This is a genomic window from Pseudomonas sp. QLc11A, assembly GCF_052112305.1.
GTDB lineage: Bacteria > Pseudomonadota > Gammaproteobacteria > Pseudomonadales > Pseudomonadaceae > Aquipseudomonas > Aquipseudomonas laurylsulfatiphila.
In genome coordinates, this window is the sequence record NZ_JAVAJJ010000012.1 from 114613 (window position 1) to 171426 (window position 56814).

Annotated in this window: 53 protein-coding genes and 2 pseudogenes (2 of these 55 cut by a window edge); 26 read left to right on the forward strand and 29 right to left on the reverse strand. The window is 61.3% G+C overall.

Annotated elements, in window-relative coordinates; translation table 11 throughout:
* A protein-coding gene (locus Q8X48_RS18300) for an MFS transporter (protein WP_407801033.1) crosses the window boundary here: on the forward strand, positions 1-832 show its 3' portion. Its footprint begins 428 nt before the window's first position; only the last 832 of its 1260 coding nucleotides appear in the window; the start codon falls outside the window, past its left edge; the stop codon is at positions 830-832.
* Here Q8X48_RS18300 and Q8X48_RS18305 read toward each other — a convergent pair.
* Both Q8X48_RS18305 and Q8X48_RS18310 read right to left on the reverse strand, forming a co-directional pair.
* Positions 829-1380, reverse strand: a complete 552-nt coding sequence (locus tag Q8X48_RS18305) for a DJ-1 family glyoxalase III (RefSeq protein WP_007975779.1) — start codon at positions 1378-1380, stop codon at positions 829-831. The two genes, Q8X48_RS18300 and Q8X48_RS18305, sit on opposite strands and share 4 nt — an antisense overlap.
* 68 nt (positions 1381-1448) lie before the next feature.
* Entirely contained in the window at positions 1449-1895 is a 447-nt protein-coding gene (locus tag Q8X48_RS18310; protein ID WP_095965673.1) for a DUF4879 domain-containing protein, read from the reverse strand.
* 223 nt (positions 1896-2118) lie between these two features.
* Here Q8X48_RS18310 and Q8X48_RS18315 point away from each other — a divergent pair, with 223 nt between their 5' ends.
* Both Q8X48_RS18315 and trmA read left to right on the forward strand, forming a co-directional pair.
* A complete protein-coding gene (locus Q8X48_RS18315) occupies positions 2119-3414 on the forward strand; it encodes an NCS2 family permease (protein WP_126047661.1) in 1296 nt (431 codons plus the stop codon).
* Positions 3411-4490: a tRNA (uridine(54)-C5)-methyltransferase TrmA gene (gene trmA, locus Q8X48_RS18320; protein WP_102702072.1), complete on the forward strand. Its 1080-nt coding sequence runs from the start codon at positions 3411-3413 to the stop codon at positions 4488-4490. The genes Q8X48_RS18315 and trmA overlap by 4 nt, the downstream gene beginning before the upstream one ends.
* Before the next feature lie 54 nt (positions 4491-4544).
* On the opposite strand, the gene Q8X48_RS18325 is transcribed toward trmA, so the two are convergent.
* Both Q8X48_RS18325 and Q8X48_RS18330 read right to left on the reverse strand, forming a co-directional pair.
* A complete protein-coding gene (locus Q8X48_RS18325) occupies positions 4545-5003 on the reverse strand; it encodes a DUF2442 domain-containing protein (RefSeq protein ID WP_407801030.1) in 459 nt (152 codons plus the stop codon).
* Positions 5000-5428 carry a hypothetical protein gene (locus Q8X48_RS18330; RefSeq protein WP_015096924.1) on the reverse strand — a complete coding sequence of 143 codons (429 nt, stop codon included), beginning with the start codon at positions 5426-5428 and terminating at the stop codon, positions 5000-5002. Before Q8X48_RS18330 ends, Q8X48_RS18325 begins: the two co-directional genes overlap by 4 nt.
* A 226-nt stretch (positions 5429-5654) precedes the next feature.
* On the opposite strand from Q8X48_RS18330, the gene Q8X48_RS18335 reads away from it, so the two are divergent.
* The 3 genes from Q8X48_RS18335 (at position 5655) to Q8X48_RS18345 (ending at position 8007) form a co-directional block, all read left to right on the forward strand.
* On the forward strand, positions 5655-6566 hold the full coding sequence (locus Q8X48_RS18335) for a LysR family transcriptional regulator (protein WP_095965678.1): 912 nt from the start codon (positions 5655-5657) through the stop codon (positions 6564-6566).
* A 140-nt stretch (positions 6567-6706) separates the two neighbouring features.
* Complete coding sequence (aroQ, locus tag Q8X48_RS18340) at positions 6707-7147, forward strand: type II 3-dehydroquinate dehydratase (RefSeq protein WP_015096926.1); 441 nt, start codon at positions 6707-6709, stop codon at positions 7145-7147.
* Between the two features lie 5 nt (positions 7148-7152).
* Entirely contained in the window at positions 7153-8007 is an 855-nt protein-coding gene (locus Q8X48_RS18345) for a shikimate dehydrogenase (RefSeq protein ID WP_407801028.1), read from the forward strand.
* Positions 8008-8086: 79 nt separating this feature from the next.
* On the opposite strand, the gene Q8X48_RS18350 is transcribed toward Q8X48_RS18345, so the two are convergent.
* Positions 8087-8764, reverse strand: coding sequence for a TetR family transcriptional regulator (locus Q8X48_RS18350; protein WP_407801027.1), 678 nt, complete (start codon positions 8762-8764; stop codon positions 8087-8089).
* Between the two features lie 102 nt (positions 8765-8866).
* The gene (gene quiC, locus Q8X48_RS18355; protein ID WP_407801025.1) at positions 8867-10768 is read right to left on the reverse strand and encodes a 3-dehydroshikimate dehydratase QuiC; all 1902 of its coding nucleotides are present in this window, start codon (positions 10766-10768) and stop codon (positions 8867-8869) included.
* A 612-nt stretch (positions 10769-11380) separates the two neighbouring features.
* On the opposite strand from quiC, the gene Q8X48_RS18360 reads away from it, so the two are divergent.
* Positions 11381-12718, forward strand: coding sequence for an MFS transporter (locus Q8X48_RS18360; protein WP_407801023.1), 1338 nt, complete (start codon positions 11381-11383; stop codon positions 12716-12718).
* A gap of 16 nt (positions 12719-12734) precedes the next feature.
* Positions 12735-12830: pseudogene (locus Q8X48_RS18365) on the forward strand (metal ABC transporter ATP-binding protein); the annotation flags it as partial.
* 13 nt (positions 12831-12843) lie between these two features.
* On the opposite strand, the gene Q8X48_RS18370 reads toward Q8X48_RS18365, so the two are convergent.
* The 4 genes from Q8X48_RS18370 to Q8X48_RS18385 all read right to left on the reverse strand — a co-directional run bounded on the left by Q8X48_RS18370 (position 12844) and on the right by Q8X48_RS18385 (position 16722).
* Positions 12844-13722: a DMT family transporter gene (locus Q8X48_RS18370; RefSeq protein WP_095965683.1), complete on the reverse strand. Its 879-nt coding sequence runs from the start codon at positions 13720-13722 to the stop codon at positions 12844-12846.
* A 109-nt stretch (positions 13723-13831) separates the two neighbouring features.
* Positions 13832-14647, reverse strand: a complete 816-nt coding sequence (locus Q8X48_RS18375) for a sugar phosphate isomerase/epimerase family protein (RefSeq protein ID WP_095965684.1) — start codon at positions 14645-14647, stop codon at positions 13832-13834.
* A 2-nt stretch (positions 14648-14649) separates the two neighbouring features.
* Positions 14650-15705, reverse strand: coding sequence for a Gfo/Idh/MocA family protein (locus Q8X48_RS18380; protein WP_095965685.1), 1056 nt, complete (start codon positions 15703-15705; stop codon positions 14650-14652).
* A 240-nt stretch (positions 15706-15945) separates the two neighbouring features.
* Positions 15946-16722 (reverse strand): IclR family transcriptional regulator, encoded by a 777-nt coding sequence (locus Q8X48_RS18385; RefSeq protein WP_126047679.1) that lies wholly within the window; start codon positions 16720-16722, stop codon positions 15946-15948.
* A 174-nt stretch (positions 16723-16896) separates the two neighbouring features.
* Here Q8X48_RS18385 and Q8X48_RS18390 point away from each other — a divergent pair, with 174 nt between their 5' ends.
* From Q8X48_RS18390 to Q8X48_RS18410, 5 genes and pseudogenes are all read left to right on the forward strand, one after another.
* A complete protein-coding gene (locus Q8X48_RS18390; protein ID WP_407801021.1) occupies positions 16897-18645 on the forward strand; it encodes an FAD-dependent oxidoreductase in 1749 nt (582 codons plus the stop codon).
* Positions 18629-19054 (forward strand): annotated as a pseudogene (locus Q8X48_RS18395) (aldo/keto reductase); the annotation flags it as partial. The gene Q8X48_RS18390 and the pseudogene Q8X48_RS18395, both read left to right, overlap by 17 nt.
* A gap of 226 nt (positions 19055-19280) precedes the next feature.
* Positions 19281-20135, forward strand: a complete 855-nt coding sequence (gene ypfJ / locus Q8X48_RS18400) for a KPN_02809 family neutral zinc metallopeptidase (RefSeq protein WP_407801019.1) — start codon at positions 19281-19283, stop codon at positions 20133-20135.
* A 148-nt stretch (positions 20136-20283) separates the two neighbouring features.
* Positions 20284-21177, forward strand: a complete 894-nt coding sequence (gene ypfJ / locus Q8X48_RS18405) for a KPN_02809 family neutral zinc metallopeptidase (RefSeq protein WP_015096933.1) — start codon at positions 20284-20286, stop codon at positions 21175-21177.
* Complete coding sequence (locus Q8X48_RS18410; protein WP_407801017.1) at positions 21178-22137, forward strand: alpha/beta hydrolase; 960 nt, start codon at positions 21178-21180, stop codon at positions 22135-22137.
* Positions 22138-22280: 143 nt separating this feature from the next.
* Here the strand turns inward: Q8X48_RS18410 and Q8X48_RS18415 are convergent, their stop codons facing one another.
* The 3 genes from Q8X48_RS18415 to Q8X48_RS18425 all read right to left on the reverse strand — a co-directional run bounded on the left by Q8X48_RS18415 (position 22281) and on the right by Q8X48_RS18425 (position 24415).
* Complete coding sequence (locus Q8X48_RS18415; protein ID WP_407801016.1) at positions 22281-22874, reverse strand: HAD family hydrolase; 594 nt, start codon at positions 22872-22874, stop codon at positions 22281-22283.
* On the reverse strand, positions 22871-23740 hold the full coding sequence (tesB, locus tag Q8X48_RS18420) for an acyl-CoA thioesterase II (protein WP_407801014.1): 870 nt from the start codon (positions 23738-23740) through the stop codon (positions 22871-22873). The genes Q8X48_RS18415 and tesB overlap by 4 nt, the downstream gene beginning before the upstream one ends.
* 105 nt (positions 23741-23845) lie before the next feature.
* Entirely contained in the window at positions 23846-24415 is a 570-nt protein-coding gene (locus tag Q8X48_RS18425; protein WP_217836432.1) for a GNAT family N-acetyltransferase, read from the reverse strand.
* A gap of 79 nt (positions 24416-24494) precedes the next feature.
* Between Q8X48_RS18425 and Q8X48_RS18430 the strand changes: the two genes are divergently transcribed.
* Together Q8X48_RS18430 and Q8X48_RS18435 are read left to right on the forward strand one after the other, a co-directional pair.
* Positions 24495-25415: a histone deacetylase family protein gene (locus Q8X48_RS18430; RefSeq protein ID WP_407801012.1), complete on the forward strand. Its 921-nt coding sequence runs from the start codon at positions 24495-24497 to the stop codon at positions 25413-25415.
* Positions 25416-25695: 280 nt separating this feature from the next.
* Entirely contained in the window at positions 25696-26937 is a 1242-nt protein-coding gene (locus Q8X48_RS18435; protein ID WP_407801010.1) for a TIGR03862 family flavoprotein, read from the forward strand.
* Between the two features lie 117 nt (positions 26938-27054).
* Here the strand turns inward: Q8X48_RS18435 and Q8X48_RS18440 are convergent, their stop codons facing one another.
* Both Q8X48_RS18440 and yedA read right to left on the reverse strand, forming a co-directional pair.
* On the reverse strand, positions 27055-28395 hold the full coding sequence (locus tag Q8X48_RS18440; protein WP_015096940.1) for a DEAD/DEAH box helicase: 1341 nt from the start codon (positions 28393-28395) through the stop codon (positions 27055-27057).
* Positions 28396-28473: 78 nt separating this feature from the next.
* Positions 28474-29403: a drug/metabolite exporter YedA gene (gene yedA, locus Q8X48_RS18445; protein ID WP_407801008.1), complete on the reverse strand. Its 930-nt coding sequence runs from the start codon at positions 29401-29403 to the stop codon at positions 28474-28476.
* Between the two features lie 165 nt (positions 29404-29568).
* Here yedA and Q8X48_RS18450 point away from each other — a divergent pair, with 165 nt between their 5' ends.
* The gene (locus tag Q8X48_RS18450) at positions 29569-30024 is read left to right on the forward strand and encodes an Lrp/AsnC family transcriptional regulator (protein WP_007994028.1); all 456 of its coding nucleotides are present in this window, start codon (positions 29569-29571) and stop codon (positions 30022-30024) included.
* A 120-nt stretch (positions 30025-30144) separates the two neighbouring features.
* On the opposite strand, the gene Q8X48_RS18455 is transcribed toward Q8X48_RS18450, so the two are convergent.
* From Q8X48_RS18455 to Q8X48_RS18465, 3 genes are all read right to left on the reverse strand, one after another.
* On the reverse strand, positions 30145-30750 hold the full coding sequence (locus tag Q8X48_RS18455) for a 3'-5' exonuclease (protein ID WP_407801007.1): 606 nt from the start codon (positions 30748-30750) through the stop codon (positions 30145-30147).
* A gap of 22 nt (positions 30751-30772) precedes the next feature.
* Complete coding sequence (locus Q8X48_RS18460; protein ID WP_007975807.1) at positions 30773-31252, reverse strand: NYN domain-containing protein; 480 nt, start codon at positions 31250-31252, stop codon at positions 30773-30775.
* A gap of 123 nt (positions 31253-31375) precedes the next feature.
* The gene (locus Q8X48_RS18465; protein ID WP_407801005.1) at positions 31376-32152 is read right to left on the reverse strand and encodes a DUF2076 domain-containing protein; all 777 of its coding nucleotides are present in this window, start codon (positions 32150-32152) and stop codon (positions 31376-31378) included.
* Positions 32153-32329: 177 nt separating this feature from the next.
* Here Q8X48_RS18465 and Q8X48_RS18470 point away from each other — a divergent pair, with 177 nt between their 5' ends.
* A complete protein-coding gene (locus tag Q8X48_RS18470; protein WP_126047703.1) occupies positions 32330-33004 on the forward strand; it encodes a YciC family protein in 675 nt (224 codons plus the stop codon).
* Positions 33005-33070: 66 nt separating this feature from the next.
* Positions 33071-34150, forward strand: coding sequence for an endonuclease/exonuclease/phosphatase family protein (locus tag Q8X48_RS18475; protein ID WP_407801003.1), 1080 nt, complete (start codon positions 33071-33073; stop codon positions 34148-34150).
* A gap of 143 nt (positions 34151-34293) precedes the next feature.
* Here Q8X48_RS18475 and Q8X48_RS18480 read toward each other — a convergent pair whose 3' ends face one another.
* The 5 genes from Q8X48_RS18480 to Q8X48_RS18500 form a co-directional block, all read right to left on the reverse strand.
* Positions 34294-35127: an ABC transporter ATP-binding protein gene (locus Q8X48_RS18480; RefSeq protein WP_007975815.1), complete on the reverse strand. Its 834-nt coding sequence runs from the start codon at positions 35125-35127 to the stop codon at positions 34294-34296.
* Entirely contained in the window at positions 35115-35918 is an 804-nt protein-coding gene (locus tag Q8X48_RS18485; RefSeq protein WP_007975817.1) for an ABC transporter permease, read from the reverse strand. Before Q8X48_RS18485 ends, Q8X48_RS18480 begins: the two co-directional genes overlap by 13 nt.
* 8 nt (positions 35919-35926) lie before the next feature.
* On the reverse strand, positions 35927-36913 hold the full coding sequence (locus tag Q8X48_RS18490; protein ID WP_126047707.1) for an ABC transporter substrate-binding protein: 987 nt from the start codon (positions 36911-36913) through the stop codon (positions 35927-35929).
* A gap of 390 nt (positions 36914-37303) precedes the next feature.
* Complete coding sequence (locus tag Q8X48_RS18495; protein ID WP_015096948.1) at positions 37304-38674, reverse strand: aspartate aminotransferase family protein; 1371 nt, start codon at positions 38672-38674, stop codon at positions 37304-37306.
* Positions 38675-38695: 21 nt separating this feature from the next.
* Positions 38696-40186, reverse strand: a complete 1491-nt coding sequence (locus Q8X48_RS18500; RefSeq protein ID WP_407801001.1) for an aldehyde dehydrogenase — start codon at positions 40184-40186, stop codon at positions 38696-38698.
* Between the two features lie 226 nt (positions 40187-40412).
* On the opposite strand from Q8X48_RS18500, the gene Q8X48_RS18505 reads away from it, so the two are divergent.
* Positions 40413-41333, forward strand: coding sequence for a LysR substrate-binding domain-containing protein (locus Q8X48_RS18505; protein WP_015096950.1), 921 nt, complete (start codon positions 40413-40415; stop codon positions 41331-41333).
* Between the two features lie 116 nt (positions 41334-41449).
* On the opposite strand, the gene hrpB is transcribed toward Q8X48_RS18505, so the two are convergent.
* Positions 41450-43966, reverse strand: coding sequence for an ATP-dependent helicase HrpB (hrpB, locus tag Q8X48_RS18510; protein WP_407801000.1), 2517 nt, complete (start codon positions 43964-43966; stop codon positions 41450-41452).
* A gap of 109 nt (positions 43967-44075) precedes the next feature.
* Between hrpB and Q8X48_RS18515 the strand changes: the two genes are divergently transcribed.
* Together Q8X48_RS18515 and Q8X48_RS18520 are read left to right on the forward strand one after the other, a co-directional pair.
* The gene (locus Q8X48_RS18515; protein ID WP_102673653.1) at positions 44076-44495 is read left to right on the forward strand and encodes a polyribonucleotide nucleotidyltransferase; all 420 of its coding nucleotides are present in this window, start codon (positions 44076-44078) and stop codon (positions 44493-44495) included.
* Positions 44496-44536: 41 nt separating this feature from the next.
* A complete protein-coding gene (locus tag Q8X48_RS18520; RefSeq protein WP_095965703.1) occupies positions 44537-45433 on the forward strand; it encodes a cation diffusion facilitator family transporter in 897 nt (298 codons plus the stop codon).
* On the opposite strand, the gene Q8X48_RS18525 is transcribed toward Q8X48_RS18520, so the two are convergent.
* Positions 45427-46500, reverse strand: a complete 1074-nt coding sequence (locus Q8X48_RS18525) for a DUF6515 family protein (protein WP_407800997.1) — start codon at positions 46498-46500, stop codon at positions 45427-45429. The two genes, Q8X48_RS18520 and Q8X48_RS18525, sit on opposite strands and share 7 nt — an antisense overlap.
* A 438-nt stretch (positions 46501-46938) precedes the next feature.
* On the opposite strand from Q8X48_RS18525, the gene Q8X48_RS18530 reads away from it, so the two are divergent.
* Positions 46939-47418 (forward strand): Lrp/AsnC family transcriptional regulator, encoded by a 480-nt coding sequence (locus Q8X48_RS18530; RefSeq protein ID WP_007937367.1) that lies wholly within the window; start codon positions 46939-46941, stop codon positions 47416-47418.
* Positions 47419-47632: 214 nt separating this feature from the next.
* A complete protein-coding gene (locus Q8X48_RS18535; RefSeq protein ID WP_015096955.1) occupies positions 47633-47842 on the forward strand; it encodes a DUF2788 domain-containing protein in 210 nt (69 codons plus the stop codon).
* On the opposite strand, the gene Q8X48_RS18540 is transcribed toward Q8X48_RS18535, so the two are convergent.
* The 4 genes from Q8X48_RS18540 to Q8X48_RS18555 form a co-directional block, all read right to left on the reverse strand.
* Positions 47837-48475, reverse strand: coding sequence for a pseudouridine synthase (locus Q8X48_RS18540; protein ID WP_007990660.1), 639 nt, complete (start codon positions 48473-48475; stop codon positions 47837-47839). The genes Q8X48_RS18535 and Q8X48_RS18540 overlap by 6 nt on opposite strands.
* A 71-nt stretch (positions 48476-48546) precedes the next feature.
* The gene (gene amn, locus Q8X48_RS18545; protein ID WP_177325105.1) at positions 48547-50046 is read right to left on the reverse strand and encodes an AMP nucleosidase; all 1500 of its coding nucleotides are present in this window, start codon (positions 50044-50046) and stop codon (positions 48547-48549) included.
* Between the two features lie 176 nt (positions 50047-50222).
* Positions 50223-51872 carry an acyl-CoA dehydrogenase family protein gene (locus Q8X48_RS18550; protein ID WP_407800994.1) on the reverse strand — a complete coding sequence of 550 codons (1650 nt, stop codon included), beginning with the start codon at positions 51870-51872 and terminating at the stop codon, positions 50223-50225.
* Between the two features lie 74 nt (positions 51873-51946).
* Entirely contained in the window at positions 51947-54331 is a 2385-nt protein-coding gene (locus Q8X48_RS18555; RefSeq protein WP_407800992.1) for a 7TM diverse intracellular signaling domain-containing protein, read from the reverse strand.
* Positions 54332-54614: 283 nt separating this feature from the next.
* Here Q8X48_RS18555 and Q8X48_RS18560 point away from each other — a divergent pair, with 283 nt between their 5' ends.
* The 3 genes in view from Q8X48_RS18560 to hemL are tightly spaced (at most 31 nt apart) and all read left to right on the forward strand, a layout consistent with a single transcriptional unit that may run on beyond the window.
* Complete coding sequence (locus Q8X48_RS18560; RefSeq protein ID WP_057713171.1) at positions 54615-55412, forward strand: hydroxymethylpyrimidine/phosphomethylpyrimidine kinase; 798 nt, start codon at positions 54615-54617, stop codon at positions 55410-55412.
* A 31-nt stretch (positions 55413-55443) separates the two neighbouring features.
* On the forward strand, positions 55444-56067 hold the full coding sequence (thiE, locus tag Q8X48_RS18565) for a thiamine phosphate synthase (protein ID WP_407800989.1): 624 nt from the start codon (positions 55444-55446) through the stop codon (positions 56065-56067).
* Positions 56068-56077: 10 nt separating this feature from the next.
* On the forward strand, positions 56078-56814 hold the 5' portion of the coding sequence (hemL, locus tag Q8X48_RS18570; RefSeq protein WP_008052405.1) for a glutamate-1-semialdehyde 2,1-aminomutase. Its footprint extends 547 nt past the window's final position; 737 of the gene's 1284 nt are visible here — the first part of the coding sequence; the start codon lies at positions 56078-56080; its stop codon lies beyond the right edge, outside the window.

A 56814-nucleotide genomic window follows, 5' to 3' on the forward strand; every position in this document is an offset into this window, starting at 1 on the left:
CGTGGCCGCCGCACAATCGGCCCAGCAATCAGCCACCATCGTCGCCCCGGCCCTCGGCGGTTTGCTCTACGCCTTCGGCAGTGTCTGGGTGTATGGCCCCACGGTGCTGCTGTATGTCATCGCCTGTTCGCTGATGCTCAACCTGCCGGCCCGGCAGACGCCGCTGAACAAGGGCAAGGCCACGCTGGATTCACTGCTCGCGGGCATCCGCTTCATCCGCAGTCGTCCGGACATTCTCGGGGCGATCTCCCTCGATCTGTTCGCGGTGCTATTGGGGGGTGCCACGGCACTGCTGCCGGTGTTCGCCAAGGACATTCTGCTGACCGGCCCGTGGGGACTGGGCCTGTTGCGCTCGGCACCGGCAGTGGGTGCGCTGCTGATGTCGCTGTTCCTGGCGCGGTTTGCCGTGGAGCGCAACGTCGGGCGGGTGATGTTCACCGCCGTGGGCATCTTCGGCGTGGCAACCATCGCGTTCGGCCTGTCGACCTCGTTCTGGTTTTCCCTGGCGGTGTTGGTGGTGTTGGGCGCGGCAGACATGATCAGCATGGTGATCCGCGCCTCGTTCGTTCAACTGGAAACCCCGGACGAAATGCGCGGCCGGGTCAGTGCTGTGAACGGTCTGTTCATTGGTGCCTCGAACCAGTTGGGCGAATTCGAATCGGGCCTGACTGCCCACTGGTTCGGCACCGTGCCAGCCGTGGTCATGGGCGGGATCGGCACGCTGGTGGTGACCGGGGTGTGGGTCAAACTATTCCCGACCCTGGCCAGCCGCGATCGCATGCACGTGGCTAAAGATGAAGAGAAGCAAGAGGCGAAAGTCCAAGCAGGCTAAACCAACAATTCCCCCGCCACCGCCGCACGTGTGGCTTTTCCACAGAGTTGTTCCACCAGCGCCAGGGCAAATGCCAATGCGCCAGCCGAGCCCTGGGCGGTGATGCAGTTGCCATCGACCACTACCGGTTGATCGACGAAGTTACAGCCCAACAGTTGATGGCTGGCCGATGGCAGACAGGTCATGCGCCGTTGACGCAAAACGCCAAAGGCTTGCAGCGCCACGGCGGGCGCTTCGGCGATGCCGGCGAACAGGCGACCGGCTGCCGCCTGATCCTTGATCAATTGTTGCAGGGGTTGGTGGGCCGCCAAGTGCTGTGCCCCCACAGCGCCACCCGGCAAGGCGATCAGGTCGAAAGGCTGCGCCAGCAAGTCCACCAGCATGGCATCGGACGTCAGCCGAGTGCCGCGTGCGCAAGTGAGCATGCGCCGCCCTTCGATACTGGCCACCACCACTTCTATTTTGGCGCGGCGCAGTACGTCGATCAGGGTCACGGTCTGCAGGTCATCGGTACCCTCGGCGAGGGCAATCAAGGCTCTAAAGGTCATCAGGTACTGTCCACGGAATGATCTTTTAAGCGTAGTCAGCTTTCCCGCGCCTTGTTCGAGACATGTGGCTACTGGATGTAAAGCTGCGTCGACATCGTATTGCCGGGCGCATTGATCGAGGTATTGCTGAAGGTCAATGTGCCTTCCTGCTTACCCGCCAGATCGAGTGCATACAAATAGCCGACGGTTTTTTCCCCGGGGGTGCAACTGGTCAGGTTGCCGTTCTTGAACGCGCAGACCGGTGTGCGGGTGCCATTCACTTCAAAACCGTCCAGGGCGACATGGGCCTCACGTCCATAACCCACTTCCAGCACGTACACCGTGATGTTCGGGCCATTGTGATCGCAGCGCGTGCGGGTTTGCCCTTCGTCGATATTTTCAACGCCACAGGACGGCGACGCGACTTTGAGCACTTTCAATTGACTCAATGGCGGGGCCGATGCCGCCGTGGCCGTTTGCGCCCCGAGAAGCAACGCCATCAATACGCCGAACACGCTAACCAGACGCCTTTTCATGCAGTCCTTTCCACCCCCGAAAAACCAGCGCGCAGTATGGCGCACTTGGCTTTGTCGCAAAACATCGACGACGATCACCGCCATAAGCAGCCATATTCCCAAGCTACTGGTATGATGCGCGGCTTTTTCCGGCCCACAGTAATTTCCAGGCGCGTTCTGCTGCCTGTGCTTTGCTGTTGAGGTCGATACATTCACGGCGCCCGGCGCGCCACGGGGAGCAGACATGCTGGAAAGGCTGTTTCAACTCAAGGCACACAACACCAACGTGCGGACCGAGATTCTGGCGGGCGTCACGACCTTTTTGGCCATGGCCTACATTCTGTTCGTCAACCCGAGCATCCTCGGCGAGACCGGCATGGACAAGGGCGCGGTGTTTGTCGCCACCTGTCTGGCAGCTGCCATCGGCTCGACGACCATGGGCCTGATCGCCAACTACCCGATCGCCCTCGCGCCGGGCATGGGCCTGAACGCCTTCTTTACCTACACCGTGGTCCTGCACATGGGCCATACCTGGCAAGTGGCGCTCGGCGCGGTATTCATCTCGGCAGTGTGTTTCTTCCTGCTGTCGATCTTCCGCATCCGTGAATGGATCATCAACAGCATCCCGTTGCCACTGCGTTCGGCCATTGCTGCGGGTATCGGCCTGTTCCTGGCGCTGATCGCCCTGCACAACGCCGGCATCGTGGTCAGCAACCAGGCGACCATGGTCGGCCTCGGCGACCTGAAACAACCGGCTCCGATCCTCGCCACCCTCGGTTTTGCCCTGATCGTCGCGCTTGAGGCCCTTGCCGTGCGCGGTGCGGTGCTGATCGGCATTCTGGTGGTGACCATCGTTTCGATCGTGATGGGCTTCACCCCGTTCGGCGGCGTGATGTCGATGCCGCCGTCGCTGGCCCCGACCTTCCTGCAACTGGACATCAAGGGCGCACTGGACATCGGTCTGGTCAGCGTGATCTTCGCCTTCCTGTTCGTCGACCTGTTCGACAACTCCGGCACCCTGATCGGCGTTGCCAAGCGTGCCGGCCTGATGGGCAAGGACGGCCACATGCCGAAAATGGGCCGCGCGCTCATCGCCGACAGCACCGCAGCCATGGCCGGTTCCCTGCTGGGCACCTCGACCACCACCAGCTACATCGAATCCGCCGCTGGCGTGAGTGCCGGTGGCCGCACCGGTTTGACCGCCATCGTGGTGGCATTCCTGTTCCTGCTGGCGCTGTTCTTCTCGCCACTGGCCGCCAGTGTTCCAGCCTTCGCCACTGCACCGGCCCTGCTGTTCGTCGCCGTGCTGATGACATCCGGCCTGGCCGAAATAGACTGGGACGACATTACCGTCGCCGCGCCCGTGGTGATCACCGCGCTGGCGATGCCGTTCACCTATTCCATCGCCAATGGCATCGCCTTCGGTTTCATTTCCTGGACCGCCATCAAGCTGATGTCCGGCCGTGGCCGTGAACTGAACCCGGCGCTGGTGATCCTGTCGATTCTGTTCGTGATCAAGCTGGGTTGGTTCAACGCATGACTTTTGATTCCCAGGCCTATGCCGTTCAACTCGAAGAAAAGGTCACGCGTTTGCGTGACCTGCTGGCCCCGTTCGATGCACCCGAGCCAGCCGTTTTCGATTCGCCGCTGAAAAACTTCCGCCTGCGCGCCGAGTTCCGCCTGTGGCGTGAGGCCGGCGAGCGGCATTACGCGATGTTTTCCCAGGAAGACAAACGCACGCCCATCCTGATCGAAGAGTTCCCGATTGCCAGCCTGCGCATCAACCAGTTGATGCCGCAGCTCAAGGCCGCGTGGCAAGCCAGTGCGGCCCTGAGTCACAAGCTGTTCCAGGTGGAGTTCCTGACCACGCTGGCCGGCGACGCAATGATCACCCTGTGCTATCACCGTCCGCTGGACGAGCACTGGCATGCGGCGGCTTCAAAACTGGCGACGGACCTGAACGTCAGCATCATCGGTCGCTCCAAGGGCAAGCGCGAAGTCATCGGTCACGATTACGTGGTCGAGCAACTGGACGTCGGCGGCCGCACCTTCAGCTACCGCCAGCCGGAAGGCGCGTTCACCCAGCCCAACGGTACGGTGAACCAGAAGATGCTCAACTGGGCGTACGATGCGCTCGGGGATCGCTCCGATGATTTGCTGGAGCTGTATTGCGGCAACGGCAACTTCACCCTGCCCCTCGCCACCCGCGTACGCAAAGTGCTCGCCACCGAAATCAGCAAGACCTCGGTCAACGCGGCGCTGAGCAATCTCAGCGAAAACGCTGTGGATAACGTCACCCTGGTGCGCTTGTCCGCCGAAGAGCTGACCGAAGCCCTGAACGAAGTGCGTCCGTTCCGCCGCCTGCACGGCATCGACCTCAAGAGCTACGAGTTCGGCAGCGTGTTCGTCGACCCGCCCCGCGCCGGCATGGACCCGGACACCTGCGAGCTGACCCGGCGCTTCGACAACATCCTGTACATCTCCTGCAATCCGGAGACTCTGGCAGCCAACATCGCCCAACTGCACGACACCCACCGCATCAGCCGGTGCGCGATGTTCGACCAGTTCCCGTGGACCCATCACATGGAATCCGGGGTGATGCTGACCCGGCGTTGATGGCATCTGCCAGGCACAAAAAAGCCGTCTTCACGACGGCTTTTTTGTGGGCACTTACACGACAACATCGACCTTGCGCGGGCGCCCGCCTTTCCTGCCGTTGGCCCGCGCGGCTTCAGACTTTGCGGCGCTGCTCTGGCGACCATTGCGCGAAGCGACGACCGAGGCCGCCATGGCCATCAACGGCTTGCTCGCAGAAATCATCCCGGCGATAGACACATGCAGGTCCTTGCCTTCATGGCACAGTGCAGTCCCCGCATAGCCGACAGTCAGGCTGGCGTAGTCCTGCAACTCAAAATCATCGAACTCCGGATAGTTGGCCACGGGCAACAATACGCCGCTGCCGTCTTCGAAGACTACTGCCAGACAGGGGGTCAGACAGGGAGCCAGGTAGGTAACCGCTGTCGCTTGCAGGCTATTTTTTCTACGTAGTTCGCCCCGTTCAATGGCTTTGTCCAGGCTACTTTCCGTTACGGGATTATCGGCCTGAACCTTGGCTTTTATCGTTTTCATAACTCGATCTCCACACTTTCCTGTGCACCGATCAGGGACAGCAATGTCTTGTTCGATTCAGGTACGTAGCAAGCCGATCCAATCATATTGGTCGTGCTGACAACCCTTTTCACCACAACGACTTCGTTGCTTTGCCAGTCCCATAGTTGATTATCAAGACAGGCCGTTTGTAGTTTTCGCCACCAGATGCCGCGGGCGCGTCGCAAATGGGCAGGTTGCTTGAGCGATTGGCGCAAACCCTCAAGCACCGCCAATGGCGGCCGACGCGAAAGCGGAACGACATCCCAGAGCTCGACACCGTTGTGCCAAAAGCTGAACCTGAATCTCGCACTCCACGTACCCGCTTCCACATGCGCATGAGGCGGACAATGCTCGTCTCGCAACATGATAACTACCGACAGTCCTTTGAAACTGCATACCTTCATGCTAACCCATCCGTTAGGTTTTTGAATCCGAAGATCCGGCATTCCCTGGAAAATCCGACCGCTGGCATTGGAAGCCGAATCATTTCTCCCGTCCTCAGGCTAGCGTTCTGGTGCTTCCCGGACCTGCGTAACACCGCGCGAATTGGTAAGAAATCCTTTCTTTACAGCGCTGGCACCTGATAAATACTGATCCAGCGTCTTCATCTGATCCCCGGTGTAATCAATCATGCAGCGACAATTCGACGATCTTCAGTTGGGCAGCATTGAGCTGTTTTGCCTGGCCGCCGAGGCTGGCAGTTTTACTGCCGCGGCGCTGGTGGCAGGTGTCACGCCCGCTGCCGTGAGCCGATCGGTGTCACGCATGGAAGAACGCCTGGGCGTGCGACTGTTCGCGCGCACCACGCGTAGCGTGAAGCTCACTGACAGTGGTCGCCGTTATTACGAAGAATGTCGCCAGGCCCTTGCGCAACTGGTCGAGGCCCAGCGCGAGGTCATGGGCCAGCAGCAAGTGCCGTCCGGTACTTTGCGCATCAGTATTCCGACCACCTACGCGCATCATCGAATCCTGCCGCTGCTGCCCGAATTTCGGGCGCGCTATCCCGCGGTGAAAGTCGAGTCGCATATCAGCAATCGCAACATCGATTTCGTCGGCGAAGGCTACGACATGGCGATTCGCGTGCGAGCCATCCCGGATTCCGGCCTGATCGCCCGACAGTTGGAAGATGCCGCCCTGGTGCTGATCGCCAGCCCTGATTACCTGAAACAGGCCGGCATTCCGCAAACCCTCGACGACCTCGAACACCACGAATGCATTCAATACGAGTTACCCAGCAGCGGCCGACGCATTGCCTGGTTGTTCAACGATGAAGGCGTGCCCCGGGAGATTCTGGCCGAGGGCAACCTCAGTTGTTCCGATGATGTATTGGGCGGGGTGACGCTGGCCAAACACGGGGCAGGGTTGTTTCAGACCTATCGTTTTATCGTGGAAAAGGAACTGGCCGACGGCTCACTGGTGGAAGTGCTCAAGCCCTATGGCGGGCGCTCGCGACCTTTCACCCTGCTGTACCCGCAAAGTCGACATGTACCGCTGCGCTTGAGGGCGTTCATTGATTTTCTGGTGGAACATTTGCCGCGCTGAACACAGAAAGTGTCCGATCATCGCCCACAAACCGCCAGCGTGCCCTCTCTTCAATTGACCGAATTAACTAGTTAGTACAATTTATCTCCACAGGCTGAGAACCATGGCCGATTCCAACAATAAAAAGTGGAGAGATTCCGATGTCCCCTATCGTTCTGGTGCTCAACGGCCCGAACCTGAACCTGCTCGGCACCCGTGAACCGGCGACTTACGGCCACGAAACCCTGGCAGACATTTCGGCCCTGTGCGGACGCGCCGCCGAAGAGTTCGGCCTGGCGGTGGAGTTTCGCCAGACCAACCATGAGGGCGAATTGCTCGACTGGATTCACGCGGCCCGCGGTCGCTGCGCCGGGATCGTCATCAATCCCGCCGCGTGGACTCACACCTCGGTCGCCATCCGCGACGCCCTGGTCGCCAGCGAGCTGCCGGTCATCGAAGTCCACCTGTCCAACGTGCACGCCCGCGAGACCTTCCGCCACCACTCGTTCGTATCCGCTATTGCAACGGCGGTGATGGCCGGCTTCGGCAGTCACGGCTATCGCCTGGCGCTGGAACACTTCAGTCATCGTTTGAAGGGGTGATCGCCGTGACTCAGAACAACGTGATACTGGCCGGGCTGATCGGCGCCGGCATCCAGGCTTCCCGCACACCGGCCTTGCACGAGCATGAAGGTGATGCCCAAGGGCTGCGCTACCTCTATCGTCTGATTGATCTTGATCAGTTGAAGCTCGACAGCAACGCCTTGCCCGACCTGTTGATGGCCGCCGAGCGCATGAACTTCACCGGTTTGAACATCACCTTTCCCTGCAAACAGGCAATCATCCCGCTGCTGGACGAACTCTCGCCGGAGGCCCGCGGTATCGGTGCGGTCAACACGGTGGTGCTCAAGGACGGCAAACGCATCGGCCACAACACCGATTGCCTGGGCTTTGCCGAGGGCTTTCGACGGGGTCTGAAAGGCGTTGCCGTTGAACGTGTCGTCCAGATGGGCGCCGGCGGCGCAGGGGCGGCGGTGGCCCACGCCCTGTTGAGCGAAGGCGTACGGCAACTGAGCATTTTTGACGTGGACATCCGCCGCGCCCAGGATCTGGCCGACAACCTCAATCAGCATTTCGGTGTCGGTCTGGCGATGACCGGGTATGACCTGCCGAGCGCCTTGGCCCAGGCTGACGGCCTGGTCAACACCACGCCGATGGGCATGAAAAAACTGCCGGGTATGCCGGTGCCGGTCGAGTTGCTTCGAGCCGAGTTGTGGGTGGCGGAGATCGTTTACTTCCCGCTGGAAACCGAACTGCTGCGCAACGCCCGCGCCCTCGGTTGCCGCACGCTGGACGGCGGCAACATGGCGGTGTTTCAGGCGGTGAAGGCATTCGAGCTGTTCAGCGGCGTGGTGCCGGATGCCCAGAGAATGCTCGAGCATTTCCAGGGCATGAAGGACTGAAGATCAAAAAATCGCAGCCTTCGGCAGCTCCTACGTCAATCGCATTGATCTGTAGGAAATGCCGAAGGCTGCGATCTTTTCAAGCCTGCAAATAACGCAGCACTGATTCGCAAATCATCTCCCGATGACGCTGCTTGATGCGCTCATCCGGCAAGTCGATCTGGAAAATCTCGCCCACGGTATGGCGGTTCGAGACGCGATAAAAGCAGAACGAGCTGATCAGCAGATGCACATCCAGCGGCACCAGGCCGGCGCGGAATACACCCTCTTCAACGCCCCGACGCAGGATCACATCGAGGGAATCGAGAACGGTATTGTTCATCGCCCTGATCGCATCGGAGCGCTTCACGTACTCGGCGTTGTGAATGTTTTCGATGCTGACGATGCGCACGAAATCGACGTTGCGATCATGGTGATCGAATGTGAATTCAACCAGCCGCCGAATCGCTTCCATCGGTGCCAGTTCGGTCAGGTGCAAACGGCTTTCAGTGCTGCGGATATCGCCGTAAAGTTTTTCCAGGACCTCGACGTAGAGCTGCTCCTTGCTGCCGAAGTAGTAGTAGATCATGCGCTTGGAGGTGTGGATGCGCTCGGCGATGGCATCGACGCGGGCCCCGGAAAGCCCCTGCTGGACGAATTCGACAATCGCCTCCTGCAGGATGTTTTCGCGGGTCTTTTCCGGGTTGTTCTTGCGACTCTTGCGCGGCTCGGTACCAGGTTCTACGGAGGCTGCGGGGAGTTCTGAAGTCATTGTCATTGCGGGCTCACGGCCATCACTGCACAGGCTGGCGATTATGGGCTGCGCGGCACGGTGAAGGAAGCCGCGCGGCCCACGTTTAATCCCGCGTTTACGAATTTCCTACAACTTGGCCTGACGGATGGCTCCGCTTCGGGATTTGGCCATGGCCGCCAACCGCACCGCGACGTTGGCCGCGCCGTAGCCGGCGTATCCGTTTTTACGCTGGATGATTTCAAAGAAAAACCGCCCCTCGAACGGCTCGGTATACACGTGAAACAGCTCCCCGCCCTGGGCGTCGCGGTCATACAACACGTTGTAGTAGGCCAGTTCGCTGAGGAAATCGTCGTCGAAGTCAAACCGCGCCGCCAGGTCATCGTAGTAGTTGAGCGGGATATCCAGCAGCGGCACGCCCGCCTCTTTTGCACGGCTGACCTGGGCAAAGATGTCATCACAATCAAAGGCTATGTGATGCACTCCAGAGCCGCGATAACTCGACAGCGCGTGTGAGATCGCGGTGTTGCGGTTCTCGGAAATGTTCAGCGGCAAGCGGATCGAACTGTCGCGACTGCGCAAGGCACGGCTCTTCACCAGACCATAAGGATCCGGCAGCACCACTTCATCGTCCGCTTCGAAATCCAGCAGGCTCTTGTAGAACAGCACCCAACTGTCGAGGCTGTCGGCCGGCAGCGCCATGGCCATGTGGTCAATGCGCTTGAGGCCGCCGCTGACAGGCGCTTGCAGGTACAGATTGAAGTCCGTGCCATAAACATCGGCGTGTTGATCCACCAGATAGATCAGGCTGCCATCCGGCGCACGCACCGCCGCCAGCTCCAGTTCGTTGGGGCCGACCAGCCCGCGATAGGGCTGGCCCTTGTAGGCTACGGCGCGGGCCAGCGCACTGGCGCTGTCCTTGACCCGCACGGCCGTAGCGCACAGCGAAGGGCCGTGGGCTTCGAAAAAGCTATGGCCGAAGGAGTACGGTTCGGAGTTGAGGATCAGGTTGATATCGCCCTGACGCAACAGGCTGACGCTCTTGGAGCGATGCTGCCCGGCCTTGACGAAACCCAGTCGCTCCAGCCAATGGGAGAGCTTGGCGCCGAGGCTTTCATCCACGGCGAATTCGAGAAATTCGATGCCGTTGTACTCGCTGGCCTTGGGTGTTTCGAACAGAATCTCAGGGCTGGCCATTGGCTTGGCTTCCTGAGCCAGACGCTCGCGGGTTTTCTCTTCCAGGTACAACAACGAGCGCAAGCCGTCGGCGGCATTGGCCCGTGGCGGCGCGGCGCGGAAGCCGTCGTTGAAGATCTCCAGCGACAATGGCCCGGTGTAGCCGCTCTGGATGATCGGCGCGAGGAACCCTGGCAAGTCGAACTCACCCTGGCCCGGGAAGCAGCGAAAATGCCGGCTCCACTCCAGCACGTCCATGGCCAGGATCGGTGCGTCGGCCATTTGCACGAAGAAGATCTTGTCGCCGGGAATCTCGGCGATAGAACTTGGATCGCCCTTGAGCGACAAGGTGTGAAAGCTGTCCAGCAACACGCCAAGGCTTGGATGATCGGCCTGACGCACGATGTTCCACACCTGTTGATAGGTGTTCACATGCCGGCCCCAGGCCAGCGCTTCATAACCGATGCGTAGACCACGGGCCCCGGCACGCTCAGCCAGCAGTCGCAAATCATCGACCAGAATCTGTTCATCACCGGTGGAGTCGGCCGACGCGTTGCTGCACACCAGCACCAGGTCGGTGCCCAGTTCCTGCATCAGGTCGAATTTGCGCTCGGCACGTTCCAGATTGCGCGACAGCCGATCACGCCGGCAGCCTTCGAAATCACGAAAAGGTTGAAACAGGGTGATGGCGATCCCGAGATCGGCGCACATCTGTTTAATTTCCCGTGGGCTGCCGTCGTAGTAGAGAAGGTCGTTCTCGAAAATCTCCACACCGTCAAACCCGGCGGCGGCAATGGCTTCGAGTTTTTCCGGCAGGGTACCGCTCAAGGATACGGTGGCAATGGAACGCTGCATATTTCGACTCCCGTTAATGGGGACTATCTTGTTAGGGGGCATCGCACGCCCGATTCCTGTAGGAGCTGCCGGAGGCTCGGGCCGCGTTCGGACGATCTTTTGATTTTGCTTTTTCAAGATCAAAAGATCGCAGCCTTCGGTCGCTCCTACAGGGGTAGTGTTTGTCCTGGGTAAATTATTGGCCTGGCGATCCCGCACAGCAATTCAAAGTGTACTATCTGGTTAGTTTTGTGTTCGATTATCGAACACAATGGTGGTTGGCGAATTGACGATTTTTTGTCCACTGCGCAACATCAACACCACATTGGGTCCGGTCATGAATCACCGGCTCCCGGTTAACAAGACCCAGAACACCACATAAAAATTTCAAAAAACGGGTATACGCTCATGCGCTCCTTCAACGCCTTGCTCGATCACTCAACCGTCATTACGCCTTGCCTGGCGTCCATCCGCCCCCCGCGCACCGCTGGCACTCGCGTGCCGCTCGCTGAATAACTCGTCAGCCCGACGAACACAGCCGATCAGTCCAACCGCGCCCGTCGCCATCGATTGATCACGCGCCCTTGAAGTCCCGACGAGCTTCGCTTGTCAGTCATTGAACGGATGGCACACATGAATCCTGCACCTAGCTCACGCATGGCTCCGGCCATGAGCGCCGCCTCTGGCGGCATCGGCGACAAAATCCGCGGCGCCATGGCGGTCGGCAAAACCCGTTGGGGCATGCTGGCGCTGGTGTTTTTCGCCACTACCCTGAACTACATCGACCGCGCCGCCCTGGGCGTGATGCAGCCCATCCTGGCCAAGGAGATGAGCTGGACGGCGATGGACTATGCCAACATCAACTTCTGGTTCCAGGTCGGTTACGCCATCGGCTTCGTGCTGCAAGGCCGCTTGATCGACCGGGTCGGCGTCAAGCGCGTGTTCTTCTGCGCGGTGCTGCTCTGGAGCCTGGCAACCGGCGCCCACGGCCTGGCCACTTCGGCGGTCGGCTTCATGGTCTGCCGCTTCATCCTCGGCCTGACCGAAGCGGCGAACTATCCGGCCTGCGTGAAAACCACGCGCCTGTGGTTCCCGGCCGGCGAGCGCGCCGTGGCCACCGGGATATTCAATGCCGGGACCAACGTCGGTGCGATGGTCACCCCGATGCTGCTGCCGCTGATCCTGCATGTCTGGGGCTGGCAAGCCGCGTTCCTGTGCATGTCGGCACTGGGCGGGATCTGGCTGGTGTGCTGGGGCTTGAAGTACTTCAACCCGGAAGAGCATCCAAGCGTCAAACAATCGGAACTGGACTACATCCAGAAAGAAGTCGAGCCGGAACAATCCCGCGTGCCGTTCTCGAAGATCCTGCGCATGCGCGGCACCTGGGCCTTCGCCCTCGCCTACTCGATGACCGCGCCGGTGTTCTGGTTCTACCTGTACTGGTTGCCGCCGTTCCTCAACCAGCAATACAACCTGGGCATCAACGTCACCCAGATGGGCATTCCGCTGATCATCATCTACCTTACTGCCGACTTCGGCAGCGTCGGCGGCGGCATCCTCTCCTCGTTCCTGATCGGTCGCGGTGTCAACCCGATCAAGGCGCGATTGATGTCCATGTTCCTGTTCGCCTGCTGCATCATCGGCGTCATCATGGCTGCCGGCTCCAGCAATCTTTGGGTCGCGGTGGCCGCCATCTCCCTGGCCATCGGCGCGCACCAGGCCTGGACCGCAAACATCTGGAGTCTGGTGATGGACTACACGCCCAAGCACATGATGAGTACGGTGTTCGGTTTCGGCGGCATGTGTGCGGCGATTGGCGGGATGTTCATGACTCAGTTGGTCGGCCATATCCTGACCGTCACCAACAACAACTACACCGTGCTGTTCACACTGATTCCGGCGATGTACTTCATTGCGCTGATCTGGATGTACTTCATGGCACCGCGCAAGATTCCGACCATCACCGACTAAAGAGTCATCAGTCCCTGTGGGAGCGAGCCTGCTCGCGAAAGCGGTACGTCAGCCAACGTCAATGTTGAATGACAGTCCGTCTTCGCGAGCAGGCTCGCTCCCACAGGTCTCTGATCATTGCCCTCCTAGCGGCGGCTTTGCTGCCAGGCCGCTGCCAACCCGCTGCAGCAGATCACGGCAATGCCGAGCACGGTGGTCAGTGTCGGCGTATGGGAAAACAGCAGCCAGCCCAGCAGGCCGGCGAAGATGATCTGGCAATAGCTGAACGGTGCCAGCAGTGCCGGTGCCGCGAGACGGAAAGCCTGGGTCAGGAAGAGGTGAGCCGTCATCCCGCAGGCTCCCAGAGCCAGCATCATCGCGCCATGCACCAGGTTCGGCGTCTGCCAGAAGAACGGCACCAGCGCACTCATCACCAGCGTGTTGCACAAGCCTGCGAAGAAGTTGCTGGTGGTCGGGCTGTCGATCTCGCTGAGCTTGCGCGTCAGCAGTTGATAGAAGCAGAAAAACAACGCCGAGCAGAACGGCAGCAACACCGCCGGGGTAAACAGATCACCACCGGGGTGAACGATGATCAGCACCCCGCTGAAACCGAAAATCACCGCCAACCATTGCCCACGCGTCACCCGCTCGCCAAGCAGCGGTACCGACAACGCGGTGACCAGCACCGGAGCGAGGAAGTTGACCGACGTGGCCTCGGCCAGCGGGATGTACATCAGCCCCGTGGTGAAAAACAGACTGGTGCCCAGCAGGCACAATGCCCGGATCAATTGCAGTAATGGCCGCTTGGTACGCAGCACCCGGAGTCCGGACTGCGGCAGGAAAATCCCGGCCATCAACAAGGTGTGAACCACGTAGCGCGCCCAGACCACCATGACAATGGGATAGAAACCGGAGAGGTATTTGGAAAAGGCGTCGTGGCTGGAAAACAGGAAGGTTGCGACAACGATCAGCAAGATCCCTTTGAAGGGCTGATTGACGCCGGAAAGCGGGGTGCTGACGGTCATTGGGTTTCCTTACTTGAAGTCAAAACATCGCAGGCAAGCGACGCTTCCACACAGTCAGCCTAGAGCATCTGGAAGGCGTCGCCTGCCCGCGATCAATACACAGCAGCGCTTACAACCGCGCCAACAATTCCCGGCTTTTATCCAGCGCCATCTGCGCCCGATCCAATCCACTCACGCCCTGCTCCAGCAACTGCACGGTGGGAATCTCCAGGCTCAACGGAATGTCAGCCGGCAAACCGCGCAACAACCCCGGCAGGTCACAATCGCCATCACCAGGGAAACGCCGTTCGTTACGCGCCTGACGCAAGATCTCCGCCATATCGGCTGGTCGTGGTCCTGCGACGTCACACAACTGTGCATACCGTAACCGTGAGGGGACAACTTTGACCAGTTCTTCCAACCGCGATCCAGAGCGGTCGAAGTGAAAAGCGTCGACCAATACGCCGCCGTTTTCGCATCCGGCGTTTTCCACGATTCGCGTGGCTTGTTGAAGATTGCGCGCATCGGTCCAGGGCATGAACTCCAGATTCGGGTGCAGCCCATAGGCTGCCGCCAGATCACAGAGCTCGGCAAAATGCTGCGTCAGCCGCCGTTCGTCAGGATCGTTACCGGCCACCAGCAACTCACTGGCGCCGAACTCGGCACCCACCGCCAGGATTTTCTCGAAATCGGCGACAACGGTTTCCGGCTTGAGCCGCAGGATTTCGACGTCCAGCACCCGAATTCCGGTATCGCGCAGACGCGCCAGGGTCTGGCGCCGCAATTCTTGGTCGGCCACCAGGGCAAAATGGTGCTCCTCCGGGGTCGCCGGTACCAGACGCAAGCCGACATGGCTGTAACCGGCCCGCGCGGCGACCTCGACCATGTCGGGCGGTGACAACTCCAGCACGGTCAGGCTGGCCAGGGAGAAGATACGCTCGCTCATGCTCAACCCTCGATCAAGGATGGCGCGCAGGCACGCCCGGTTTCGGCGGCTTCGCGGATGGCCTCGATCAGCGCCAACGTACGCGCGGCATCGGCGGCACTCACCAATGGATCGACCTCACGCCGCGCAACACGTACGAAGTGCTGCAACTGCAAACGCAAGGCTTCATCGGCACTGAAGTTTTCCTGGGTCGCCAGCAACGGTTGATGCCAGCCGCCGTCTACTTCGTTGTAGTGCCAGCGTTTAAGCTGCGGAATGCTCAGCGCCCCACCCGTTCCGGCCAGCAAGTAGCACGGTTGATCAGGATGACGCGGGTACACCGGGTTCTCCCCCGAATCCAGCTCCCAACTCCAGGGCGCAGCCACCGCATCGGAGCCGGTCAGGCTGCCCAGTGCACCGTTGTCGAATTGCAGCAACACCGCCGCGCAATCCTCATTGGCAAATCCGCGAATGGCATTGCTGGTGATGGCCTGAACCTGACGCACTTCACCGCACAAATGCCGCAGCAGATCGAGGTCGTGGATCAGGTTGGTCAACAGCATCCCCGCACCGGCCTCACGGCGCCAGGGTGTTTCAAAATAGCTGTCGGGCTTGCGCAACTGCCAGAGCGCCGTGACCGTGGTCAACCGACCCAATGCGCCGCTGTGGATAAGTTCGTGGGCGCGGACGATCAGCGGATTGTGCCGGCGATGATGCCCGACCAGTACCGGAACACCGCTGGCCTTCGAGGCGGCCACCAGCTCCCGGGCTTCATCCAGGTGCACGCCCACCGGCTTTTCCAGCAATACCGGCACGCCGGCCGCGAGGCAATCCAGGGCCGTGCTGACATGCTGCGTGTTCGGATTGGCGATTATCACGGCGTCCGGCTTCGCCTGCTCCAGCATCTGACGATGATCGGCGAAACAGGCTACGCCCCATACAGCCGCAAGGCTGGCCGCCTGCGGTCCGGGATCGGCCACGGCGCACAACGTCGCTTCAGTCAGGGATTGCAGATGCCGGTAGTGCTGCTGGCCCATGTTGCCAGCACCGATCAGGGCGATGCGAAGTGGAGAATTCAAGATGCGGTCCTCTTGTGAGTGTTATTGGAGCGATGAACTCCAATAATTTAGAACCTGGTTCCAGATTCTTACACAAGCCCGTCCTGAAAGTGTTCGAACAACGCACAGCTTTTCAAGTTGAACGTTGTTCAAAATGTGGGAGCGGGCTTGCTCGCGAATGCGGTGTGTCAGCGCCATCCAGATCGCATGACACACCGCATTCGCGAGCAAGCCGGCTCCCACAGTCGAATTGCACAGGCCTTAGTTGAACAACTCCGAGGCCAGGCTCGCTGCGCTCAGCTCCGCGGTGTACGCCAGCAACAACGGCGCCAGCTCATGCAGACGCTCTCCCGGCATCCGTGCACTCGGTCCGGCGATGCTGAGCACGCCGATCACCCGCCCATCGGCGGGATGGCGCACCACTGCCGCAATCGCCGAAGTCCCCACCGCCGAACTTTCCTCAACCCATGCATAGCCCTGCTCCCGCGCCAGACGCAGGCGCTCGAGCAACTCGATATTCGAGCGCGGCGCGTTCGGGCCCACATGTTCCGGCACCTGCGCGCCCTGCCGTTCCACCAGTGACAAGGCTTCGGCATCGCTCATGCACGCCAGCCACGCATGCCCCGAGGCTGTGTAGAACAACGGCGCATCGCGGCCCATGTCCGGGTCGTAACGCAGACCGGAGCGCGCGCCCTGGGATTTGGCGATCCAGGTCTGACGCTCGCCGTCGATCACCCCGAGACGCACCAACTCGCCGGCTTCCTGAGCCAGGCGGTCAAGCACCGGCTGCACGATATCGGCACCGCTGCTCGACAGGTAACGGAAGCCCATCGCCACCAGTTTGGTCGAGAGGTGATAACGCAAATTATCTGGATTCTGCCGCACGTAACCGAGGCGGATCAGCTCGGCGAGCAGGCGATGGGTCGCACTCTTGGGGATGTCCAGTTGCTCTGCCAGGGTCTGCATCGGCAGGCCACGGGGATCGCTGGTGAGACTTTCGAGCACACTGAAAACACGTTCGATCTGACTGCCGGCCATGGTCGCTTCCACGCAAAATTTGCTCGATTCTAGAAGACAACCGCACGAATGCGAAATCTGGAACTGAGCGTTCGATAACCGCCCGCTTTATACCCTCCCGGCTTGTTCGGCGTTACCTGATTCTTATATTTTCTGGAACCAGATTCCAAAAAATAAAACACCGGAGTTCAAACAATGCCTGCACAAGTGCACTTTCTTCCCGACATCGATTGCGATGTGCTGATCGTTGGCTCCGGTGCGGCGGGACTGTCAGCGGCCGTGACCGCCGCATGGCACGGACTGAAAGTCATAGTGGTGGAAAAGGACCCGGTGTTCGGCGGTGCCACCGCCTGGTCCGGTGGCTGGGCCTGGGTGCCCTGCAACCCGTTGGCCCGGCGCGCGGACATTGTCGAAGATGTTGAACTGCCGCGCACTTACCTGAAACACGAACTGGGCGAGCGCTTTGATCCAGCGATGATCGACGCTTTCCTGGAGGCCGGCCCGCGGATGGTGTCGTTCTTCGAACAGTTCACCTCGCTGCAATTTTCCGATGGCAATGCCATTGCCGACATGCATGGCGACACGCCCGGAGCAGGCACCGGTGGACGCTCGGTGATCGCCGCCCCTTACGACGCCCGAAAAGTCGGCACACTGCTCAAGCGTCTGCGCAAAACCATGCGGGAAACATCCTTCATGGGCATGCCGATCATGGCGGGGGCGGACCTCACGGCATTCCTCAACCTGACCCGCTCTCTGTCGGCGGCCTGGCATGTTACGCAGCGTTTCAGTCGGCACCTGTTCGATCTCGTCGTACATGGCCGGGCGATGCAACTGGTCAACGGCGTGGCCTTGGTGGCGCGCCTGGCTAAATCCGCCGACGACCTCGGCGTGTTGCTCTGGGAATCAGCGCCCGTGAGCCGATTGCTGCGCGAGAACAATCAAGTACGAGGTGCGGTGGTCAACACCGCCAAAGGCTCGGTGCGCATCCATGCACGCAAGGCCGTGGTGCTCGCGGCGGGTGGCTTTGCCAATGACATCGAGCGTCGAAAGGCACTGTTTCCCCGCACACCGACCGGGCATGAGCATCTGGCCTTGCCGCCCCTCGGCGTTTGCGGCGATGGCCTGCGCCTGGGCGAAAGTGTCGGTGCCCGGGTCAACAGCGACATGGCGTCCGCCGTCGCCTGGGCGCCGGTTTCGCAAGTGCCGCACAGCGACGGCAGCACGGGACACTTCCCGCACATTATCGAGCGGGGCAAACCCGGCATAATCGGTGTGCTGAGCAACGGCCAGCGCTTCGTCAATGAAGCCAACGGCTACTGCGAATACGTTGCGGCCATGGTCGCCGCCGCCCCGCAGGGTGAAGAAGTGGCATCGTGGCTGATCTGCACCCATCGCTTTCAGCGTCGATATGGCCTGGGCATCTCTCGGCCATTTCCGGTGCCGCTGTCATCCTTCATCCGCAGCGGCTATCTGAAAACCGGCAACACCCTTGAGGAGTTGGCTGCAGCCTGCGGCATCGACCCGGTTGGCTTGCGCAGCACCGTGTCGGACTACAACCGCCACGCACGCAACGGAGAAGACCCGCAGTTCGGTCGTGGTTCCACGCCCTACAACCGCAAGCAGGGTGACGCACTGCAACATCCCAACCCATGCATCGCGCCGATCGAACAAGGCCCGTTCTATGCCGTGAAAGTCCAGCCGGGCAGCTTCGGCACCTTCGCCGGGCTCAAGGTCAACCAGCATGCCCAGGTCCTGGATGATGCGGCGCAACCCATCGCCGGCCTGTACGCGGCGGGCGGCGACATGGCCAGCATCATGGGCGGTCACTATCCCGCCGGGGGCATCAATCTCGGCCCGGCGTTGACCTTCGGCTACATCGCCGCGCGCCACATCGCAGGCGTCACTGCTTATGAAAAGGAGATCGACCATGCAGTACATCGTTAACGCACAGGGTTTGAACATGCCGAAGCTCGGCCTCGGTACCTGGCCAATGCTCGGCGAGGAATGCCCGCGCCGTGGAGCAGGCTCTGTCCCTGGGTTACCGGCACATAGACACGGCAGCGGCCTACAACAACGAAGATGCTGTCGGTAAGGCGCTGGCGAACAGTCCGACACCCCGCGAGCAGATCCACGTCACGACCAACGTCTGGTGGGACCAATTGCAACCTGACGCCATGCATCACTCCATGGACCGCAGCCTCAAAGCCCTGCGCAGCGAATACGTCGACCTGTTCATGCTCCATTGGCCAACCACCGATTGGGATATGCGCGCACCCTAGAAACCCTGGCGTCGTTCAAGGAGCAAGGCCTGGCGCGCAACATTGGCGTGGCGAAATCACGAAGACCGAGCCTTGATCGCCAGCCTGTCCAAACGCGAGCGTCAGGTCAGCCCGGACTTTGCGCCGGCGTAGGACGCGTTCGACCAGCAACCACCCATTTGGCCACCCGTGATCCGCGACATCCGTCATAACGTCAGAGGCAATACCAACTCTTACACATTTCTCCCACACACTTTTAATAGTGCTGTTATTCATAGACTTGGCGAAAAACACTCCAACAATCTATGAGAGACCGCAACCATGCTATGGACCAAGGCAAGACGCAGCGACAACGTGAACGACACGCGCGAGGGCAAGGATGCCCGCACCCTCACAGGGAAAACATTAGGCGCCGGGCTGGCCGTCGTTGTGCTGGCAGGCGCAGGACTCTACTCGACATTGGACACGGCACCGGATTCGCCCACGAGCCCCCTTCCTCCAACCGCCACCGCCCTGTCGATTGCGCCCGCAGAAGATCTGCAATTGAAGTTTGTTCAGTCAGTGCTCGGTGATACCGAAGACACCTGGAAACAACTCTTTGCGCAAACGGGACGACACTATCCACAACCCGAACTGACGCTTTACAACAATGACATCCTCTCGGACTGTGGTTATGCCAGCTCCGGAAGCGGCCCATTCTATTGCCCAAGCAATCAGCAGGTGTATCTCAATCTGGAGTTTTTCAAGAAACTGGAGCCGCACTCAGTGATTGCTGACTTCGCACTGGCATACATCATCGCTCACGAAATCGGCCATCACGTGCAGCTTGAGCTGGGACTGTCCGCTCCCTTCGAGAAAGCCTTGCTCGATCAACAACCGGTCAGCGGTGATGGCGGTCTGGAAGTGCGCGCGGAACTGCAGGCCGATTGTCTGGCCGGTGTCTGGGCGCACCATGCGCAACGGCGTCTGGATTGGTTGGAGCCCGGTGATATCGAAGCGGCCCTGAATACCGCTGAGATGTTCGGTGACGACCACTTGCAACGCTCCCGAAACGCCCCTGTTCGGCCCGAAATATTCAGCCACGGCACATCAAAGCAGCGCGTGAACTGGTTCAAGACCGGTTTCGCCTCAGGCCTGTCGGAGGCATGCGACACCTTCGCTACCGGGAACCTGTGACCCCCGCCCGTCAATGAAGCCGTTAATGCGGCCGAAAGGATAGAACCGCTGACGCTCTAGGCTGTCTGACGACCGGACTGGCGCGGCTCCCACTTGGCAGCAACACTCATCGCACGGCTCGTGACCCGGAACAGAAGAGGATTCCCACATGCTATGGAAAAAAGGCCGACGCAGCGACAACGTTGTCGATGCCCGTGGTGATGATGTCGGCAGTGGCGGCGGTGGGATGCGCTTCGGCGGTGGCAAGGGCCTGAGCCTGACGGCGATCCTGCTGATCGTCGGCATCGGCTGGATCACCGGCCAGGATCCGCTGCAAATCCTCGGACAACTGACCGGGCAAATGGACCAGCAATCGGCGCCCGCCACCAACCAGAGCCGCAAGGCACCACCGGCCAATGACGAAGGCGCGGAGTTCGTGCGCTCGATCCTCGGCGACACCGAAGACACCTGGGGCACGATATTCCAGCAGGCCGGCCGTCAATACAAAGACCCGACCCTGGTGCTGTTCAGCAACCGGGTGAATTCGGCCTGCGGCCTGGCCACCTCGGCCACCGGCCCCTTCTATTGCCCGGCCGACCAGAAGGTCTACCTGGACATGGCGTTCTTCCAGGAAATGTCCCAACGCTTTTCCGCCGCGGGCGACTTCGCCCAGGCCTACGTCATCGCTCACGAAGTCGGACACCATGTGCAGACCCTGCTTGGGGTGTCCGCAAAAATCCAGGCAGCCCGCCAACAAGGCCGGCAGATGGAAGGCGACGGCGGTTTGCTGGTTCGTCAGGAACTGCAAGCCGATTGCCTGGCCGGCGTCTGGGCCAACAATGCACAGAAGCGCCTGAACTGGCTGGAACCGGGCGACATCGAAGAAGCACTGAACGCAGCGAACGCCATCGGTGACGATCGTTTGCAGCAACAGGGTCAGGGCCGCGTGGTCCCGGACTCGTTCACCCATGGCACGTCGGCGCAACGAGTGCGCTGGTTCAAAACCGGTTTCGCCCAAGGCCAGGTAAGCCAGTGCGATACCTTTGCGACGAAAAATCTGTAAATGAAGAAGTGGTTGTTGGTTGTTCTGTTTACTTGCGCAACGTCCCAGGCCGCCGAGAATGAGGTCAAGGAACTCAGTCCCGGGCGCCTGCTGTTGAAATCAGGTGAAATCGCGGTGGGCATCAGCCCCGCCCCGGCAAAAATCGAACGGGTGCTGATCATCCTCCACGGTCGCTTGCGCAACGCGCAAACCTATCTGCAGAGCGGTGAGCACGCGGCCGAACTGGCCGGGCAAAGCGCAACGACCCTGGTGATCGCCCCACAATTCCTCAATGAAACCGATGTTGCGGTTCATCCGGTGGCCGACACCGTTTTGCGCTGGCAAGGCAATGAATGGATGGCCGGCGGCGAATCCACGGCGCCGTTTCGGCTGAGTTCCTACGCCGCGCTCGACGAAATCATTGCCCGCCTGGGAGATCGCCAGCAGTTTCCGGACGTGAAGCAAATTGTCATCGCCGGGCACTCCGGGGGCGCGCAGGTGGTTCAGCGCTATGCAGTGATCGGTCATGATCAGCCAGCCCTCGAGGCGGCTGGCGTACAGGTTCGATACGTGATTGCCAACCCGTCGTCCTACGCCTACTTCGATGAGCGCCGGCCCGTGGCGTTCAGTCACGCCGGTTGCCCGCAATTCCATCGCTGGAAGTATGGGCTAGCGGATTTGCCCGCCTACGCCGAAGGACAAACGCCCACACAACTGCAGGAAAAGTACCTTAAGCGTGACATCGTTTACCTACTGGGCCAGCAGGACACCGACCCGAATCATCCGGCGCTGGATAAAAGCTGTGAGGCCAGGGCCCAAGGGCCTTATCGGTTGGCGCGCGGGCGTTTTTACTTTGATTACCTGAAGCGGCTGCAACCGCAAGGGTTGAAACAGCAACTGATTGAAGTACCCGGAGTCGGGCACAGCGGGGACGGGATGTTTACCTCGCCGGAGGGGCAGAAGGCGTTGTTTGGGCAGTAGGTGTTGCACTGCCTGATCTGACGCCTTCGCGAGCAGGCTCGCTCCCACAAGGATTTTGCGGTGAACACATCATTTGTGAACACCAGAAATCAAATGTGGGAGCGAGCCTGCTCGCGAAAGCGGTTGACCAGGCAACGAGGCAATCAAGCCGACAACATCTGCCGCAACTCGACACAATCCGCCGCATGCCAATCGGTCAATTCCGGCCACGGATTATCCGGCAGGTTCACCAGCACCGTGCGTGCCCCCGCCGCCCGCCCGCAATCGAGATCAAAGCGGTAATCACCGACCATCACCATCTCGCTTGCCGGCACCTTCCACGCTTCGGCCAGTTTCAGCAACCCGCCCGGATGAGGCTTGGGCGGTGCTTCATCACGACCCAGCACGTCCTCGACCGCAAAGCAGTCGGCCAGGCCAATGGCCTCCAGCGTGACATGCGCCAGCTCCCGGGCATTGCGCGTGAGAATGCCCAGGCGATAACCGCGCCCGGCCAGCTCGCGCACCAACTCCACTGCGCCCGGCGCCGGTTTCGAACCGAGGGCCAGGTCCCGTTCGTGCTCCAGCAACCACGCATGCTTGGCAGCGGCCTCATCGGCTGGCAGTGCGGCGAGGTGGGTCAGGATGTCGTGTTCGGCAGGAATCGCCAAGGCTACGCGAATCGCTGCGAAGTCGTGCACGGCCACGGTCAGGGTGCCGTCCATGTCGAACACCCAGTGACGCACGTCGGCCAGGCTCACGCCCAATCCTTGCGGTGACGGATCAAGCCTTCCTGAGTGACCGAGGCCACCAGTTGCCCGGCACGATTGAACACACTGCCTCGGGAGAATCCGCGGGAGTTGCCAGCCCACGGGCTGTCCATCGCGTAGAGCAGCCAGTCATCGGCACGCAGATTCTGGTGGAACCACAGTGCGTGATCGAGGCTGGCGACTTGCATGTCCTTGTGCCAGACCGATTTGCCGTGGGGCTGCATCGAGGTGACCAGCAGGCCGAAGTCCGATGCATAGGCCAGCAGGTATTTATGCAGCGCCGGCGAATCGGCCAAGGCTCCGTCGGCGCGGAACCAGACGTACTTGACCGGATCGCACGGCAGCGGGTTGTAGGGATCTTTTTCAGTCACCGGGCGGAATTCGATCGGCTTGGGGCACAACAGCTTTTCGCGCATTTTCTCGGGAATCAGGTGCGCGCGCTGCTGGGTGATTTCCAGCTCCGAAGGCAGATTTTCCGGGCCAACCACAACCGGCATTTCGCTCTGGTGCTCAAAGCCTTCCTCGTCGTACTGGAACGACGCACTGCACGTGAAGATCGGGTGACCCTTCTGGATCGCCGTCACCCGGCGCGTGCTGAAACTGCCACCGTCACGCACCCGGTCAACCTGATACACCACCGGCAAACCGGCATCACCCGGACGCAGGAAATAGCCGTGCATCGAATGCACGTGGCGCGCCTCTTCTACGGTCTGACTTGCCGCCGACAGCGACTGGCCGAGTACCTGGCCACCGAACAGCTGACGGAAACCCAGGTCCTGGCTACGGCCGCGGAACAGGTTTTCCTCGATCGGTTCCAGGGTCAGCAAGTCGACCAGATCTTCCAACACTTGGCTCATTCAGACTCTCCTCACGCAAAACATTGCCGCGCAGTCTTGGCTGCAACGGTCGATTCAGTTTCCGGCCCGGGCCAGCATGGGGCCATTGTAAACGTCCGTGCCAGCTTATCCATGCAAGGTTTGCAGCCATTGTTCGCGACTGATGCGATACAGAACGTGCCGACGCAATGGATGATCGGCTTCGAGTCGCGGGTGTTCGAAGTCATCCGCCGGGTCATGGTGCATGCCGATGGCCTGCATGACTTTTTCTGACGGCAGATTGGTTTGCGTCGTGAAGGCCACCACCTCTTTCAGCGGCAGTCGGTCGAACCCGCAGCGCAGAGCGGTCCACGCCGCTTCACTGGCGTAACCGAGGCCCCAATGCTCGCGGGCCAGACGCCAGCCGATTTCCGTTGCGGGGGTGAATGGCGCGTCGAATCCGACCACATTGAGCCCGGTAAACCCGATGAACTGGCCAGAGTCCTTTCGCTGCAAGGCCCAGAGCCCATAACCATGCTCGGCGAAATGCCCACGGATTCGCCCGATCAATGACGCGCTTTCCAGCCGACTCAAAGTGCCTGGAAAATAGCGCATCACCTGCGGATCGGCACACATCGCCGCAAAGTCCGCCAGATCTTCATCGCGCCACTGGCGCAACAGCAGCCGAGCGCTTTCAAGCTCCAGTATTGGCTCCATCGTGCCCCGCCCCTCCATTTCAATGTCGCCAGTCTACAACGCTGGTAGGATCCTTCTCTCATTCCTACATGAAATGACCATGCCACTGCCGCTGATTTATCACGAAGACTACAGTCCCGAGTTTCCGGCGGATCACCGCTTCCCCATGGACAAATTCCGCCTGCTGCGCGATCACCTGGTGGACAGCGGCCTGACCCGCGACGCCGACCTGCTGCGCCCGGATCTGTGTCCGGCAGACATTCTCGCCCTCGCCCATGACCCTTCGTATATCGAACGCTACATGAGTGGCGAATTGTCCCGCGAAGACCAGCGCCGCCTCGGCCTGCCCTGGAGCGAAGCCCTGGCCCGGCGCACGGTGCGGGCAGTCGGCGGCTCACTGCTGGCGGCCGAGCAGGCGCTGGAGCATGGCCTGGCCTGTCACCTGGCGGGCGGCACCCATCATGCGCACTACGACTACCCGGCCGGGTTCTGCATCTTCAATGACCTGGCGGTGATCAGTCACTACCTGCTGGAAAGTGGTCGGGTGAACCGGGTGCTGATCTTCGATTGCGACGTGCATCAAGGCGACGGGACCGCACGAATCCTGCACAACACCCCGGAAGCGGTGACCGTTTCCCTGCATTGCGAAAAGAACTTTCCTGCACGCAAAGCCGAAAGTGACTGGGACATTCCGCTGCCCAACGGCATGGGCGATGCCGACTACCTGAAGGTGGTGGACGATGCGCTCAACTACCTGCTGCCGCTCTACCAACCGGATCTGGTGCTGTATGACGCCGGGGTCGATGTGCATAAGGACGACGCCCTTGGTTATCTGAAGCTGACAGACGAAGGCGTGGCCGCCCGCGATGAAAGCGTGATGCGCCATTGCCTGGGCCGCGACATCCCGGTGGTCGGGGTGATCGGCGGCGGCTACAGCAAGGACCGCCAGGCCCTGGCCCGCCGCCACGGCATCCTCCATCACAGCGCGCAGCGCGTCTGGCAGTCATCAGGTTGTCACTGAGTTGTGGATGCTTTACCCACAATGCCTGTGGAGCTGCCTGTGGATAACCTGAGTGAAAGGGTCTGCAGCCCACACGGCGTATAGGCTACAGAGCGGTGGTTGTTTTTTAACCAGCACTGGCAAACACCACCGAACCCTGTGGGAGCGGGCTTGCCCGCGATGAGGCCGGCACATCAACATCTTTGTTGACTGACAGTCCGCTATCGCGGGCAAGCCCGCTCCCACAGTTATCGTGTACTGCTAGAATGCGCGGCTACTCCGCCACACCGCAGCTTTTACCATGACTCAGCCCACCACTTCCCTCCCCCCTCACGTCGCCATCATCGGCGGCGGTCCTGCCGGTTTGATGGCAGCTGAAGTGCTGAGCCAGGCCGGGATCAAGGTCGACCTGTACGACGGCATGCCTTCGGTGGGACGAAAATTCCTCCTGGCCGGCGTCGGCGGCATGAACATCACTCACTCCGAATCCTACCCGGCATTTCTCTCGCGCTACGCCGAACGCGCCCCGCAAATCGCCCCGCTGCTGCGCAGCTTCGGCGCCGAAGCGCTGTGCCAGTGGATTCACGAGCTGGGCATCGAGACCTTCGTCGGCAGTTCCGGCCGGGTATTCCCCACCGACATGAAAGCCGCACCGCTGCTGCGCGCCTGGCTCAAGCGCCTGCGCGACAGCGGTGTAGTTATCCACACCCGCCATCGCTGGCTCGGCTGGAACGAGCATGGCGGTTTGCGCATCGACAGCCCGGAAGGCGAAAAAACCGTGCAAGCCGATGCCACCCTGCTCGCCCTCGGTGGCGGCAGTTGGTCACGGCTGGGTTCGGACGGCGCCTGGACGCTGGCACTGGAGCAGCACGACGTAGGACTGGCGCCGTTGCAACCGAGCAATTGCGGCTTCGAGGTGCAGGCCTGGAGCGAATTGATGGTCAGCAAATTCGCCGGCGCGCCGCTGAAAAATATCGCCATCGGTCTCAATGATGATGTGCCCCGGCTCGGCGAATGTGTGATCACTGCCACCGGGATCGAAGGCAGTTTGATCTACGCCCTGTCGGCGCCCATTCGCGAAGCGATCAACCAGCACGGTACGGCGACGATTCATCTGGACCTGCTGCCCGGCCGGCCTGTGGATAAAGTGCTGGCGGCGTTGAGCAAACCACGAGGTTCACGCTCGATGGCCAAGCATCTGCACAGTCAGTTGGGCATCGATGGGGTAAAAGCGGCGCTTTTGCGTGAACTGACCAGCGTCGAGTGCTTTGCCGATATGGCCTTGCTGGCCAAGGCGATCAAGGCATTGCCACTGACACTGGTGAAAACCCGTCCACTGGACGAGGCCATCAGCAGCGCGGGCGGTGTGTTGTTCGAGGCGATGGATGAGCGATTGATGCTCAAGCAAATGCCGGGCGTGTTTTGCGCCGGGGAAATGCTTGATTGGGAAGCACCGACGGGCGGCTATCTGCTGACCGCGTGTTTTTCCAGTGGGCGAGCGGCTGGGTTGGGGATGGTGGAGTGGTTGCGGCGCAAGGGCTGAAGACCGAGGCGCGCCCTTCGCGAGCAAGCCCGCTCCCACACTGGATCTGTGTCGTGCACAAATCCCCTGTGGGAGCGGGCTTGCTCGCGAAGGCGGCCTAACAGGCGCTGCGTGTAATCAAGGCTTGCGCTTACGCGGCCCGGTATTGAACACCGGCACCTTGCGCACCGGCTTGATGGAAGGCTCCGCCGGCGCAACCTCTCCGCTATCCACCCACTTGCCAAGATTGCGTTTGCCACCGCCACCACCGGAAGCCTTGGGCTTCTTCGGTTTCTTCGGCTTCTTGACGACCTGGCCACTGGCATCGGTGTCCGGTACGCGGTGCTCCGGCTCGAAGTCCGGCTCGTTCTGCCGCTTCAAGGTCTGGCGAGTCAGCATCTCGATCGCCGACAGCAGATTCACTTCATCGGCGCACACCAGGGAAATCGCCTCGCCGGTCGAGCCCGCGCGGCCGGTACGACCGATGCGGTGGATGTAATCCTCGGCGACGATCGGCAAGTCGAAGTTGACCACCAGCGGCAGGTCTTCGATGTCCAGGCCACGGGCCGCCACGTCGGTAGCGACCAGAATCTGCACTTCACTCGCCTTGAAGCGGTCGAGCGCGCGCTGGCGAGTCGCCTGGGGCTTGTCGCCGTGGATGCCGTCGGCGTTGATGCCCAGCCCCTGGAGTTTTTCCACCAGCGCGTCCACGCCGTTGCGGGTCTTGGCGAACACCAGAACCTGCTTCCACTTGCCCTTGCGCATCAGGTGCACGAACAGTTCCGGCTTGCGCTTTTTGTCCACCGTCACGATCCATTGCTTGACCGTATTGGCCGCCACGTTGCGCGGGCTGACTTCGATGCTCAGCGGGTCGTTGAGCATCTGCCCGGCCAGCAGGCGGATGTCATCGGAGAAGGTCGCGGAGAACAGCAGCGTCTGACGCTTCTTCGGCAGCGCGCGGTAAATGTTCGCCAGTTCCTCGGAAAAGCCCAGGTCGAGCATGCGGTCGGCTTCGTCCAGTACCAGGGTTTGCAGCTGATTGAACTTCAGCGCGTTCTGGCGGAACAGGTCGAGCAAGCGGCCCGGGGTTGCCACCAGCAGATCGACACCGCTGCGCAGCTTCATCATTTGCGGGTTGATGCTGACGCCGCCATACACCGCGTAAGTACGCAGCGGCAGATTTTCGGCGTACTGGCGCACGGCCTCGTGAACTTGCTCAGCCAGTTCGCGGGTCGGTACCAGGATCAGCGCGCGGACCGAGTTGGCGGTGACTTTCGGCCCTTCCATGGCCAGCAGTTGCAACAGCGGCAGGGCGAAACCGGCAGTCTTGCCGGTGCCGGTCTGGGCGGCGGCCATCAGGTCGCGACCGGCCAGCACCGCCGGAATGGCTTGCGCCTGAACCGGCGTCGGAGTCTGGTAGCCGAGCGTCTCGAGGGAGCGCAGCAAGGGTTCGATCAGGCCAAGGGTGGCGAAAGTCATGGGAGTACCGTAGGAAAATTCAGCGCGGGTTGTTCAAAACAAGTGTGCAAAACAGGATGCAATGCCGCGCAGTTTACCCTAATTCACCCGGGATTCTGTCGGCACCACCGTCACCACAGGCTTAACCGGCGCCCGACGCCACTGCGGCAATCCGATCAGCACCACGGCGCTGATGATCACAGCCATCGCCAGTGCTTCTTCGATGCCGATGGTCTCGCCGACAAACACGATCCCCAACAACACCGCCACTGCAGGATTGACGTAGGCATAACTGGTAGCCGCCGCCGGGCGCACGTGTTTCAACAGGTACATGTAGGCGTTGAAGGCGATGATCGAGCCGAACACCGTCAAGTACGCCAGGACTGCCCAGCCTTCGATGGGCGGGACCTTTTCCAGGTGTTCACCGCTGACCGCGCTGGCGATCAGCAGCACTACACCACCTACCAGCATTTCCACGGCACTTGCCATTGCCCCTTGTGGCAATGGCAAGTGTTTGCTCCATACCGAGCCGAACGCCCAGGTCGCCGCCGCAAAGATCAGCAACGCCGCCCCCAATGGACTCGATTGCAGGTTGGAACCCAGGTTGAGCATGGCAATGCCGATCAGCCCGAGCACAATCCCGGCCCACTCCAGACGGGTATTACGTGCGCCCCAGAAATACCCGCAGAGCAGGGTAAACAGCGGCACCGTCGCTACCGCCAATGCGGCGACACCAGAAGCCACCCCGGTGTGCTCGGCGACACTGACCGCGCCATTGCCACAGGCGAGCAGCAACACGCCAATGATCCCGGCGGCTTTCCACTGTGCCCAGGTCGGTGCCGGCGCCCCGCGCCAGCGCAGGAAGGCGTACATCAAGGTCCCGGCAATGACGAAGCGGATGCCGGCGAGCAGCAGCGGTGGCCAATATTCCACACCGATACGGATCACCAGGTAAGTCGAGCCCCAAATCACGTACAAGGCGAAAAAGGCAGCGATCAAAGGTAAGGGAAAGCGACGAAGGCCGGACATGGGGGGCAGCTCACAGGCAAGGACAAGTGAACGGCTATTCTAGAAAGGCTGGCGACGGAAAATAAGTTACAAAACCTGTTTAAAGCGCCAGTACACTTTTCAAAACACGGAGTTCAGCGCTATAAACCGTGTTTTCGAAAGTCGAGCATTTTCAGGAGTCGCCCCATGGACAAATACGACCGCATGCTGCTCAGCGCCCTCCTGGAAAACGGTCGCGCGTCCTACGCGGACCTGGCGCGCAAGGTCAACCTGTCAGCCCCCGCCGTGGCCGAGCGCGTGGCCAAGCTCGAAGCCAGCGGCGTGATCACCGGCTATCAGGCGAAGGTCGACATGGCCAAGCTGGGCCTGCCGATCCAGTGCGTGATCGAACTGCGCCTGAACCAGCACGGCAACCAGAAGGCCTACGACGACCTGATCAAAATCCCGCAATTGACCGAATGCCATCGGGTGACCGGCGATCCGTGCGTGATCATGCAAGCCGCGGTGGGTTCGATGCCGGAGCTGGAAGAACTGATCAACCGGATCGCCACGTTCGGGTTCAGCAAGACGTCGATCGTGTTGTCCAGTGCGATAGAGAAGCGGGTGCCGTTGGGGCATATCGAGGGCAACGGCAAGCTTTGATCGAACGCGGAACCTGTAGGAGCGAGCCTGCTCGCGATGGTCGCCAACGATAACGCGGGAAACCTGACACCCCGTCGCGAGCAGGCTCGCTCCTACAGGGGAATTGTGGTGAGTTCGGGATCAGCGATAGCGCTTGAGATGCTCACTCACCTTCGCCGCCGGCACCTTCTGCAACTTGCACAGCAAGTCATGGGACAGCTCGCGCAGGCCATGCTTCTGGAGCAACTCTTCCTCCAGGTGTGCCGTCAGGTTGGCCGCCATCTCGGCATCGGCCATGGCCCGGTGAGCCTTGCCGGTGTGCGGCAGGTTGGCAAAGGTGGTGAGGGTGCCGAGTTTGTGGTTCGGCGCGGCGGGCATCAGGCGGCGGGCCAACAGCAGCGAGCAGGCAAAGTTCTGCAAGCGGGTGCGCTTGATTCGCCCGAGTTCGAAGTCCCAGAACTTCTGGTCGAACGCGGCGTTATGCGCGAGCAAGGGTGTGGTGCCGACGAACTCATTCACTTCGTTCATCACCTGCTCCGCCGACGGCGCGGTGCGCAGCATGGCGTTGCTGATGCCGGTGAGCTGCTCGATGAAAGCCGGGACGCGCACGCCGGCATTCATCAGGCTTTGGTAACGCTCGACGATGCGCCCCTGTTCAAGGATCACCACGGCAATTTCCGTGGCCCGGCAGCTGCTGCTCGGGGAGATCCCGGTGGTTTCAAAGTCGATGACTGCGATGCGTTCCAAACCTGGTTCAACTCCGTAAAAATCAATTCTTGAGCAGCAACGCGCCTTCGATCGGCACGTAGCGGCTGGCGGCGCGGATCAGCGAGTTGGCCGTCAGGCCCGGCACGCCGTAGGCCACGGCTTGCACGCCATGCTTGCTGATGATGCGTTCGAGCAGCATGTCGAAATCGCCATCGCCAGAGGCCAGGACAATTTCATCGACATGATCGGCGGCATCCATGATGTCGAGCGTGATGCCCACGTCCCAGTCACCCTTGGCCGAACCATCGCTGCGCTGGATGAACGGCTTGAGTTTCACGGTGAAACCGAGGTTACGCAGGATCTGCTGGAACTGCTGCTGTTTGCTGTCGCCACGGTCGATGGCGTAGGCATAGGCTTCGACGATCTCGCCCTGCTGGCTGATGTCAGCCCACAGCGCGGCATAGTTGAAGTGGCAACCATAAGCCTGACGCACGGTGTAGTAGAGGTTCTGGACATCGGCGAACACTGCGATTTTTTTCACCGGCTTTCCTCAAGGCTGAATCAGGCACCAGGCCCGAAAGGTCGCCCAGTATGCCAGCCCAGAGGATGGTTCCGCGAATAATCGGCTATGTGGCGAGGGAGCAAGCTCCCTCGCTACTGGGTGTCAGACGAAGGAATCGTCGTCGCCGCCAAAGAGCGAGTCATCGCTGTAGTCAGCGTCGCTGAAGCTGCCCTGATCGTTACTGTAGGAGTCGTTACCGGCCATGCGCTGGTCATCGCCCCAGCCATTGTTGCCCTGGTCGTTGACCTGGGCCGGCTCTTCCTTGATGACTTCGACGACTTCCGGTTGCTGATTGTGATGGAACAGGCTGCTGATGCCTTGTGCCAGCATCACGCCACCCGCCACGCCAGCGGCGGTTTTCAGCGCACCACCGAGGAAACTGCTGCCGGCCGCTGCCGGTGCTTGCTGCTGCGGGGCATAGCCCTGTTGTGGAAAGTTCTGTTGCGGGGCACCGAAGTTCTGCTGTGGCGCTTGCGAACCGAACGACGAGCGCCCCGGCTCACGCCAGCCACCGCTCGATGGCGCCGAACTCTGGGTCGGTGCCGGTTGTGGATCACGGGAAGCGCCGCCAAAGATACTCGACAAAAAGCCACCGCTGCTCGACGCTGGAGCCGGGGTCGCCTGGGCCTTGGCCTGTTGCAGTTCGGCCTGCAATTGCTGGACTTGCCGGGTCAGTTGCTGGTTCTGCTCATCGAGGCTCTTGATTGCTGCCTCTTGCACCAGAATCGCCTGGGTCATGAAATATCCTGCCACAGGCTGGCGCGTCAGGTGTTCCTTGATCCGCGCCTCGGCCTGGGCGTCGCGCGGGGCTGAGTCCGTTTCGGCCTGTTGCAGCCGGGAAAACAGTCCATCGATCAGGGTTTGTTCTTCGCTGTTCATGGCGACCTCGTAGATTGCCGGGAAAATCGTTGCCTTTATCCAATGAGGATAAGGTGCCCGACCTTAATGGAGGCTGAAACAAACTGTTTCAATGACCTTTACTGAACGTTTACGTTTGCGTCTCCCGGCACTTGATCGGTTAAAGTGGACCACTGCTTTCAACCTGCGATACCAACGATGAATCCGTTAGAAGTGCTGCGTGACTCTCTGTATTTCTTCAAGCGCAATCTGGGCCAGATCGTGCAGCTGTGCCTGCCGCTAGTCATTTTTGAGGCGCTGCTGCAACAAGTGGTCGACCACTCCACGGAGCCGGACAGCTTCCCCGGCATCAGCGTGATTGTCGGCTTGCTGGTGTACCCGCTGTACACCGCCGCGCTGATTCTGTTTCTCGACGCCCGCAGCCGGGGTGAATCACCGCGCAACCGCGACCTGCTGGCGATGGCGGCGAGCCTGTGGCCGCGTTTCGCCCTGCTGACGGCGCTCAATACCGTGCTGATTCTGCTGGGCCTGTCGCTGTATTTCCTGCCGGGTATCTATCTGATGGTGACCCTGGCGTTTGGCGAATACCTGCTGGTGTTGCGCGGCATGGCGCCGCTGGCGGCCATGAAGGAAAGCCTGCGCATGACCCAAGGTCACTTCCTGCGCATCCTGCTGTGCATTCTGTGTGTGATGGGGCCGCTGTGGCTGCTCAAGGGGGCGACCCTGGCGGTGTACCCCGAACCGCAGAACCCGGTGATCTCGCTGCTGATCGACAGCGCCCACAGTTTCCTGCAGCTGTTTACCAGCGTGGTGCTGTTCCGTTTGTTCATGCTGATCAATCCGTTGCCTGAGAGCAATGACAGCTCGCTCTGACCTTGGGCGCGCCCATCGCTCTCGGGTATGCTCGGGAACAATTTTGCAACGCCAATAAGCTGAGCCATGACCCGTCTACTGCGCCACACCCTGCTGGGCCTGCTGATCGTGATCGGCCTGGTCGCCGTGATGACCTACAGCCTGACCTGGCGCCCCGACGCCAAAGAAGAGTTGCCCGTCAGTTGCAGTGCCCAGGCCCCCACCCTGGTCCCCGGGCAGGCACTGAAAGTGATGACCTGGAACGTCCAGTACCTGGCCGGCAAGCGTTACGTGTTCTGGAATGACCTGGCCGCCGGTACCGACGAACGCCCCACAACGGAAGACATGGCCTTCAGCCTCGACGAAGTGGCGCGGGTGATTCGCGACGAACAACCGGATGTCGTGCTGTTGCAGGAGCTGGACGACGGCGCCAAGGCCAGCGATTACCAGCACCAGTTCAAACTGCTGCAGGAACGGCTCGCCGATTTGTACCCATGCAGTGTCAGCGCCTTCGACTGGAAGGCTGATTTCATCCCGGACCCGCATATCTTCGGCAGCGTCGGCCGGCAACTGGCAACCCTGAGCCGTTACCGGATCGAACATGCCCAACGCCTGCAACTGCCCGTCGTCTCGGGTAATCCGCTCAGCCGCCAATTCAAACCCAGAAACGCCTTGCTGGTGAGCTACTTGCCGTTGAGTGACGGTGGGCAGATGGCGGTGCTCAATACCCATCTGGAACGTGCGACACAAGCCGACAACACCTTGCAAAACCAGGTGAACGCCGTGGCCAGGACCCTCGATAAACTCGAAAGCCGTGGCACGCCGTGGTTGATCGGCGGGGATTTCAACCTGTTGCCGCTGGGTCAGTATCGACGCCTGTCCGATGCGCAACGCGCGCCCTACTCCGCCGACAGCCCGTTGCACCTGCTATGGGACAAGTACCCGATGATCCCGACCAACAACGAAGCCAGCGGGATCGACCGCGAGCGCTGGCTGACCCACTACCCGAACGATCCCGGGCTGAACGGCCCGGACCGGACTGTCGACTACCTGTTCTACAGTCCGCGGATCAAACGGGTGGAGGCGACGGTGCGGCAGGACGATACGTTGCGCATCTCCGATCACCTGCCGGTGATTGCGCGGTTCCTGTTGCCGGTTGCGCCTTAATACCAACCGAAGTCAGATGCAGTCCCTGTGGGAGCGGGCTTGCCCGCGATGGGGCCATCACATTCAACATTATTGTTGACTGACACTCCGCTATCGCGGGCAAGCCCGCTCCCACAGGGATGGCGCGTGGCTCCAGATCAGGCTTAATGCACCTCTTCCAGATCATCATGCAGCAGCCCGAAGATCTCGCGCTTCATCTCGATGAATGAGCGCTCCATGACCATGTCCAGGTTGCGCGGACGCTCGATCGGCACATCGAGGATCTGCTTGATCCGCCCTGGCCTTGCGCCCATGACGTAGACCCGGTCGCCGAGCAGAATCGCCTCGTCGATGTCGTGGGTCACGAACAACACGGTCTTCTTGCTGTTGCCCCACACCCGCAGCAACAACTGCTGCATTTGCAGGCGCGTCTGGCTGTCGAGGGCGCCAAAGGGTTCGTCCATCAGCAGGATCTGCGGGTCGTTGGCCAGCGCGCGGGCGATGGCGACGCGCTGCATCATCCCGCCGGACAACTGCTTGGCGTAGTTGTCGGCAAAGCCGCTCAGGCCCACTTCATTGACGTAGTAGTCGACGATATCCTTGCGCTGCGCCGCCGGCATGCCGCGCCGCTTGAGGCCGAACTCGACGTTCTGCCGCACGGTCAGCCACGGGAACAGCGTGTAGCTCTGGAACACCATGCCTCGATCCGCGCCGGGGCCCTCCACCTGTTGGCCGCCGACGTAGATCTCCCCCGACGTCGGTTCGGCCAGGCCGGCGGTGAGGTACAGCAGACTCGATTTGCCGCAACCCGACGGCCCTACCAGTACGGCAAATTGCTGGTCCGGCACCTCAAACGACACTTCTTCCAACGCGGTAAAGGTCCCGCCATCCGGCTTCTTGTAACGCAGGCTGACCTTGTCCACCTGCAGCCGGGGCGCGTTCACCGGGGCAGCCTGAGGGGCGACAAAACGATGAGTGGCGGCGGTTACTGAGCCCATGCGGTAATCCTCAGACGAAGGAAGCGGAACAGTTGATCGGTGACCAGGCCCAGCAGGCCGATGATCGCGATGGCGAGGAAAATCACATCCACCTGGAAGCCGCGCATGGCCTTGAGGCTCAGGTAACCCAGGCCACTGGAAGCGGCGACCAGTTCGGCCACCACCAGGTAAGTCCAGGCCCAGCCCATGGTCACCCGCAGGGTGTCGAGCACGCCTGGCAAGGAAGCCGGGGCGATCACATGCAGCACTGCGTCACGACGGTTCGAACCGAGGGTATAGGAGGCGTTGATCAGGTCCTTGGAGATGCCTTTGGACACGTCCGCGATCATCACCAGTTGCTGGAAGAACACGCCGAAAATGATCACCGAGACCCGCTGCTCCAGACCGATGCCGATCCACAGGATGAACAGCGGTACGAACGACGTCACCGGCAGGTAGCGAATGAAGTTGACCATCGGCTCCAGGAACGCCTGGACGATGCGGAAGCTGCCCATCAACAGCCCCAGCGGCACCGCCACCAGGGACGACACGATGAAGCCGACCATCACCACTTCGACGCTGGCCCACACATGCTGGCCGAGGGTGCCGTCGCGACCCAGGCGCACAGCGGCCTCGACCACCGCGCCCGGCGTCGGCAGGAACATGCCCGGCACCACACCGCCGTAGGACAACCCTGCCCACAGGCCGACCAACAGCACCCAGGCCAGACCACTCGCGCTCCAGATCACCGAGACCGGCAACCCGGTCTTGGGCGTGATGCAGCGGCTCAGCCACGAATTGCGCTTGAACATGCAGCCTCCTAGAGCGGGGTGACGAAACGGTTGTCGATCAGGTCGTCATTGCTGACGTTGTAGGGCTTGCCTTGCAGCTCGCTGGCGGTCTCGTTGGCCAGTTTGATCAGCGGTGCGCTGTCACCCGGCTTGCCCGGCGAACCCAGCAGTTTCTCGCTCATGGCCTGATCGTAGAAGCGCACGCCCTGGGCGGCCGCTTCCATTTCCTTCGGATCGGCCAGGTAGCCGCCGACACCCTTGGCCATGATTTTGTAGGCTTCCTGCGGATGATCCTTGGTGTACTGCACGGCTTTGTACAAACCGGCCACCAGTGCCTTGACGTCTTCCGGCTGCTTTTCGATGACGGTGCAGTTCAGTGCCACCACGTCGACGATCACCCCCGGTGTGCTGCTGCTGTCGATCAGCACCTTGCCCTGCTGCTTGTCGCGCACCATCGACAGGTGCGGTTCCCAGGTCACGGCAGCGGGTACGCGACCGGCGATGAACGCGGTAGCGGCATCGTCAGCCGTCATGTTCTGCACGGTGATGTCGCTCATTTTCATGCCGTTCTTTTTCAGCAGATACGACAACCAGAACTGCGAGGTCGAACCTTCGTTCACCGCCACGGCCTGGCCTTTGAGCTCCTGTAGGCTCTTGACGTCCTTGCCTACCAGCACACCGTCGCCACCATGGCTGTCGTCCAGTGCGGCCACAGCCTTGAAGCAGAATTGCGGACGGTACTTGAGCACCTCGTCGATGGTCGACGCCGAGCCGGACAACTCACCGGAAGCTTGTGCGGCCATGTACATCGCCGCCTCTTCGACCACCGGCAATTCGACGGTCAAACCGTTTTCCTTGAAGTAGCCCAGGTCCCGGGCCAGGTACAGGGTGCCGTAGCCGACCCAGGTGGTGTGGCCGATGGACAGAGTGCCGGCCTGGGCACTGGTGGCGACCGTCGCGGCGATGGCGGTGACCGCCAGTGGATGGACAACACGGGTAAGCAAGGACTTGATCATGGAGCACTCCCAAAGCTGTTGATTTAGTTTTGTCATGGGCAGTACGGCGAGCCCTGAATCGGCTGCAACCTGTGGTCTCTGAGGGACCCTTCAGCGGGCAGCATTCGGCGGGCTGGCGAGATCGATGTTGGCCCAAGGGCGGGATTAGGAAAATGAGGAAATTTGTGGATGCGAGTGATGAAAAAACTGGTTAGCGCGCACCGCTAAAGGGCGCTGCATGCGGGGATGCACGGGGTGGGTGCAAGACCTGGGAAATGTGTTGAATGTGCAATAGCTATCGCGGGCAAGCCCGCTCCCACAGGGATTTTCTCTGAACACAATATTTGTGAACAACAGAGATACTGTGGGAGCGGGCTTGCCCGCGATGAGGCCCGAGAGAACGCTACACGATCAGAGCCGACCGTATTCCTGCGCCGTACGATCCACCGCTTTCAAGGTCTTGGCGATCAGTTCGTCAATCTCTTCACGGCTGGCAATCAACGCCGGCGCCATGATCATCCGGCCCAAGGTCGAACGAATGATCACTCCCTCCTCAAAGCCAATCGTACGGCAACGCCAGGCGATGTCGTTCTCATTGGCGAAGCGCTTGCGAGTGGATTTGTCTTCGGCCAGTTGCAGCGCCGCGACCATGCCGGTGCCCTGGATATCGCCCACCAACGGGTGCTTGCCGAACACTTCGCGCAGGCACTGTTGCAGGTACGGGCCGATGTCGTCCTTGACCCGCGTCACCACGCCTTCATCGCGCAGGGCCTTGAGGTTGGCAATCGCCACCGCCGCCGCCACCGGGTGCCCGGAATAGGTCAGGCCGTGGGCGAACACGCCGCCCTGCTCTACCAGCACCGAGGCCATTTTCTTCGACAGGATCAAGCCGCCCATGGGAATGTAACCCGAGGTCAGGCCCTTGGCGATGGACAGGGTGTCCGGCTCGAAACCGAAGTACTCGTGGGCGAACCATTCGCCGGTACGACCGAAGCCGCCGATAACCTCATCGGCGCACAGCAGCACATCGTACTTGCGGCAAATGCGCTGGATTTCCGGCCAGTAGCTTTCCGGCGGGAAGATCATCCCGCCAGCGCCCTGGAAGGGTTCGGCGATGAAGCCTGCGACCTTGTCCGCACCCAGTTCGAGAATCTTCGCTTCCAGTTGCCGGGCCGCGCGCAGACCGAATTCGGCTGGTGTCAGGTTGCCCTCGTGAGCGAAGAAGTACGGCTCGTCGATGTGCTCGATGTCCGGAATCATGCCGCCCATTTCGTGCATGAATTTCATGCCGCCCAGCGCCGTCGCGGCCAGGGTCGAACCGTGGTAACCGTTCCAGCGGCCGATCATGATCTTCTTCTCGGGCTTGCCAAGCACCTGCCAGTAACGCCGTACCGTGCGGATCAACACCTCGTTGGCCTCGGAGCCGGAGTTGGTGTAGATCGCGTGGCTGTAGTGACCCGGCAGCAGGCTGAACAGCAGCTCGGACAGCTCGATCACCTGCGGGTGGGTGGTGTGGAAAAACATGTTGTAGTACGGCAGCTGTTCCAGTTGCTGGCTCGCCGCAGCCGCCAAGTCCTTGCGCCCGTAACCGAGGTTGGTGCACCACAGCCCGGACATGCCATCGAGGTAACGGCGGCCATCGTTGTCCCACAGGTGCAGGCGCTCGCCACGGACCATCACCCTTGGCCCCTCGTCGTTGAGGGCTTTCTGATCGACGAACGCATGGATGTGGTGCGCAGCGTCGGCGGCCTGGTAGTCGCGGGTTTCACGTGGTGTGGTCATCGCCTGTTCTCCGTTTTGTTATCAGCGCAATTGAAACCAGGTGGTCTTCAACTGGGTGTATTTATCGAATGAATGCAGGGACAGGTCACGGCCGAAACCGGACTGCTTGCCGCCGCCAAAAGGAACGGTCACGTCCAGTGCATCGACGCTGTTGACCGACACCGTGCCCGCTCGCAATTGTCGCGCCACGCGGTGGGCGCGGTTGAGGTCGTCGGTCCACAGCGAAGCCGCCAGACCGTAGACGCTGTCGTTGGCCAAGTGCAACGCATGGGCCTCGTCATCAAACGCCGTGACCGCCAGAACCGGGCCGAATACTTCGTCGCGAAACAGCGGCATGTCCGGCGTCACGCCGGTAAAGATCGTCGGCTGGATGAAATTGTCGGAGCCGTTGAAGATCGACTGCCGACCGCCACAGATCCTGGTCGCACCTTGCTGCTCGGCCTGCTGGATGAACTTCATGATGCGCGCGGTCTGACGGCTGTCGACGATGGCACCGGCAGCGCTCGACGGATCCAGCGGATCGCCCGGCAACCAGCGTTCGGCCTGGGCCTTGAGACGTTCGACGAACGCGTCATGAATCGAGCGCTGCACCAGCAATCGCGAGTTGGCCGAGCAGACTTCGCCCTGATTGAAAAAGATGCCGAACGCGGCTTTTTCCGCTGCCAGATCCAGGTCCTGGCAATCGGCGAACACCAGGTTCGCGCTCTTGCCGCCGCACTCCAGCCACACCTGTTTCAGGTTCGACTGGGCCGAGTACTGCATGAAATATTTGCCGACCTCAGTGGAGCCGGTGAACACCAGGCAATCGACGTCCGGGTGCAGGCCAAGGGCCTTGCCGGTCTGCTCGCCCAAACCCGGCAGCACGTTCAACACACCCGCTGGCACACCGGCCTCAAGCGCCAGCTCCGCCAGACGCAAAGCCGAAAACGGCGACTGCTCCGCCGGCTTGAGAATCACCGAGTTACCCGCGGCCAGGGCCGGGGCGAGTTTCCACGCGGCCATGTCCAGCGGAAAATTCCACGGCACCACCGCAGCCACCACGCCGAGGGCTTCGCGGGTGATGGTCGCCAGCACGTTCTGCGCACTCGGTGCGACCTGGTCGTAGAGTTTGTCGAGGCTCTCGGCGTACCAGCGCAACACCCCGGCGGCACCCGGCACATCGATGTTGTAGGCGTCCGTGACGGGCTTGCCCATGTTCAGCGAATCGAGCAGCGCCAGTTCTTCACGGTTTTCGAGGATCAAGTCGGCCAGGCGCAACAGCACTTGTTTACGTTCAGTCGGCGAACGTGCCGACCAGGTGCCGGCTTCAAACACTTGCCGCGCATTACGCACCGCTGCGTTCACATCGTCCTCGCCACAGGCCGCGACATTGGCCAGGCATTGCCCGGTGGCGGGGTTGATAGCGGCGAAAGTCTGCCCCGATTGCGCCGCTCGGCGCTGGCCATCGATCACGGCCTGATCGGGAAACCGCAGGGAAGCGGCTTTGCGTTGCCAATACTCAAGCTCGAACACGTTCGGATGCTCCAGAGGACATTCTTGTGTATTGGATAGTCGCTCAGGCCCGAGCGGTGGAAAACCAGTAAAAATGTGTTCGCAGGCCAAGAAAAAACTACGTAGCCAATCTCCCTTCTGGCGCAGCATGTGGTTATTGTTCAACCACAACAAATCGCTACCCGAGCGGATAGGGGTGGCGCGCAAATTGCCTGGATGCCTGATTCGTTCTCCCCCGAGGTTTGCTGTGGCTGCCTACAATCTGCGTCAACTGAAATACTTCATCACCACCGTCGAGTGCGGCAGCGTCGCCGAGGCCTCGCGCAAGCTGTACATCGCCCAGCCTTCGATCTCCACGGCCATCAAAGGGCTGGAAGACAGCTTCGGCGTACAACTGCTGATTCGTCACCATGCACAGGGCGTGTCATTGACCCCCAGCGGTGCACGCTTCTACCGCAAGGCCCAGGAACTGCTGCGCATGGCCAAGGAGTTCGAGCAGAATGCCCTGGCCGACAACGATGTGGTGTCCGGGCAGATCGATATCGGCTGCTTCGAAACCGTCGCGCCGCTGTACCTGCCGCAATTGATCGCCGGGTTTTCGGCGTTGTACCCGGGAGTGGAAATCCGCATCCGCGACGGCGAGCAGCAGGAACTGGTGCAGGGCCTGACCTCCGGCGCCTTCGACCTGGCGATCCTCTATGAGCACGATCTCGACGGCACCATCGCAACCGAACCCTTGATGCCGGCGCAACGACCTTACGCGCTGCTGCCGGCCGATCACCGTTTTGCCCAGCAGGCACAAGTCTCATTGCGGGACCTGTACCTGGAGCCGATGATTCTTTTGGACGTGCAACCGAGCCGGACCTATTTCGTCAGCCTGTTCGAAGAGCTGGACCTGACCCCGCGCATTGCCTTCAGCTCGCCATCGATCGAGATGGTGCGCGGCATGGTCGGACAAGGCTTTGGTTTCTCGATCCTGGTGACCAAGCCGCATTCGGAGTGCACCTACGACGGGCAGAAAGTGGTGTGCGTGGACATCGCCGAAGACGTCACCGGCTCCGGGCTGGTGGCGGCCTGGCTCAAGCGCGGGCAACTGACCAAACCGGCGCAGTTGTTTGCCGACTATTGCCGCGAGCAACTGACCGCTAAATCCGAACGCTCAGACTGATCCCCTGTGGCGAGGGGGCTTGCCCCCGTTGGACTGCGTAGCAGGCCCTGGAGCTGGGGCCGCTGCGCGACCCAACGGGGGCAAGCCCCCTCGCCACAGAGTTCGCATCCAAATGATTATTTACGCGGTTTGATCCGCGCAGTCGCTTCGGCCACCAGCGGGTCATCCGGCCAGTAATGCTTCGGGTACCGCCCCTTCAAATCCTTCTTCACTTCGGCATAGGTGCTGCGCCAGAAGTTCGCCAGGTCCTGCGTCACCTGCACCGGCCGCCGCGCCGGGGACAGCAGGTGCAGCTTGACCACTTGCCGCCCTCCGGCGATGCGCGGGGTTTCGGCCAGGCCGAACAACTCCTGCAGACGCACCGCCAGAATCGGCGGCTGTTCGCTGTAGTCCAGGCGAATTGACGAGCCCGACGGCACGCTCAAATGATGCGGCGCCAACTCGTCCAGCCGCTGCGGCAGCGGCCACGGCAGCAGGTTGTGGACGATGCTCGACAGGTCCAGATTGGCGAAGTGACTGAGCCGCGACACCTTGCCCAGATACGGCAACAGCCAGTGCTCCAGACCTTTGAGCAACGCGGCATCGCTGACATCCGGCCACTCGCTCTCGCCCTTGCCGGCGAGGTCCAGTTGCCGCAACAACGCCACTCGTGCCTGCCACTGACGCAGCTCCGGCGTCCATGGCAACAGTTCCAGGCCTTTGCGCCGCACCAGATTCACCAGTGCCTGGCTGCGGGCACTTTCGTCGAGGCCGGTGAGCGGTTCACGGCTGAGGATCAATTCGCCAACCTTGCGCTGACGCTCGGCCCGCAGCACACCTTCGCGCTCATCCCAATCCAGTTGATCGACGCAACGCACCTGCTCGGCCAGCACTGAGTCGAACAGCGCCGGATCGAAATCCGTCGCCAGATAAATCCGCTCTTCACGCTGCCCCTGGCGACTGCCCAGATCGGCGATCACCAGCCACGGCTGTTTCATCAGGCTGTCGGCCTCGGCGAACAGCGCGGCACGACCGTTGGCCAAGCGATACTCCGCGCCACCGGCGCGCCGTTGCTGGGCGACGCGGTCGGGATAGGCCAGCGCCAGCAATGCACCGAGCCAGCGCGGGTGATCCGGATCGCTGACCGGCTCCGAGGCTTTGCCGCGCAAGTAACCACGGTATTGTCGCGCCAGTTGCCGTGCGCGTTGCACGCCACCCTGCGCGCCACGTGCGGCGCGTTCTTCGCCAGACAGCAATACCAGTCGGCTGTGCAAGTCCGCCCCGGCGCCGCGCAAGATATCGCGCTCGCCGAGCAGTGCGGCGACGTCGCAAGCCATCTCCGCCAGACCCAGTGCCTGGCCGCGCAACAGCAAATGCGCGATACGCGGATGGGCCGGCAGTTCGGCCATGGCCTGGCCGTGACGGGTCAGCGCTTCGCCGTCCAGTGCACCCAGGCGTTCGAGCAGATCCTGAGCCTGTGCATAAGCGGCGGCCGGTGGCACGTCAAGCCACACCAGTTGCCCGGGTGTCACACCCCAGCGCCCCAATTGAAGGGCCAGCCCGGCAAGGTCCGCCGAGAGGATTTCCGCGCTGCCATAAGCCGCCAGTTGCTCGTGCTGATCCTGGGACCACAGGCGATAACAAACACCGGGCTCCAGACGCCCGGCCCGGCCTGCGCGCTGGGTCGCACTGGCCTTGGAAATGCGTTGGGTGTCGAGACGGGTCATGCCGCTGCCCGGGTCGAAACGCGGCACCCGCGCCAACCCGGCATCGATCACCACGCGCACGCCGTCGATGGTCAAACTGGTTTCGGCGATGTTGGTGGCCAGCACCACTTTGCGCTTGCCCGGCGGCGCCGGATCGATCGCCGCCCGTTGCGCCGTCAGGTCCAGTTCACCGTGCAACGGACACAGCAGAACCTGTGGGTTGTCACCCAAGGCATCGGCCAATTGTTGATGCACGCGGCGGATTTCCGCTTGCCCCGGCAGGAACACCAGCACGCTGCCGGTCTCGTCGTTCAAGGCTTCGAGGATGGTCTGCACCAGGCGCGGCTCGATGAATTCACCGACCTGGAACGGCCGACCCCAGCGCATCGCCACCGGGTACATGCGCCCTTCGCTGCACAGGATCGGCGCGTCGTCGAGCAACCCGGCCAGGCGTTCGCCTTCAAGCGTGGCGGACATCAAGAGAATTTTCAGCGGCTGATCGTCACGGAACAGTTCGCGACCATTGAGGCTCAGGGCCAAGGCCAGGTCAGCGTCGAGGCTGCGCTCGTGAAACTCGTCGAAAATCAGCAGGCCCACGCCTTCCAGCGCCGGATCATCCTGCAGGCGCCGGGTGAGGATGCCTTCGGTGACCACTTCGATTCGGGTATTGGGGCCGACCTTGCTGTCGAGGCGAATGCGATAGCCCACGGTTTCGCCAACCTTTTCCCCCAGCTCACTGGCCAGCCGTTCCGCCGCTGCGCGTGCAGCCAACCGGCGGGGTTCGAGCATCAGGATGGTCTGCCCGGCCAGCCACGGTTCGTTGAGCAAGGCCAAGGGTACGCGGGTGGTTTTACCGGCGCCGGGCGGTGCTTCGAGCACGGCTTCGTGGCGTGTAGCGAGGGCTTCACGCAGGGCGGGTAAAACTTCATCGATCGGCAAAGAAATCATGCTGGCTCCCAAACAGAGCCGCGAGTATAACGGCGAACTGCGTGGCGTTAATCACGGTCCTAATTCATACCGACGACGTTTCGTTTCGAGATTACCCAGGAGATTTCATATGCGTGCTCCCTTTCGCCTGATTGGCGGTGTTCTGGTCGCAACCTTGCTGACTCAAGTGACCGCCTGCGGGTCGATCTTCTACCCCGACCGCCGTGGCCAGATCGAAGGCAAGATCGACCCGGCCATCGCCGCGCTCGATGCCGTGGGCCTGCTGTTCTACATCATCCCCGGCCTGATCGCGTTTGCCGTGGACTTCGCCACCGGTGCGATTTATTTCGAACCGGGCAAGACCGCCCAGGTCGATCCGCAAAAACTCAAGGATGCCATCGGCCCCGACGGTCAGGTCGATAACCGCAAGTTGCAGACTATTCTGGAAAGCGAGCTGGGCCGCAGCTTCCCGCTGGACGATCCACGCCTGATCCAGAGCAAAGGCAGCACCCAGCAACTGGCGATGTTCGGCCTGCAACCGGCCGCGTAATCCCTACACGCGAAAGGACTCTTCAAGGAACGATGGCCACTATGACCTCCAGCTCCGAACACGCCCGCCTGCTGCGGCTGGCGACCCGTGCCTCGGTGGCGGTGGCATGCATGTTGATCATCGCCAAAGCCATCGCCTGGTGGCTGAGCGGCTCGGTGAGCATGCTCGCCGGGCTCACCGACTCGACACTCGACGGCGTCACCTCGTTGCTCAACCTGCTGGCAGTGCATTACGCCCTGCGCCCCGCCGACAATGATCATCGCTACGGGCATGGCAAGGCCGAGTCATTGGCGGGCATGGCCCAGGCGTTGTTCATTGGCGGCAGTGCGGTACTGATTGCGTTGCAGGCCTATGATCGGCTCAAACATCCCGAACCGGTCGGCGCGCCGTGGATCAGTATCGGCGTGATTGTGTTCTCCCTCGTACTGACCCTGGCGTTGTTGATGTTTCAACATCGGGTGGTCAAGGCCACCGGCTCCAACGCGGTACGCGCCGACTCCCTGCACTACCGCTCGGACCTGCTGCTCAACGGCAGCATTCTGATCGCGCTGGTGCTGGCCGGGTATGGCCTGCATCAGGTCGACCCCTGGTTCGGTCTGGGAATCGCCGCCTACATTCTGTGGAGCGCTGTGCAGATCGCCCGGGAGAGCTTTGCGGTGTTGATGGATGAAGAACTGCCGCCGGAGGTCAGCCAGCACATGCTGGAATTGGCGTGCAGCGTGCCCGGCGTGCTGGGTGCCCATGACCTGCGCACGCGGATTTCCGGCAACCAGTGGTTTGTGCAGTTGCATCTGGAGCTGCCGGGGGAACTGACGCTGTCAGTGGCCCACGGCATCAGCGATCAGGCTGCCGCGGCCATTCACGACGCCTACCCGCGCGCCGAAGTGCTGGTGCACGCCGACCCGCAGGAAGTGGTGAAATCCGCTCGGGTTCAGTAGTTGACCTGATAACCACGACTGCTCAGGCAATTGCCCTGGGCCTGTCGGTAGGCTTGCACCACCGACGGGTCTGGCTGGTAGGTGGCGGTGCGTGGATCGAAACCACTCTGCTGCACCGCGTACTGATAACACTCGTAGCCATCGCGACTGACCTGCTCCGGCGACTGGCCGTTGGCCGGGTACGCCTCCACGTCATAACCATTGCTGGCGGCCGGTGGCGACTGCGGTTGGCCAATCGGCGGCTCGACCACGACGTAATCCCGGGTGCTCTCCTGATAGGCGTAATACGAACCGGCCGCGAGGAACAGCAGCGCCCCGCCGATCCATATCTGCTCGGCGTAATCAGGAAGGTAGCTGACGCGAATGCCGCGTGGTGGCGCTACCACCTCATAACGCGGGCCCAGCGGGCGATACCAGTAGCCACCGGAATAGTAGTAATCCATGCCACGGTAAGGCACGCGCAAGTTACGCTCGGGGAAGCGGTCGATCACCTGTCCGGGGCGATACCTGGGACCTGGCCCCCAGCCGTTACCGCGTCCACTCGGGCGTCCGTCCCAGTGATTGTCATTGGTCGGCGCACCGATATAGCCCTTCCAACGCTGATTGTAATCGTAGCGATGCGGCTGATCCTGGTAGTGCTGATCCTGGTAGTCATGGCGCTGCGGCGGCTGGGTCTGGCGTACGGTGTCGGGGCGGGGCTGGATCGGCATGTCAGTGGCCGGCAACTGCGGGGGAGGCGGCGGTGAGCGAACCGGGCTGTTGAAATCCGGCGCTGGACGGGGCTGCCTCTGGCTATTGTTCTGATGTTGATTCTGGCCGTTGTGCTCGTACTGGCGGTTGTCGTTGTTCTGCGCACGCGGCTGGTTCTGTGGCGGGCCGTTCTGCGGGCGTGGCTGGTTGTTGCCACCACGGCCCTGACTCCCCCCCTGGTTACCACCCTGATGCCCATCCTGGCCGTGCTGCCCGCCATCATGGCCACGGTTTTGCTGATCATCGGCCAGCGTTTGCGCAGTGACACTGACACACAGCAAACCAACACCGGCCAAACGCCAGATGCGCGATTTCATGCTTATCCTCATTGCGGGTCAGGGCCTGTACGTAAGACTGGGAAAGCAGTGACCGGTTCTGCGACAGGTTATCAGTCGCGCAACTTATTTATTGAGGCCAGGAGGGTCAAATTCCACGCAAGAAAAAGGGGAGACCCGTCGGCCTCCCCTTGGAGAACTTCGTCCTGGCTCAACGCTTGTGGCGCCGGCTCACCTCACGCCGTCTTCTGGACAGTGTGTAGCTCGGGGGCCGGCACATCCCCGGTGGGGGTGGCGACCGCGGCGGGCCTGATTGGGCGAGCCGCACTGGACTGTTTGTCCGAGCAGTGATTCTGGTGATAAGAATAGGCCGTGAGCGCCGACAGAGGATTGCGAAGATTGCTTGATTAAACATCACTTGCGCAATTTTTAACCCAAGATACATAATCTGCCGCAATAGTTACGACAAAGGACTGATTGATGAGCAAGCTCGATCGTTACGACCTGAGTATTTTGGCGGAATTGCAGCGCGACGCACGCATCTCCAACCAGGAGTTGGCCGAGCGCATCGGTCTGTCGCCTTCGCCGTGCTCGCGGCGGGTCAAGCAACTGGAAGACGACGGCTACATTTCCCGTCAGGTCGCCCTGCTCGACCGCAAGATGCTCGGCCTGAGCCTGACGGCCTACGTGCTGATCGGCATGGACCGTCATACGCCGGAACGTTTCGAGAACTTCGAAGCGGCCATTCGCACCTTGCCCCAAGTGCTCGAATGCAGCCTGGTGACCGGGATGGATGCCGACTATCAACTCAAGGTCGTGGTGCCGGACATGGATCACTACCAGAAACTGCTGCTCGGGCATCTGACCCGGATTGAAGGCGTGACCAGCGTGCGTTCGAGTTTTGTGCTGAACCAGGTGCTCAACAGCACTGAGTTGCCGCTGACTCATCTGCGTAGCTGAAGGCCCCATCGCGGGCAAGCCACGCTCCCACAGGTTTTGTGTTGACCTCAATTTTGTGAGCGACTCAAAACCTGTGGGAGCGTGGCTTGCCCGCGAAGAGGCCGGCACAGGCGACGAATGACTGCGGCACACTGCCGCAGGTCAATACTGCACGCAGCCAGCGAGGCGTATACTCCCCGCGCCCTTTTAGCCTCGCCCGCGCTGGAGATGTTCGATGGATCCTGCAGTTTTTGAAGAGTGGATGATGACCGGCCTGGTCACGATCCTGATCATTTTCATGGGTTTCATCGTCTGGGATCTGGCGAAGAAGTCCAAGGCCGGCCGCTTTGGCTCGTTCATCCTGTTCTTCGTGCTGGGCCTGGGCGTGGCCGCGTTCATCATCAAGAGCGTGGTGATCGGCTTGATCGAATCCGGCACCTTATAAGCGCGCCGGTACTTCTTTCCACTGTCCCTGATCGAGCCCTTCGATCGTCCAGTCACCGATTCTGACCCGCACCAGGCGCAAGGTCGGCAAACCGACCGCAGCGGTCATGCGCCGCACCTGCCGATTGCGCCCTTCGCGAATCACCAACTCCAGCCAGCTGGTCGGCACGCTTTTGCGAAAGCGCACCGGCGGATTGCGCGGCCATAGCTCGGGCTCGTCCAGTTGTCGCGCCTCGGCGGGCAAGGTCATGCCGTCATTCAATTCGACGCCGTCACGCAAGCGCTGCAACTGCTCGGTGCTCGGCTCGCCCTCGACCTGCACCCAATAGGTTTTGGCCAGTTTGTGCTTCGGGTCGGCGATTCGCGCCTGAAGCTGGCCGTCGTTGGTCAACAGCAACAAGCCTTCGCTGTCACGATCCAGGCGTCCCGCCGGATAGATTCCCGGTACATCGATGTAGTCCTTGAGCGTCGCGCGCCCTTCACCGTCGCTGAATTGCGTCAGCACATCGAAGGGTTTGTTGAACAGGATCAGCTTCGGCTCGGCCGGTGGTGCCTTGGCGACACGGCGCGGGGCTGCAGGCGACGGTTTCGTGCCAGGGCGGCGGGAAACGGGACGTTGAGGAGGACGAGACATGAGAAAGGAAACATCTAACGGTCAGGGCTGCTAATGCTAGTGCCCCAACCGTCAAATGACCATGACAACCGTTAGCGGAACGGCGGCTCGTCGAAGCTGCGCAGTTTGCGCGAGTGCAGTGAGTTGAGTTCGGTGCGCAACAGATCCACCGCCTCGATACCGATCTTCAAGTGCTGGCTGACCGCGCGCTCATAGAAGGCGTTGGCCGAGCCCGGCAACTTGATTTCGCTGTGCAGCGGTTTGTCCGAGACGCAGAGCAACGTGCCGTACGGCACCCGCAAACGATAACCTTGCGCTGCGATGGTGCCACTTTCCATGTCCACCGCCACGGCGCGGGACAGGTTGATCAGCGGCCTTTCTTGCGCCCAGCGCAGCTCCCAGTTACGGTCGTCGTAGGTCAGCACGGTGCCGGTGCGCAGGCGTTTTTTCAGTTCGTCGCCCTTCTCGCCGGTGATGTTGGCCGCCGCCTGCTGAAGCGCCATCTGCACTTCGGCCAGGGCCGGAATCGGAATGTTCGGCGGCACGACCCGGTCGAGAATGCCGTCGCGACGCATGTAGGCGTGGGCCAGCACGTAGTCGCCAATCGTCTGCGACTGACGCAGGCCACCGCAGTGACCAATCATCAACCAGCAATGCGGGCGCAGAACGGCGAGGTGGTCGGTGATGTTCTTGGCGTTGGAGGGGCCGACACCGATGTTGACCAGGGTCACGCCGTGGCCGTCACTGGCGATCAGGTGATAGGCCGGCATCTGGTAACGGTGCCAGACCACGCCGGCGGCAATCGCCGACGCTTCGCCGTGATCCATGCTCTTTTCGATGATCACGTTACCCGGCAGCACCATGCGCACGAAGCGCGGGTCCTGGCGCAATTGTTCCAGGCCGTGGACGATGAACTGGTCAACATAGCGGTGGTAGTTGGTCAGCAGAATCCACGGCTGCACATGGCGCCAGTCGCTGCCGGTGTAATGCACCAGTCGGCGCAGGGAGAAATCCACCCGCGCGGCATCGAACAACGCCAGGGGCAGCGGATCGGTGTTTTCCCAGTCGTACAAACCGTCGGCAATGCCGTCGGTCGCGGCCGACAGGTCGGTACTCGGGAACACCCGCGCCAGCACGGCTGCGGTGACGCCGGAACCTCCCAATTCATCGCCCTGCTCGACCACATACGGATACGGGATGTTCTGCTGGCTGACACCGACTTCCACCGTCACGGTGAAGTCGTGCATCAACGGAACCAGCTGTTCCAGCAGGTACTTACGGAAAGCAGACGGATGGGTGACGGTGACGCTGTAGGTGCCCGGCAGCTGGACCTTGGCATAGGCACGGGTGGTCTGCGGGACTTCGCCCTGGCAAAGGTAGGTCAGGCGCAGCTCGGGATAACGGAACAACGCCCGCTGCTCGGCATCAGGCTCGACGCGGTCCTTGAGGTAACGCTTGAGCGCCTGGCTCAGCGCGGTGGTTGCACGATTGTGCAAGAGCGCAAGCCGATCCACGGCTTGCTCGGCGGTTTGAACGACAATAAAAGCTTCGGTCACGATCAGCATCCTGTGTTCTGACTTGCAGACCTTCATCTTGCCTGCATCGTCGCTTCACGGGAACAGTGGTGTGTTGGCAATGCATCATTGCAGTATCCACAGAACTAATGTGGGAGCGAGCCTGCTCGCGAAAGCGGTCGGTCAGTCACATCAATGTTGAATATGACACTGCTTTCGCGAGCAGACTCGCTCCCACAGGAGGCCGGTGTCGCTTAGAAGCCTTGCGGGGTCGATCGGGCGACAATGGCATCCACGTCCAGGCCGCGTGGCAACGCGCCGTACACTCGGCCGCCACCGTCCAGGCGACTGGCGATGAAGGCATCACTGACCACTGAATTCCCGGCTTCCAGCAGCAACTTGGCCTGCAACCCCAAGGCGATGTCTTCCGTCAGTTGCCGGGCGCGATACTGAATGTCGCTGGTGTCCTTGAAGGCTGCCTGCAATTGCTGGATGTGCGCGGCAAGGCGCTTGTCGCCATGGCCATCGCCCAACTCGCTGAACAGTGCATCGAGCACGCCCGGTTCCTTTGACAGGGCACGCAGCACGTCCAGGCACTGCACATTACCGGAACCTTCCCACGTCGAATTCACCGGCGCCTCGCGGTAAAGCCGCGGCAGAATGCTGTCTTCGACATAACCTGCGCCGCCCATGCATTCGGCGGCCTCGTTGATCATGGCCGGCGCCCGCTTGCAGATCCAGTACTTGCCCACCGCCGTTACCAACCGGGCGAACCTGGCTTCCTGCGAGTCGTCCAGATGATCCAGCGCCCGGCCCATACGCAGGCTCAAGGCCAGGGCGGCTTCGCTTTCCAGCGCCAGGTCCGCCAGCACGTTCTGCATCAACGGCTGTTCGCTGAGCAATTTGCCGCCGACCGAACGATGAGCGCAATGATGGCTGGCCTGGGTCAACGCCTGACGCATCAGCGAACTGGAACCGACCATGCAATCGAAGCGGGTCATGGCGACCATCTCGATGATCGTTGGAACACCACGCCCCTCTTCACCGATCATCCACGCCAGTGCGCCGCGGAACTCCACTTCGCTGGAAGCGTTGGAGCAATTGCCGAGCTTGTTCTTCAGGCGCTGGATGTAGAACTGATTGCGTGTGTCGTCCGGGCGATGGCGCGGCAGCAGGAAACAGGTCAGGCCCTTGTCGGTCTGCGCCAGTGTCAGGAAGGCGTCGCACATCGGCGCCGAGCAAAACCACTTGTGCCCCACCAACTCATAGGCCTGGCCCGGACCGCTGGCTCCGACCGGATATGCCTTGGTGGTATTGGCCCGCACATCGGTGCCGCCCTGCTTCTCGGTCATGGCCATGCCGATGGTGACCCCGGCCTTGTGAGCCATGCCGACGTTGCGCGGGTCGTATTCGGTGGCGAGGATTTTCGGCAACCACTTTTGCGCCAGGTCCGGCTGCAGGCGCATGGCCGGAACGCTGGCGAAGGTCATGGTCAACGGACAGCCACTGCCGGCTTCGGCCTGGCTGTGCAGATACGACATGCTAGCGCGGGCCACATGAGCGCCGTCCTGCGGGTGCGCCCAAGGCAACGAGGTCAGGCCGTGCTCGACTGCCGTGCGCATCAGTTGGTGATAGGCCGGATGAAATTCCACCAGATCGATGCGATGACCAAATCGGTCATGACTGTTGAACACCGGCTTGTTCTGATTGGCGAGGAACCCGGCTTCCATCAACGGACCACCGGCCAGCGCCCCGTAAGCGTCGATCCGCGATTCGGCCCAACCGGCCCCGAACCGCCGCGACCATTCCTGCAACGGCAAGTCGATGCGGTAGAGGTTGGCGCCGTCCAGGGACGGTGGCTGGTTGGTGACTTCGTGGGTTTCGGCAAACTGATGCAGGTTCATGACTGGGCTCCTTTGGTCGGCCAAGGGACTTCAGTTAAGCACCGCCCCTCAACCGAACAAAGTGTCATATCCGCCTAACTGTCGGCGCTTTCGCCCTGTTGCGAGCAGAGCACCCGGCGGTAGAGCGCGGCCTGCAAGTCTTCGAATTTCACCGGCTTGCTCAAGTAATCAATCAACGCGCCGGTCGGGCAGCGTTCACGGTCACCCCCCAGGGCGATCATGAACAACGGCAGCTCGGCATAGCCCGGCAGCGCGCGGATCCGGCAGCACAGCGACTCACCGTCCTGGCGCGGCAACTGGCAATCGACCAGCACCGCATCAAACACTTCGCGCTGCAGGAGATCGAGCGCGACATCGGCTCCGTCGGCCGTACGCACGCGGAACCCCAGCTTGAGCAACATGCCGCGCATCACCAACTGGCTGATGCTGTTGTCATCCACCAACAACACGGCACAATCCTGAGGCAAGCGCAGGTGCGGAAAATCCCGGGACATCAACGGCGCCAGCGGGCGCTCGGCCACCGGCAGCCCGACTTCCACATCCAGCTGAAACCGGCTGCCGCGTCCCGGCTCGGAACGATGCGTCAGGCGTCCACCAAGCAATTCGACCAACTGCCGGCAAATCGCCAGACCAACACCCAGGCCACCGTATTCACGGGTCATAGAGCCATCGACCTGGAAGAACCGTTGATACATCGTGGCCTCTCCCAGATCGGTGAAGCCAATGCCCGTATCGATCACCGCAAAGCTCAACGCCACCCGGTCGGGCTCAATGGCCTTGCCGGTCACCCGCAAGGCCAGGCCGCCGATCCGGGTGAATTTGATGGCGTTGTCCAGCAAACACTCCAGGCATTGCGCGATCTTGGTGTTGTCGCCGTGCACGCGATCCGGCACGCCGGATGCGATGTCGACCTTGAAGTCCAGCGACTTGCTCGAAGCGTTGCCCTCGAACTGCGTGCGCAGCGCCTCGACCATGCCGCGCAAGCTGAAAGTGTCGGTCGAGGCCTGGAGCTTGCCGGCCTGCAGTTCGGTGAGGGTCAGAATACCGTTGACCATGCGCATCATGTCCCGCGCCGACCCCGAAGCCGTCTGCTGATACTGCTCAAGCTCCGGGTTCATTTCGACCGTCTGCATCAATTCCAGTGAACCGATCACACCGTTCATGGGCGTGCGAAGTTCGTGGGTCAGGGTGGCCAGGAATTCGTCCTTGAGCTTGTTACTGCGAGCCAGTTGCTGATTGAGGATTTCAAGCTTCTGGCCGGCGTCGAATAGCGTTTGCGCCTGCTGCTCGCGCATGTCGTTAATGCGGTCGGCCAGTGCCAGGGACAACAACGCCACTTCAATGGCCGAGCCGATCTGGCTGGAATACATGGTCAGGAACACATTAGGCAGGTATCCAAGCACCATCAACGTATTGACGATGCCGCCGAGCAAAAACGCCGACCAGGCAATAATGAAATACCGCGCGACGCGCAGGCCCCGCAACCAGGCAAAGATCCCGGCGGCAAAAATCACCACCGTGAACGTCAGCGCCAGGGCCGTGGCCAGGCGCAAGGCCAGGGCGTAGCTGGTCATCAATGACAGGCCAACCACCAGCGCACTGAAGGCGACCAGCGCCAGCAACAAGCGATCGAGCCAGCGACTGTGGATAGCCATTTGCAGGAAACTGCGGGCGAACTGACTGCCGAACAGACCCGCGCAGCCGATGAAAAACGGCGTCGCGGCGTTGGCCCACCAAGGGTTGTCCGGCCAGAAATACTGCACCGCCGCGCCATTGACCGACAGCTGATACAAGCCGAACGAAGCGATATAGAAGATGTAGTAGAGGTAACTGGTGTCGCGCACGCTGAGGTAGATGAACAGGTTGTAGACCAGCATCCCCAGCAACACGCCGTAGATCAGCCCCAGTACATAGAGGCGCACAGGCTGCTCTTCGAGGTAGGCGGTGCTCGACCACAAGGTTACCGGTGCCTGGATCGAGCCTTCGCTTTGCAATCGCAGGAATAGGGTTTCGGCCTGCTCAGGTTTGAACGTCAGGTCGAACAGATAGTTGTTCTGACGAATCTCGCGGCTGGCGAAGGGCAAGGCATCGCCGGTCTGCCTGACCAACTGATAGTTGCCGGCCGCATCGGGCAAATAGAGATCGAGATGATCGAGGGGTGGATAGGCCAGTTCCAGCAGCCAGGTCCGTTGCGCCGCCGGATCGGTCGGGCGGTAATGCAGGTCGATTTTCAACCAGAACACCGAGCGCGAGTACCCGGCGTTGAGCGTGTCTTTGTTGTGCGCCTTGAAGTTGCCGGCCGCCGCTTGCGCGCGGATATCCGCGATGGTCGCCTGACCACCTGCGTCCTCATAGACCTGCAGGGTTCGGCCCAAGGGGAGGGTCTGAGTGAACTCATCGAACTCGACGGCGTTTGCCAGGAGGGGCAAACACAACAGCAACATCAGCAAATAGCGCATTGAAGCCCCAGCGTGGCCTGTCCGGTTCTGTCAGGAAGCCCCCCCATTCCTTTTGAGCAGACGTAAAACCGGTATCACCTGTTATTGGTTTGGATCCACTCTAGCATAGCCGTTGATGGCCATTAAACACCATTGAAATATTTCCTACAAAGGCTCTAGAACGGGCGTTACAGAGGAACTACCAGGACATAATCAGAGGCAAGCAAATCACTGCCACAATGGAACAGGCAGACTGGATGTCACCACACCCGAAAATCAACGTTTGGTGGTAAGCTCGCGCACCATGAATATCTACAGCTCTCGCCCCGTTGTCCTCTGTCTCTCCGGCCACGACCCAAGTGGTGGCGCCGGCTTGCAGGCAGATATCGAAGCCCTGCTCGCTCAGGGATGCCATGCGGCTCCGGCCGTCACCGCCCTGACCGTGCAAGACACCGTCAATGTCACTGACTTCCGCGTCCTGGACCGTGAGTGGGTACTGGCCCAGGCCAATGCAGTACTCAACGATTCCGAAGTCGCGGCGGTCAAACTGGGCATGCTCGGTTCCCTGGAAATGGTCGACACCGTGGTCGAACTGCTTTCGGCGCACCCGCATTTGCCAGTGGTCTGCGACCCGGTGCTGCGCGCCGGCGGCGGCGGACGCCTGGGCAAGGACGAAGTCGGCTACGCCATGCGCGAACGCCTGCTGCCCTTGTCGATCATTGCCACTCCCAACCTTCCCGAAGCCCGGATCCTCGCCGAACTGCCCGAAGGCACCGCGGACGAGTGCGCTGAAAAACTCCTGCCGTTCGTCAAACACCTGCTGATCACCGGCGGCCATGGCGACGAAACCGAAATCCACAATCGCCTGTACAGTCGCGACGGCCTGCGCGAAACCTTTACCTGCCAGCGACTGCCCGGCAGCTATCACGGTTCCGGTTGCACCCTGGCCAGCGCACTGGCCGGTCGTCTGGCCCAGGGTGAAAACCTCGCCAGCGCCGTGCAGACCGCGCTTAACTACACATGGCGCACCCTGCGTGACGCCGAGCAGCTGGGCAAAGGCCAGTTTGTGCCGCGCCGCCTGCCGCTGGATTTCTGTTCGTAACTTCCATTTGTAATGCGGTGAGGCTTGACCGATGAAACTACGTGGCCTGTACGCCATTACCGACAGCCATTTGCTGGACGGTAAGTTGCTCAAGTACGTGGAGGCGGCGCTGGAAGGCGGCGTCACCTTGCTGCAGTACCGCGACAAAAGCAGCGACGAGGCCCGCCGCCTGCGTGAGGCCGAAGCCTTGCGCGAGCTGTGCGAACGCTACAAGACCCAGCTGATCATCAACGATGATGCCGAACTGGCCGCGCGCCTCAATGTGGGCGTGCATCTGGGCCAGACCGATGGTCCGCTGTCACCGACCCGCGCCCTGCTCGGTTCTAAAGCCATCATCGGCTCGACTTGCCACGCGCAACTCGAACTGGCCGAACAGGCTGCCAGAGAGGGTGCCAGTTATGTCGCCTTCGGCCGCTTCTTCAATTCCAACACCAAGCCCGGCGCACCGACCTGCAGCCTCGAACTGCTCGACCAGGCGCGCAAGCAACTGCACTTGCCGATCTGCGCGATCGGCGGCATCACCCTGGACAACGCCGCCCCGCTGGTGGCCCATGGGGTCGACCTGCTGGCCGTGGTGCATGGGCTGTTCGGCGCAGAGAGCACGGCTGAAGTCACCCGCCGTGCCCGCGCCTTTAACGAATTACTTAAAATCTGAGAACCCGAATATGTCTCGTTCCGAAACGCTGTTTGCCAATGCCCAGAAACACATTCCCGGTGGCGTGAACTCGCCGGTTCGCGCGTTCAAGAGCGTCGGCGGCACGCCGTTGTTCTTCAAGCACGCCGAAGGCGCCTACGTCACCGACGAAGACGACAAGCGCTATGTGGATTACGTCGGTTCCTGGGGCCCGATGATCCTCGGCCACAGCCACCCGGATGTGCTGGACGCGGTGCGCAAGCAGCTGGAGCACGGCCTGTCCTACGGCGCGCCGACCGAGATGGAAACGCAGATGGCCGACCTGGTCTGCTCCCTCGTGCCGTCGATGGAAATGGTGCGCATGGTCAGCTCCGGCACCGAAGCGACCATGAGCGCCATTCGCCTGGCCCGAGGCTTCACCGGCCGCGACAGCATCATCAAGTTCGAAGGCTGCTACCACGGTCACTCCGACAGCCTGCTGGTCAAGGCCGGTTCCGGCGCACTGACCCAGGGCGTACCGAGTTCGGCCGGCGTACCGGCAGCGTTCGCCAAACATACCCTGACCCTGCCGTTCAACGACATCGACGCCGTTGAAGCCATGCTCGCCGAAGTCGGCCAGGATGTGGCCTGCATCATCGTCGAGCCAGTGGCCGGCAACATGAACTGCGTGCCGCCGGCACCGGGTTTCCTCGAAGGCCTGCGGACCCTGTGCGACAAGCACGGCGTGGTGCTGATTTTCGATGAAGTGATGACCGGTTTCCGCGTCGC

Bases quoted from the DNA above. Each gene is read 5' to 3' on its own strand.
- Q8X48_RS18555 (WP_407800992.1), bottom strand. From the start codon at position 54,331: ATGCGCTATTTGCTGATGTTGCTGTTGTGTTTGCCCCTCCTGGCAAAC.
- tesB (WP_407801014.1), bottom strand. From the start codon at position 23,740: ATGAGCCAAGTGTTGGAAGATCTGGTCGACTTGCTGACCCTGGAACCG.
- quiC (WP_407801025.1), bottom strand. From the start codon at position 10,768: ATGCAGCGTTCCATTGCCACCGTATCCTTGAGCGGTACCCTGCCGGAA.
- Q8X48_RS18475 (WP_407801003.1), top strand. From the start codon at position 33,071: ATGACCCGTCTACTGCGCCACACCCTGCTGGGCCTGCTGATCGTGATC.
- amn (WP_177325105.1), bottom strand. From the start codon at position 50,046: ATGAAGGTCTGCAAGTCAGAACACAGGATGCTGATCGTGACCGAAGCT.
- Q8X48_RS18495 (WP_015096948.1), bottom strand. From the start codon at position 38,674: ATGACCACACCACGTGAAACCCGCGACTACCAGGCCGCCGACGCTGCG.
- Q8X48_RS18335 (WP_095965678.1), top strand. From the start codon at position 5,655: ATGCAGCGACAATTCGACGATCTTCAGTTGGGCAGCATTGAGCTGTTT.
- aroQ (WP_015096926.1), top strand. From the start codon at position 6,707: ATGTCCCCTATCGTTCTGGTGCTCAACGGCCCGAACCTGAACCTGCTC.
- trmA (WP_102702072.1), top strand. From the start codon at position 3,411: ATGACTTTTGATTCCCAGGCCTATGCCGTTCAACTCGAAGAAAAGGTC.
- Q8X48_RS18330 (WP_015096924.1), bottom strand. From the start codon at position 5,428: ATGAAGGTATGCAGTTTCAAAGGACTGTCGGTAGTTATCATGTTGCGA.
- Q8X48_RS18530 (WP_007937367.1), top strand. From the start codon at position 46,939: ATGAGCAAGCTCGATCGTTACGACCTGAGTATTTTGGCGGAATTGCAG.
- Q8X48_RS18305 (WP_007975779.1), bottom strand. From the start codon at position 1,380: ATGACCTTTAGAGCCTTGATTGCCCTCGCCGAGGGTACCGATGACCTG.
- Q8X48_RS18350 (WP_407801027.1), bottom strand. From the start codon at position 8,764: ATGACAATGACTTCAGAACTCCCCGCAGCCTCCGTAGAACCTGGTACC.
- thiE (WP_407800989.1), top strand. From the start codon at position 55,444: ATGAAACTACGTGGCCTGTACGCCATTACCGACAGCCATTTGCTGGAC.
- Q8X48_RS18375 (WP_095965684.1), bottom strand. From the start codon at position 14,647: ATGAGCGAGCGTATCTTCTCCCTGGCCAGCCTGACCGTGCTGGAGTTG.
- Q8X48_RS18440 (WP_015096940.1), bottom strand. From the start codon at position 28,395: ATGACTTTCGCCACCCTTGGCCTGATCGAACCCTTGCTGCGCTCCCTC.
- Q8X48_RS18325 (WP_407801030.1), bottom strand. From the start codon at position 5,003: ATGAAAACGATAAAAGCCAAGGTTCAGGCCGATAATCCCGTAACGGAA.
- Q8X48_RS18540 (WP_007990660.1), bottom strand. From the start codon at position 48,475: ATGTCTCGTCCTCCTCAACGTCCCGTTTCCCGCCGCCCTGGCACGAAA.
- Q8X48_RS18430 (WP_407801012.1), top strand. From the start codon at position 24,495: ATGCCACTGCCGCTGATTTATCACGAAGACTACAGTCCCGAGTTTCCG.
- Q8X48_RS18485 (WP_007975817.1), bottom strand. From the start codon at position 35,918: ATGTTCAAGCGCAATTCGTGGCTGAGCCGCTGCATCACGCCCAAGACC.
- Q8X48_RS18435 (WP_407801010.1), top strand. From the start codon at position 25,696: ATGACTCAGCCCACCACTTCCCTCCCCCCTCACGTCGCCATCATCGGC.
- Q8X48_RS18560 (WP_057713171.1), top strand. From the start codon at position 54,615: ATGAATATCTACAGCTCTCGCCCCGTTGTCCTCTGTCTCTCCGGCCAC.
- Q8X48_RS18310 (WP_095965673.1), bottom strand. From the start codon at position 1,895: ATGAAAAGGCGTCTGGTTAGCGTGTTCGGCGTATTGATGGCGTTGCTT.
- yedA (WP_407801008.1), bottom strand. From the start codon at position 29,403: ATGTCCGGCCTTCGTCGCTTTCCCTTACCTTTGATCGCTGCCTTTTTC.
- Q8X48_RS18535 (WP_015096955.1), top strand. From the start codon at position 47,633: ATGGATCCTGCAGTTTTTGAAGAGTGGATGATGACCGGCCTGGTCACG.
- ypfJ (WP_015096933.1), top strand. From the start codon at position 20,284: ATGCTATGGAAAAAAGGCCGACGCAGCGACAACGTTGTCGATGCCCGT.
- Q8X48_RS18515 (WP_102673653.1), top strand. From the start codon at position 44,076: ATGCGTGCTCCCTTTCGCCTGATTGGCGGTGTTCTGGTCGCAACCTTG.
- Q8X48_RS18360 (WP_407801023.1), top strand. From the start codon at position 11,381: ATGAATCCTGCACCTAGCTCACGCATGGCTCCGGCCATGAGCGCCGCC.
- Q8X48_RS18425 (WP_217836432.1), bottom strand. From the start codon at position 24,415: ATGGAGCCAATACTGGAGCTTGAAAGCGCTCGGCTGCTGTTGCGCCAG.
- Q8X48_RS18465 (WP_407801005.1), bottom strand. From the start codon at position 32,152: ATGAACAGCGAAGAACAAACCCTGATCGATGGACTGTTTTCCCGGCTG.
- Q8X48_RS18450 (WP_007994028.1), top strand. From the start codon at position 29,569: ATGGACAAATACGACCGCATGCTGCTCAGCGCCCTCCTGGAAAACGGT.
- Q8X48_RS18385 (WP_126047679.1), bottom strand. From the start codon at position 16,722: ATGGCCGGCAGTCAGATCGAACGTGTTTTCAGTGTGCTCGAAAGTCTC.
- Q8X48_RS18315 (WP_126047661.1), top strand. From the start codon at position 2,119: ATGCTGGAAAGGCTGTTTCAACTCAAGGCACACAACACCAACGTGCGG.
- Q8X48_RS18470 (WP_126047703.1), top strand. From the start codon at position 32,330: ATGAATCCGTTAGAAGTGCTGCGTGACTCTCTGTATTTCTTCAAGCGC.
- ypfJ (WP_407801019.1), top strand. From the start codon at position 19,281: ATGCTATGGACCAAGGCAAGACGCAGCGACAACGTGAACGACACGCGC.
- Q8X48_RS18490 (WP_126047707.1), bottom strand. From the start codon at position 36,913: ATGATCAAGTCCTTGCTTACCCGTGTTGTCCATCCACTGGCGGTCACC.
- Q8X48_RS18410 (WP_407801017.1), top strand. From the start codon at position 21,178: ATGAAGAAGTGGTTGTTGGTTGTTCTGTTTACTTGCGCAACGTCCCAG.
- Q8X48_RS18520 (WP_095965703.1), top strand. From the start codon at position 44,537: ATGACCTCCAGCTCCGAACACGCCCGCCTGCTGCGGCTGGCGACCCGT.
- Q8X48_RS18370 (WP_095965683.1), bottom strand. From the start codon at position 13,722: ATGACCGTCAGCACCCCGCTTTCCGGCGTCAATCAGCCCTTCAAAGGG.
- Q8X48_RS18480 (WP_007975815.1), bottom strand. From the start codon at position 35,127: ATGGGCTCAGTAACCGCCGCCACTCATCGTTTTGTCGCCCCTCAGGCT.
- Q8X48_RS18525 (WP_407800997.1), bottom strand. From the start codon at position 46,500: ATGAAATCGCGCATCTGGCGTTTGGCCGGTGTTGGTTTGCTGTGTGTC.
- Q8X48_RS18550 (WP_407800994.1), bottom strand. From the start codon at position 51,872: ATGAACCTGCATCAGTTTGCCGAAACCCACGAAGTCACCAACCAGCCA.
- hrpB (WP_407801000.1), bottom strand. From the start codon at position 43,966: ATGATTTCTTTGCCGATCGATGAAGTTTTACCCGCCCTGCGTGAAGCC.
- Q8X48_RS18390 (WP_407801021.1), top strand. From the start codon at position 16,897: ATGCCTGCACAAGTGCACTTTCTTCCCGACATCGATTGCGATGTGCTG.